The organism is Streptomyces sp. NPDC088785, assembly GCF_044750685.1.
GTDB lineage: Bacteria > Actinomycetota > Actinomycetes > Streptomycetales > Streptomycetaceae > Streptomyces.
Genome location: NZ_JBIVKH010000010.1, coordinates 1 through 56,214, shown reverse-complemented (window position 1 = coordinate 56,214; position 56,214 = coordinate 1). Strand labels below are relative to the sequence as shown.

Below are 56,214 nucleotides of genomic sequence, written 5' to 3'. Positions count from 1 at the left end.
TGCGGCGCCGGGGTCCTGGGGGCCGGGTCGGTCAGCGGAGCTGCTCGTACGCCGGGAGGGTGAGGAAGTCGGCGTAGTCGCCGTCGAGCGAGACCTGGAGCAGCAGGTCGTGGGCCTGCTGCCAGCGGCCCGCCGCGAAGGCGTCCGCGCCGATCTCGGCCTTGATGCTCGCCAGCTCCTCGGCGGCGACCTCGCGGGCCAGGTCGGCCGTGACGGTCCGGCCGTCCTCGAAGACGACCCCGGCGTTGATCCACTGCCAGATCTGCGAGCGCGAGATCTCGGCGGTGGCCGCGTCCTCCATCAGGTTGAAGATGGCGACGGCGCCGAGGCCGCGCAGCCAGGCCTCGATGTAGCGGATGCCGACCTGGACGGCGTTGACGAGACCGTCGTAGGTGGGCCGGGCGTCGAGGGAGTCGATGGCGATCAGGTCGCCGGCGGCCACCGAGACGTCCTCGCGCAGACGGTCCTTCTGGTTCGGGTTCGTGCCCAGGACCTTGTCGAAGGACTCCATGGCGATCGGGACCAGGTCCGGGTGCGCGACCCAGGAGCCGTCGAAGCCGTCGCCGGCCTCGCGGTCCTTGTCGGCGCGCACCTTCTCGAACGCCACCTTGTTGACCTCGGCGTCCTTGCGGGACGGGATGAAGGCCGCCATGCCGCCGATCGCGTGCGCGCCGCGCTTGTGGCACGTGCGGACCAGGAGCTCGGTGTACGCCCGCATGAAGGGGGCCGTCATCGTCACCAGGTTGCGGTCCGGGAGGACGAACTTCTGGCCGCCGTCACGGAAGTTCTTGACGATGGAGAAGAGGTAGTCCCAGCGGCCCGCGTTCAGGCCCGAGGCGTGGTCGCGCAGCTCGTAGAGGATCTCCTCCATCTCGTACGCGGCCGTGATCGTCTCGATGAGGACGGTGGCGCGGACGGTGCCCTGCGGGATGCCGACGTAGTCCTGCGCGAAGACGAAGATCTCGTTCCAGAGGCGGGCCTCCAGGTACGACTCCGTCTTCGGGAGGTAGAAGTACGGGCCCTTGCCGAGGTCGATGAGGCGCTGGGCGTTGTGGAAGAAGTAGAGGCCGAAGTCGACGAGGGCGCCGGGGACGGCCCTGCCGTCGGCGTCCACGAGGTGGCGCTCGTTCAGGTGCCAGCCGCGCGGGCGCATCACGACGGTGGCCAGCTCGTCGGCGTCCTTGAGGGCGTACGACTTGCCGGTGCGCTCGTCGGTGAAGTCGATCGAGCGCTGGTAGGCCGCGGTCAGGTTCAGCTGACCGCCGATGACGTTCGCCCAGGTCGGCGCCGACGCGTCCTCGAAGTCGGCGAGCCAGACCTTGGCGCCGGAGTTCAGCGCGTTGATCGTCATCTTGCGGTCGGTGGGGCCGGTGATCTCGACCCGGCGGTCGTTCAGCGCGGCGGGGGCCTCGGCGACCTTCCAGGTGTCGTCCTCGCGGATCGAGGCGGTCTCCGGGCGGAAGTCGAGCGAGGAGGTGCGGGCGATCTCGGCGCGGCGCTCGGCGCGGCGGGCGAGGAGCTCGTCACGCCGGGGCGTGAACAGCCGGTGCAGCTCGGCCACGAAGGCGAGGGCCGCGTCGGTGAGCACCTCGTCCTGCCGGGGCAGGGGCGCGGCGTCGACGATGGCCAGCGGGGACGGCGCTGGTGCGGACATGAACTGTCACTTCCTTCAGCGAGCGGGCGCGGGCGTCGGCACGGGGTGCCGGGCGCGCCTGGGTACGGCTGCTGGCCCCTCTGCGGGGGACCGGCCCTTCTGATCAGTGGATACTAGTTTCCTCATTGTGGAAGTTCAATGGTTTGTTGATGTCGAGATTCTCTGAGTCGACAGATCGTGGCGCTGAGTGCCACCCCCTTCACCGAAGGTGCCGGAGGTCGGCCTCCGTGTCGATGTCGTACGCCTCGGCGACGTCCGCGCACTCCACCAGCTCCACCGCCGCCGCGTGCTCCTTGAGATACGCGCGTGCCCCGCGGTCGCCGCTCGCACTCGCGGCGATCGCGGCCCAGTGGTCCCGGCCGAACAGCACCGGATGCCCCCGCTCGCCGTCGTACGCCGCGGCCGCCAGCGACGCGGGCGAGCGGAACGCCCCCCGGACCCGGGCCACCGCGGCCGCGCCGATGCCCGGCTGGTCGACGAGCAGCACGAGCGCCGCCGCCGCGTCCGTCGCGCCGAGCGCGGTGAGCCCGGCCCGCAGCGACGACCCCATGCCGTCCGGCCACCCGGGGTTGTCCACGAGCACGCACCCGTCGAGCACGGACCGCTCCCGTACGTCGTCGGCCGCGGCCCCGAGCACCACGTACAGCGGCCCGCATCCCCCCGTGCGCAGGGTCTGCGCCGCGTGCTCCACCAGGGGGCGGCCGTGATGGGGCAGCAGGGCCTTCGGGCGTCCGCCGAGCCGGCGCCCGCCCCCGGCGGCGAGCAGCAGTCCCGCGACCGCGCCCGAGTCATTCGTCGTCATGCCCCCTGCATACCGCACGGTGCCGGGGACGGCGGCCCGGGACCCGCGCACGGGCGGCCGGGGACACCGCGGCCGCTCCACGCAACAGACTGGCGCGAACCCGTCGGTGTGGCGTTAACTGGGCGGCCTCACAACCGAGTTGCACGACTGACCACCGTGGGGCGCGGGACAGCGGGAGACGCACGACGGCGTGCGAGGGGGAGTGCTGTGTTGCGGAGTGTGGAGCAGAGAGTGGTGACGGGCAGCGACGAGGATCCGCGGGTGGCGGGGCTGCGCACGGCCGTGGCCCGACTGCGGCGTGAACTCGCCGCCCACCCGGCCGAATTCGCGGACCGGGGGATCGCCGAGGACGAGCTCGCGGCCCTCGACGCCATGGCGCTCGGCGGCCGGCCCGAGGTGCCGCGCCTGCGCCGATCGCTGCTGCTGGTCGCGGGCGCGGTCGGATCGGTGAGCGCGCTGTCCGGGGCGCTGAACCAAGTGCGCGGCGCGGTCGAGCTGTTCGGCACCGCGCCCCCGCCGAGGGGCTGAGCGGGCCGGGCGGGTCAGGCCACCCAGTGCGGGCGGCCCGGCTCGTCGCCCGTCCCGCCGAGCCCGCCGTCCACCGCCGCCGCGATCCGGCGCACCGTCTCGTCGAGCACGTCCACCGGCTGCGTGTAGGGGAAGCGCAGCCGGTGCTCGAACGTCCCCGGATCCGCGCCGAACCGCGACCCGCCCTCGATCCGCACCCCGCGCCGCAGCGCCGCCCGGGACAGCGCGGAGGCGACCGGCCGGCCCAGATCGACCCAGAGCGACATCCCGCCCGGCGGCAGCGCCCACCGCCAGGACGGGAACTCACGGGTCAGCGCGGCCGCCAGATGGTCGCGCTGCGCCCGCAGCACCGGCAGCCTGCGGCGCAGCACCTCGGCCTCGCGGTCCAGCAGCCGCCCCGCCACCAGCTGGTCCAGCACCGACCCCGACATGTCGGCGGTCACCCGCAGCGCCGTCAGCTCGGTGATCAGCCGGCTGCCCGCGCGCACCCAGCCCACCCGCAGCCCGCTCCAGTGCCCCTTGCTCAGCGAGCCGACCGTGACGATCTGCTCACCGCCGCCCGCCCCGGCCAGCGACGCGAAGGGCGGCGGGGTCGGGGTGTCGAGCGCGATGTCCGCCACCGTCTCGTCGACGACCAGCCAGGTGCCGGTCGCCCGCGCCGCCTCGATCAGCCGCCGCCGCTGCCCGGCCGGCATCAGCCGGCCCGTCGGGTTCTGGAAGTCCGGGATGAGGTACGCGAGCCGGGGCGCCGACTGCCGCAGCGTCGCGCCGAACAGCTCGGCGTCCCACCCGTCCTCCGTCACCGGCACCGGGGCGGTGCGCAGCCCCAGCCGCCGGATGACGGACAGCGCGTTCGCGTAGGACGGGTTCTCCACCGCGATCCGGTCGCCGGAGCGGCCCAGCAGGGTGAGCGTCAGCGAGACGGCCTGCTGGGCGCCGCTCGTGACCAGGATCTGGTCCGGCAGCGTCGGCAGCCCGCGCCGCGTGTACCGGTCGGCGATCGCGGCCCGCAGCTCCGGCAGGCCGAACGGGTGGTAGCCCGGGGTCGCCGCGTGCCGCGCCACGTCGTCCGCCGCCTGCGCGTACGCGGCCGTCAGCTCCTCGGTCACCGCGCCCGGGGCCGCGATCGCCAGATCGATCACCCCGTCCCCGGCGGCCGGGGTGGCGACACTGGTCGGCCGCGCGCCGTCCGGCAGCTCCGTCCAGGTCCCCGACCCGCGCCTGCTGTGCGCGTACCCGCTCTCCCGCAGCAGGTCGTAGGCGGCCGTGACGGTGGCCCGGCTGACACCGAGCGCCGCCGCGAACTCCCGCTCCGCGGGCAGCCGGGTCCGCAGCGGGATCCGCCCGTCGAGCAGCAGCGTCCGCACCCCCTGCGCGAGCGACCGGTACCCGGGGCGCCGCCCCGCCGTGGTGCCGGTCACCAGCTCGGCGAGCCGCCTGCTGCCGGGACCGTCCATGCTGCGGACCACCGCTCCTGACGCCATGCCACATCTCCGATATTGGCCCTGCTGTCCAGGCCAATCAGCGTACAGACTCGGGCGGTGGCCGACGAGAAGTGGCCTGCACGGGCGAAGGAGACACGCGATGCACGACGACGGGGACCGGGCCGGGCGGGTGGTGGTCGGAGTGAGCGGCTCCCCGGCGAGCCTCGCGGCGGTGCGCTGCGCGGTGGACCAGGCCCGCCGCTCGGACCGCCCGCTCTTCGCGGTCGTGGCCTGGGAGCCGCCCGAGGGCGAGAAGCTGTACGCGCGCGTGCGGGCCCGGCGCTGGCACGCGGACGCCCGCGCCACCCTGGCCCGCGCCTTCGCGGACGCGGTGGGAGGCGCGCCGCCCGGCCTCGACGTGACCCTCCGGGTGGTGCGGGGACGCGCGGGCCCGGTGCTGGTCGGCCTGGCGGCGGGCCCGGACGACCTCCTGGTGATCGGCGGCCACCGGGGCCCGGTGCACCGCCACGTCCGCCGCCGCGCCTGGTGCCCGGTCCTGACGGTGCCGCTGCGCAAGGTCCCCCGGGCCGAGCTCAGGGCGCTGCTGCGCCCCGCGGGCGAACGCCGGGCCTCCTCTTCGGACAGGCCCTAGCGGGGGCGGACCAGACCCCGGTGGACGGCGGCGGCCACCGCCGAGGTGCGGGAGTCGACGCCCAGCTTGGCGTACACGTGGACCAGGTGGGACTTCACGGTGGCCTGGCTCAGGAACAGCTGCCGGGCGATCTCGGCGTTCGACAGCCCGTCCCGCACCAGTTGCAGCACCTCGAGCTCCCGCCGGCTCAGCGACTCCGCGGGCACCCGCATCCGGTCCATCAGCCGCAGCGCGACCGCCGGGGCCAGCGCGGAGCGCCCCGCGGCGGCGGTGCGCACGGCCGCCGCCAGCTCCTGCGGCGGCGCGTCCTTGAGCAGGTAACCGGAGGCCCCGGCCTCGACGGCCGCCAGGATGTCCGCGTCCGTGTCGTACGTGGTCAGCACCAGGACGCGCGGCCCGCCGGCGAGCGCCGCGATCAGCGCCGTCGCCTCCGCGCCGTGCATCCCGGCCCCGAACTGAAGGTCCATCAGCACCACGTCGATCCGCTCGGTCGCGGCCAGCGCCACCGCCCGCTCGGCGGAGGCCGCCTCCGCCGCGATCTCGAAGTCGGGCTCGGCGTCGAGGACGGCCCGCAGCCCGGCCCGTACGACGGGATGGTCGTCGGCGAGCAGCAGCCGGATCACGCGCCACCCCCGCCGGAGACGGGCAGCGGCAGGGTGACCGCGACGGCCGTCCCCCGGCCCGGCGCCGACTCGACGGTGAACGTGCCGCCGAGCGCCCGCACCCGCGCCCGCATCGCGGGCAGCCCGAACCCCCGGTCGAGGCTGTCACCGCCCGTACCCGCGGCCGCCCGCCCGGGGTCGAAGCCGATGCCGTCGTCCACCACGTCCAGGGCCACCGAGGTCTCCATGAAGCTGAGGGTGATCTCCGCGCGGCGCGCGTGCGCGTGCCGCGTCGTGTTGCCGAGCGCCGACTGGGCGATCCGCAGCAGCGCCACCTCGTACGGGGTGGGGAGCGGGAGCGGGGTGCCGCTCGACGTGCACCGGGCGTCGACGCCCGCGGCCGTCGCGCACAGCCGTTCCAGGGCGCCGGCCAGCGACCCCCGGTCGAGGTCCGGCGGGCTGAGCGCGCGCACGAAGCGCCGGGCCTCGGCGAGATTGTCCTGGGCGGTCGCCCGGGCCCGCTCGATGTGGTCGGCGGCGGCGGACCCGGCGGGCAGGTCGCGTCCCGCGGCGCGCAGCAGCAGCTGGATCGAGGACAGCCCCTGCGCCAGCGTGTCGTGGATCTCGCGGGCGAGCCGTTCGCGTTCGGCGAGGGTGCCCGCGGCGCGCTCGGCGTCCGCCAGTTCGGCGCGGGTCGCGATCAGCTCCTCGATGAGCCGCCGCCGGGCCTCGCTCTCCCGGTACAGCGCCTGGTAGCCGAGCACGGTCGCGACGGCCACGGCGGCGCCGATCAGCGGCCCGAGGACCGCCCCCGCGTTCCACGGCGCGCCGTGACCGACGTACGAGGCGATGGCTGCGCCCGCCGCCACCGCCACGGCGGGCACGCCCCAGCGGGCGGGCAGCAGATGGACGAGGAGGAAGTAGAGGGGGAAGGCCAGCCACAGGCCGTCGGGGGAGAGGACGAGCAGCGCCGCCCACACCGCGCCGAGCCCGGCGAGCCAGCAGGCGGCGCCCGCGCGGCCGGAGCGGACGGCCGGGACCATCGGCCCGGCCGTGTACACGGCGCCCATCGCGGCGGCCACCGTCACCACCGCCGTCGCCGGTTCGTCCGTCCGTCCGGTCAGGGCGCGGACGACGACCAGGGCGAGCAGCCCCGCCGTGAGCAGGTGCAGACACAGGCGCAGGACGCGCGGGGCGGGGGTGAGGGAGCGTGGATCCATACCGCTGTCCAGGGTACGGAGGCGATCCCCCGACGCCGTCAACCGAAAGGTGGAAAGCCGGCTGCCTCCTTCGATCCGGGTGAAGTGTGCCGTGGCGCGATGCCCGGCCGGGTCCGCGGGCCGCACTGTGGACGGCATGTTCGTCGCATGGAGAGATCTGCGGTTCGCCCGGGGCCGCTTCGCCCTGATGGGCGCCGTGATCGTACTGATCACCCTGCTGGTGGGGCTGTTGTCGGGGCTGACCGCCGGGCTCGCGCGGGACAACACGTCCGCGCTGACCGGGCTGCCGGCCGACCACCTCGCGTTCGCGCGGCCCGCCGCGGGACAGGCGGTGTCGTTCACCGGCTCGACCGTCGCGCCCGAGCAGTGGCGGGAGCTGGCGCAGCGGCCGGGCGTGCGGAGCGCCGAGCCGCTCGGCATCCGCACCCTCAACGCGGAGGCGGGCGGCAGAACCGCGGCCGTCTCCGCGTTCGGGGTGCGGCCGGGCTCCGGACTCGCGCCCGACACCACGGCGGCCGGCACCGCCGTCCTGTCGCGGACGGCCGCCCGGGAGCTCGGGGTGCGCACCGGCGGCACCCTCGCGCTGGGCGCCCGGACCCTCACCGTCGCCGCCGTCTCCGGCGACGCCTCGTACAGCCACACGCCCGTCGTCTGGACCGCCCTGGCCGACTGGCAGCGGCTCACCCGCTCCGGCGGCGCCACGGTCGTCGCCCTGTCCACCGGGTCCGGCGCCGACCTCGCGGCCGCCGACCGGGCCGCCGGGACCGACACCACCACCGTCGACGGCGCACTCGGGGCCATAGGGTCCTACCGCGCCGAGAACGGTTCGCTGCAACTGATGCGCGGCTTCCTCTTCGTCATCTCGGCGCTCGTCGTCGGCGCGTTCTTCACCGTCTGGACGATCCAGCGCAGCGGCGACATCGCCGTGCTGAAGGCGCTCGGCTCCTCGACCGGGCACCTGCTGCGGGACGCGCTCGGGCAGGCCGCCGTGATGCTGGTGGGCGGCACCGCCCTCGGCACCGGGCTCGCCGCGCTCGTCGGGGCGTTCGTCCCGGACGGCGTGCCGTTCCTGATGGAGCCGCTGACCACCGTCGGCCCGGCCGCCGTGATGACGGTCCTCGGCGCCCTCGGCGCCGCCCTGTCCATCCGGCGGATCACCGCCGTCGACCCCCTCACCGCCCTCGGAAGTGTCCGATGACCCTGCTGCTCGACGCCATCACGCTGACGTACCCGGACGGGGACGGGCGGCTGACCGCGCTGGACCGGGTGAGCCTGGAGGCGCCGGACGGCGAGGTCACGGCCGTCGTCGGGCCGTCGGGGTCCGGCAAGTCCAGCCTGCTCGCCGTCGCGGCGACGCTCGTCACGCCGGACAGCGGGCGGGTGCTCGTCGGCGGTGCCGAGGCGACCGGGCTCGGCCGTGCCGCCGCCGCCGAGCTGCGGCGCCGGGCCGTCGGCATCGTCTTCCAGCAGCCGAACCTGCTGCCGTCGCTGACCGCGCTGGAGCAGCTCCAGGTGATGGCGCATCTGGCCGGGCGCGGGGCGCGGGGCGCGCGGGGGCGGGCCGGGGAACTGCTGGCGGCGGTGGGGCTCGGCGCGCTGGGGCACCGGCGGCCGCATCAGCTGTCCGGGGGGCAGCGGCAGCGGGTCAACATCGCGCGGGCCCTCATGAACGAGCCCCGGGTGCTCCTCGTCGACGAGCCGACCAGCGCGCTCGATCACGAGAGGGGGGCCGAGGTCCTGGAGCTGCTGGCCGGGCTCACCCGGGAGCGGGGCGTCGCGACGGTGCTGGTCACCCACGACCGGGGGCAGCTGGGCGTGGCCGACCGGGTCGTCGAGATGGCGGACGGCCGCCTCCGCCCGGCCGGACACCGGAGCGCCGTCGGCTAGCGGGGGACGGGACCGCCCACCCGGCGCCCACCGGCCGTCGCCCGGGTGACGGCCGGTTCCCTACGAGGCGGTTCCGGAGCTGGCCAGGGCCGCCGAGAGTTCGCGGGCCACCTGTTGCAGCACCGGGACGATCTTCTCGGTCGCGGCCTCGGTCACGCGGCCTGCGGGACCGGAGATGGAGATGGCGGCGGCGGTCGGCGAGTCGGGGACGGACACGGCGAGGCACCGCACACCGATCTCCTGCTCGTTGTCGTCGACGGCGTACCCGGCCTGCCGCACCTCCTCCAGCGCGTCCAGGAAGCCGTCCGGCGTGGTGATGGTCTTCTCCGTCGCGGCGGGCATCCCGGTCCGCCCGAGAAGCGCGCGCACCTCGTCCGCGGGCGTGTACGCGAGCAGCGCCTTGCCCACCCCGGTCGAGTGCGGCAGCACCCGCCGCCCGACCTCGGTGAACATCCGCATCGAATGCTTGGACGGCACCTGGGCGACGTACACGATCTCGTCCCCGTCGAGCAGCGCCATGTTCGCCGTCTCGCCGGTCTCCTCCACCAGGCGGGCCAGGTACGGCCGCGCCCAGGTGCCGAGCAGCCGGGACGCCGACTCGCCGAGCCGGATCAGGCGCGGGCCGAGCGCGTACCGCCGGTTGGACTGCTGACGCACGTAACCGCAGGCCACCAGCGTGCGCATCAGGCGGTGGATGGTCGGCAGCGGCAGGCCGCTGCTCGCGGAGAGCTCGCTCAGGCCCACCTCGCCGCCGGCGTCGGCCATCCGCTCCAGGAGGTCGAAGGCGCGCTCCAGGGACTGGACACCGCCGCTGGGCGTGGTCTTTGCGGTGTCGGTGGTGCTGGCGTCGGACGTCGGCACGGCGCGTTCCTTTCGAGGACAAGCAGGCGATGGTGCAGCCTACCGACCGATTCCCGGCCGGTGATCTCTTGACCTCGAAGTTCGTCGGTAGCTACGTTCTGCCTACCGGAATCATAATTTCACTTTGTGGAAACGTCTAGAGCCTTGACGGTTCCCGAAGGCGGAGTGAAAACTCCTTCAACAGAACGTTGAACTCATGTACGGGAGGTCCCAGGTGTCGGACGGCGAAGTCGAACTGGTGCTGCGCTCGACCCGCGTCATCACCCCCGACGGTACGCGGCCCGCATCGGTCGCCGTGGCCCAGGGGAAGATCACCGCGGTGCTCGCGCACGACGCGGAGGTACCGGCGGGCGCCAGGGTCGAGGACTTCGGCGACGACGTGCTGCTGCCCGGCATCGTCGACACCCACGTCCACGTGAACGACCCGGGACGCACCGAGTGGGAGGGCTTCTGGACCGCGACCCGCGCGGCCGCGGCCGGCGGCATCACCACCCTCGTCGACATGCCCCTCAACTCCCTGCCGCCGACGACGACGGTCGACAACCTCCGCACGAAGAAGGAGGTGGCGGCCGGCAAGGCGCACATCGACGTCGGCTTCTGGGGCGGCGCCCTGCCCGACAACGTCAAGGACCTGCGCCCGCTGCACGACGCCGGTGTCTTCGGCTTCAAGTGCTTCCTCTCGCCGTCCGGCGTGGACGAGTTCCCGCACCTGGACGCGGAGCGGCTCACCGCCTCCATGGCGGAAATCGCCGGCTTCGGCGGCCTGCTCATCGTGCACGCCGAGGACCCGCACGAGCTCGACGTGGCCCCGCACCGCAGCGGCCCGAAGTACGACGACTACCTGGCCACCCGCCCGCGGGTCTCCGAGGACGTCGCGATCAGGGGGCTCATCGACACCGCGAAGCGGATCGGCGCCCGCATCCACATCCTGCACCTGTCCTCCTCGGACGCGCTGCCGCTGATCGCCGCCGCCAAGGCCGAGGGCGTCAAGGTCACCGTCGAGACCTGCCCGCACTACCTCACCCTCACCGCCGAGGAAGTCCCCGACGGCGCGAGCGAGTTCAAGTGCTGCCCGCCCATCCGCGAGGCCGCCAACCAGGACCTGCTGTGGCAGGCGCTCGCCGACGGCACCATCGACTGCATCGTCACCGACCACTCGCCGTCGACCGCCGACCTGAAGACCGACGACTTCGCCACCGCGTGGGGCGGCATCTCCGGCCTCCAGCTCAGCCTCTCCGCGATCTGGACCGCGGCCCGCGGCCGCGGCCACACCCTGGAGGACGTCGTGCGCTGGATGTCCGAGCGGACCTCCGCGCTCGTCGGCCTCGACGACCGCAAGGGCGCCATCGCCGTCGGCCGCGACGCCGACTTCGCCGTCCTCGCCCCCGAGGAGACGTTCACCGTCGACCCGGCCGAACTCCAGCACCGCAACCGCGTCACCGCGTACGCGGGCAAGACCCTGCACGGCGTCGTGAAGTCGACCTGGCTGCGCGGCGAACGCATCGTCGCCGACGGCGAGTTCACCGCCCCGCGGGGCACGCTGCTCGAAAGGAACAAGTGACCACCATGTCCGCGAACCCCGGGATACCCAGCTTCACCGGCGACGCCAGCCCCTACGGCGGCGGCGACCCGTACGCCGACTACCGCACCGCGGACTTCCCCTTCACCCGGTACGTCGACCTCGCCGCGCGGGCCCTCGGCGCCGGAGTGATCGCCGCCAACGACGAGTTCTTCGCCCAGCGCGAGAACCTGCTGGTGCCCGGCCGCGCCGAGTTCGACCCGGAGCACTTCGGCCACAAGGGCAAGATCATGGACGGCTGGGAGACCCGCCGTCGCCGCGGCGCGGGCGCCGACCACCCGTGGCCCACCGCCGACGACCACGACTGGGCGCTCGTCCGGCTCGGCGCACCCGGCGTGATCCGCGGCATCGTCGTCGACACCGCCCACTTCCGCGGCAACTACCCGCAGGCCGTCAGCGTCGAGGCCACCTCCGTCGCGGGCGCCCCCACCCCGGAGGAACTGCTCGCCGACGACGTGAAGTGGACGACGCTCGTCCCGCGCACGGCGGTCGGCGGCCACGCGGCGAACGGGTTCGCGGTCGACGCCGAGCAGCGCTTCACGCACCTGCGCGTCAACCAGCACCCCGACGGCGGCATCGCCCGCCTGCGCGTCTACGGCGAGGTCGTGCCGGACCCGGAGTGGCTCGCCACGCTCGGCACCTTCGACGTCGTCGCCCTCGCCAACGGCGGCCGCGCCGAGGACGCCTCCAACCTCTTCTACTCGCCCGCCTCCAACACCATCCAGCCGGGCTACTCCCGCAAGATGGACGACGGCTGGGAGACCCGGCGCCGCCGCGACCAGGGCAACGACTGGATCCGCTACCAGCTCGCCGCCCAGTCCGAGATCCGCGCCCTGGAGATCGACACCGCGTACCTGAAGGGCAACAGCGCCGGCTGGGCGTCCGTCGCGGTCAAGGACGGCGAGGACGGCGAGTGGACCGAGGTGCTGCCCCGCACCCGGCTCCAGCCCGACACCAACCACCGCTTCGTGCTCGACGCCCCCGCGGTCGGCACCCACGCCCGCATCGACATCTACCCGGACGGCGGCATCTCGCGCCTGCGCCTGTTCGGCTCGCTGACCGAGCAGGGCACGGCCCGACTGGCCGCCCGGCACGCCGAGTCCGGCGAGTAGCGCGCACTGCGCGCGGGGCGCCCCGGTTCCTGCGACCGGGGCGCCCCGTGCCTGGCCGGCCCGATCACCCGCCGGGTACGGTGAACGGCCCCTCGCGCGAGCCGCCGACGTCTCCGCACGGCCCCGCCCTCCCCGGAGACCCCTTGACCGGCATCGCCCTGCCCGCGCCCCGCCCCCGCGCCTGGCTCACCGACGTCCCCGTGCTCGCCGTCGCCGCCGTGTGGGGCGCCAGCTATCTCGCCGCCAAGGGCGTCACCACCCCGTCGACCGTGCTCGCCGTCCTCGTCCTGCGCTTCGGCGTCGTGCTGCCCGTCCTCGCGGGCGCGGGCCTGCGCGGGCTGCGCGCGCTGAGCGCCGCCCAGTGGCGCGGAGCCGCCCTGCTCGGCGCGATCCTCAGCGGGATCTTCCTCCTGGAGACGTACGGCGTCGTGCACACCTCGGCGACCAACGCGGGCCTCATCATCAGCCTCACCATGATCTTCACGCCGCTCGCCGAGTCCGCGCTCACCGGGCACCGCCCCTCGCGCACCTTCCTCGCGGCGGCCGGCACCTCCGTCCTCGGGGTCGTCCTGCTCACCCAGGGAGGCGGGTTCACGACCCCCTCGGCCGGCGACCTGCTGATGCTCCTGGCGGCCCTCGCCCGCACCGTGCACGTGCTGTGCATGGCCCGCGTCCGCGCCGTTCGGGGCGCCGACGCGCTGTCCCTGACGACCGTCCAACTCGGCACCGCCGTCGCCGTGTTCGCCGTGCTCTGCGCGACGCCCGGCACCGGCGCCACCCCCTGGGACGCGGCCGCCGCCTTCCGGCCCGCCGACTGGGCGGCGCTGCTGTTCCTGTCCGCGTGCTGCACGCTGTTCGCGTTCTTCGTGCAGATGTGGGCCGTGCGCCGCACCTCACCCTCCCGGGTGAGCCTGCTGCTCGGCACGGAACCCCTCTGGGCGGCCGCCGTCGGCATCGCCCTGGGCGGCGAGACGCTGGGCGCCCCGGGCGTCGTGGGGGCGGTCCTCGTGCTCGCCGGCACCGCGTGGGGACGCCGTTCCGCACGTTAACGGCCGGAAAACATGCGGCAGTTGGGATTGACGCGCGTAGTGCTACGCGCGTCAATGAAGGCATGAAGACACCCCCACGCATGCTCAGCGTCGCCGCCCTCGCCGCCGCACTCTTCATCGGTGGCCCCGCCACCGTCGCCGCCCAGGCCGCCCCCACCGCCGCCTCGGCCCCCGCTCCGCTCTCCGCCCCGGCCGCGGCCGCGGTCGGCGACGTCTGCCTCTCCGCCCTGCCCGCCCAGGCGCACGACACCCTCGACCTGATCGAGGCCGGCGGCCCGTTCCCGTACCCGCAGGACGGGACGGTGTTCCAGAACCGCGAGGGCGTCCTGCCGTCGCGATCCACCGGCTACTACCACGAGTACACGGTCATCACGCCGGGCTCGTCCGACCGCGGCGCACGCCGCGTCGTCACCGGCGAGGCCGGCGACGAGGACTACTACACGGCCGACCACTACGCCTCGTTCGACCTCGTCGACCACACCTGCTGAGACCCTGACCCGCGCAGTCCCGCTCAGTCCCCTCAGTCCCCTCAGTCCCGCTCAGTCCCCCTTCTGGCTGTCGGCGGCCGCGAACAGGGCGATCGCGAGCACGACCAGCGCGATGCTCCCGTAGACCTCGTGGCCGCCGACGAAGGGGACCCGCCCGACGAGCCCCCAGCCCAGCCGGCCGGTGAACGCGTGGATCAGTCCCACCGCGCCCTGGACCAGGGCGATCGTGCCGATGATCTCCAGCACCGTCCGCAACCCCTTGTTGTTCATGCCGGGAACCCTCGCCCCGCGGACCCCCCACGCACATCGGCCGCGGGGCGGGACCCGCGCGACACAAGGAGGCGAACGGCCCGGCGGAACGCGACCAAAGTCTCCCGCGCACCGACTTTCGGCCCCGGGGCACCGCACGAAGCGGTGCGCGCCGCCCATGGTGCGTAGATTTGTCGACCATGGAGGCCACGCAGCATCAGCAGACGGCGGACCCCGCGGGACCGGTGGCCGGGCCGCCGCCGTGGCGACGCTGGCTGCCCTCGTCGGTCGCCGACGACCTCGACCTCGACTCCGACGGCCGCCCCGGACCCAGGCGGCGCACCGCCCGCGACTGGATCGTCGACTTCAGCTGCTTCGTCGTCGCCGTCTTCTGCGGCCTGATCCTCGCCGAACAGGTCTGGGACGACCCGGACACCCCGCGCGCCCTCGCCATGGTCGACCAGGTGCTCGGCGCGCTGGCCTGCGCCGGGGTCTGGCTGCGCCGCCGCTGGCCGCTCGGCTTCGCCCTCGCCATGGTCCCCGTGGGGTTCCTCTCGAACACCGCGGGCGGCGCCGCGATGATCGCCCTGTTCACCCTCGCCGTGCACCGCCCGCTCCGCGCCGTCGCCTGGGTCGCGGGCACCGACCTCGTGCTCGTCCCGGTCTTCTTCTGGCTGCGCCCCGACCCCGACTCGCCCTGGGGCGTCTCCGTCACCTTCACCCTGATCGCCACCGTCGCGGTCGTCGGCTGGGGCATGTTCGTCCGCTCCCGGCGCCAGCTGCTGATGTCGCTGCGCGACCGGGCCGTCCGCGCCGAGAACGAGGCGGCGCTGCGCGCCGAGAACGCCCAGCGGCTGGCCCGCGAGGCCATCGCCCGCGAGATGCACGACGTGCTCGCCCACCGGCTCACCCTGCTGAGCGTGCACGCGGGCGCCCTGGAGTTCCGGCCCGGCGCACCCCAGGAGGAGATCGCCCGCGCCGCCGGGGTCATCCGGGAGAGCGCCCACGAGGCGCTCCAGGACCTGCGGGAGATCATCGGCGTGCTGCGCGCCGCCGACCACGGCGAGGAGTCCGGCCGCCCGCAGCCCACCCTCGTCGCCCTGGACACCCTGGTCGCCGAGTCCCGCGAGGCCGGCATGGCGGTACGCCTCGACAACCGCGTCCCCGACCCCAAGGCCGTCCCCGCCTCCACCGGCCGCACCGCCTACCGCATCGCCCAGGAGGGCCTGACCAACGCCCGCAAGCACGCCCCCGGCGCCGAGGTCGCCGTCACCGTCACCGGCGCCCCGGGCGAGGGACTGACCATCTCGGTGCGCAACCCGCCGCCGCCCGGCGCCGTGCCGCACGTGCCCGGCTCGGGCCAGGGCCTGATCGGACTGACCGAACGGGCGACCCTCGCCGGCGGGCGGCTCGACCACGGGCCGGCCGCCGACGGCGGGTTCCTCGTCCATGCCTGGCTGCCGTGGAGCGGGTGACACGGCGGCCCACCGGGGACCCGCACCCCGGCGCCCGAACTACGGTGGGGGCCATGAACGCGATCCGGTTGCTGCTCGTCGACGACGACCCCCTGGTCCGCTCCGGCCTGCGGTTCATGCTAAGCGGCGCCGACGACGTCGAGATCGTCGGCGAGGCCGCCGACGGCGCGCAGGCGCTGACGCTGGCCGGCACGCTCGGGCCCGACGTCGTCCTCATGGACATCCGCATGCCCGTCCTCGACGGCCTGACCGCCACCGAGCGGCTGCGGTCCCGCGCGGACGCCCCCGAGGTCGTCGTCCTCACCACCTTCCACGCCGACGAGCAGGTGCTGCGGGCGCTGCGCGCGGGCGCCGCCGGCTTCGTGCTCAAGGACGCCTCGCCCGCCGACATCCTCGGCGCGGTGCGCAGCGTCGCCGCCGGGGACCCGGTCCTGTCGCCCGCCGTGACCCGCCAGCTGATGACGCACGCCGCCGCCTCCGAGCGCGCGGCCCGCACGGCCGGGGCCCGCACCCGCATCGGCGAACTCGCCGACCGGGAGCGGGAGGTGGCCGTCGAGGTGGGCCGCGGGAAGTCCAACGCGCAGATCGCCGCGACGCTCTACATGAGCGTCGCCACCGTCAAGACCCACGTCTCACGGGTCATGGCCCGGCTCGGCCTCAACAACCGGGTGCAGATCGCGCTGCTCGTCCACGACGCCGGGCTGCTCGACGAAGGCTGATCCGGCCCCCGGCCGGGGTAAATTCACACCGTGATCCAAGAGCTGGACGCTGTTGGGTGAAGGGGGCGGAAGCCAGGCATGGCAGGACCACGTCGGCGGACAGTGCGCGATCTGCGCCGCAACAACCGGGCGACCGTACTGAGCAAGCTCTACTTCGAAGGGCCGCTCAGCAGACAGGAGCTGGGCCCGCTGACCGGCCTCAGCTCGGGCTCCATCAGCAACGTCGTCACCGAACTGGCCGGCGACGGCCTGGTCGAGGAGGCCGGCTCCGTCGACTCCGACGGCGGACGCCCGCGCACCCTGCTGCGGGTCGCGCCCGGCAGCGGCCACCTCGCGGGCGTGGACGTCGGCGAGACCCGGGTCCGCGTCGAGCTGTTCGACCTCTCCCTGAACGAACTCGCCCGCGTCGAGGCCCCGTTGCCCGACGGCCGCTACGACGCCGAGGGCGTGGTGCGGCTGATCGCGGACGGGCTCACCCGCGTCATCGCCGGGGCGGCGATCGCCCCCGCCTCGCTCATCGGCGTCGGCATCGGCGTCCCCGGCATCGTCGACGCCTCCGGCCCCCAGGGCGCCGTCGTGCACGGCCAGACCATCGGCTGGGAGGCCGTCCCGCTGGAGGCGATGCTCCGCGCGGAGGGCGCCCTCCTCGCCGAGCTGCCGCTGGTCGTCGACAACGGCGCGAAGACGCTCGGCCGCGCCGAGATGTGGTTCGGCGCGGGCCGCGGCGCCCGCAACGCCGTGATCACCCTCATCGGCTCCGGCGTCGGCGCCTGCGTCATCGCCGACGGCGTGCCCTACCAGGGCTCCTCGTCCAGCGCGGGGGAGTGGGGCCACACCGTGCTCCGGGTCGGCGGGCGGGAGTGCCGGTGCGGCGCGCGCGGCTGCCTGGAGGCGTACGTCGGCGCGGAGGCGCTGCTCGAACGGTGGCGGGAGGCCGGCGGCAGCTGGTCCGCCCCGGACGAGGAGGGCGCCCTCGCCGAACTCCTCGAAGACCCCTCCGCCGCGGGCGTGCTGGACGAGACGGCCGAATTCCTCGGCGCGGGCATCGCCGACCTCGTGAACCTCTTCAACCCCGAGCGGATCGTCGTCGGCGGATGGGCGGGGCTGCTGCTCGGCCCGCGCCTGATCGAACCCGTGCGCAGGGCCGCCGCCGCGTACGCGCTGCGCCACCCCTTCGCACAGACCACCGTCGAGCTGGGCCGGCTCGGCCCGGACGCCGTCACCGTCGGCGCGGCCACCCTGCCCCTCGCCCGATTCCTGGAGACGGGAGGCACCCGCCGGGAACCGATCGTGAGCGGCGCGAGTTGAACACGGGAGACACGTGGGCGCGGCGCGTCTCGGGGACCGGGAGGACACACGGCATGGCGGACATCATCGACCTCGACGTGTACGCGGCCGGCGGCCGGGCGGGGTTCTACGCCGACCCGTACCCCGTGTACGAGGAGCTGCGGGCCCGCGGCCCCGTCCACCACGTGCGCACGCCGGGCCCCGGCCCCGCCGAGGAGCTGTGGCTGATCGTCGGGCACGAGGCGGCGCGCGCCGCGTTCACCGACCCGCGCCTGGCCAAGTCGCCGCCGTGGGACATGGCGGGCGACCTCATCGGCCCGCACCTGCTCTTCGCCGACCCGCCGGAGCACGGCAGGCTGCGCTCGCTCGTCACCCGCGAGTTCACCCCCGGCCGGGTGGCGGCGCTCGCCCCGCGCATCCAGAAGATCACCGACGAACTGCTCGACGCCATGGTGCCGCGCGGCGCCGCCGACCTGATCGCGGCCCTCGCCTTCCCGCTCCCGTTCGTCGTCATCTGCGAGCTGCTCGGCGTGCCCGACATCGACCGCGACCGGTTCCGCCGGATGTCGACCCAGGTGGTGGCGCCGACGTCCGACGAGGAGGCGGCCGCGGCCCACGTCGAGATCGCCGGCTTCCTGGACGACCTGATCGAGGCCAAGCGGTCCGCGCCGCCCGCCGACGACCTGCTGAGCGCGCTGATCAGGACCACCGCCGAGGACGGCGACCGGCTGTCCGCCGCCGAGCTGCGGGGCATGGCCTTCCTCCTGCTCGTCGCCGGCCACGAGACCACGGTGAACCTGATCGGCAACGGCGTACGCGCACTCCTCGACCACCCGGACCAACTCGCCGCGCTGCGCGCCGACATGAGCCTCCTGGACGGCGCGGTGGAGGAGATGCTGCGCTACGACGGCCCGGTCGAGACGGCCACCCACCGCTTCACCACCGAACAGCTGGAGATCGGCGGCACGGTCATTCCCGCGGGCGTCCCCGTCCTCATCGCGATCGGCGACGCCGACCGCGACCCGGAGCGCTTCCCCGACGCCGGCCGCTTCGACATCCGCCGTGCGCCGCGCGGCCATCTGGCCTTCGGGCACGGCATCCACTACTGCCTGGGCGCGCCGCTCGCCCGCCTGGAGGGCCGGATCGCGCTGCGCTCCCTCCTCGACCGCTGCCCGGACCTGGCCCTGGCCGAGGCGCCGGACAGCTGGCTGCCCGGGGTGCTGATGCGCGGGGTCCGCACCCTGCGGGTGCGCTGGTAGCGACCGCGCGGAGCGGGCCCACCGCGGGCCGGGGCGCGGCCCTCACCGCGCGGTCGCCGGGACGCCCCGGCGCGGCCGGGCCGCCGCACGCCGGCGCACGGTGCGGGCCGCGAGGGCCAGGAGCAGCAGCGCCCCACCGGCGAACAGGACATTGCCGGACACGCTCAGGGTGTGCGGCACGCCCATGTCCCAGCCGTGCTCGAAGCCGACCCAGGCGTAGGTGAGCAGCGCCCCGCCGGCCAGCGCCAGCCGGTGCCGGGCGTCCCAGCCGCGGCCGCGCGCCCAGCGGCCGAACAGCACCACGGCCCCGGCTGCCAGGACGCACCACGTGCCGACCAGCACCCAGGCGGGCACGGCCTCGTCGGGCAGCAGGTCACGGGCCCAGTAGGCGCTGGACACGGCGAACGCGGCGAGGCCCACCGCCGCCGGTGCGGGCGCGGGCGCGTCCCGGCGCGGGCCCGGCCGGCGCCCGACGGCGAAGGCCAGTGCGATCAGCGCGACGATCGCGGCCCCGGCGCCCGCGAACTGCCCGGCCGACGCGACGAAGTGCTCCGACTCCGCCTGCGCGTACCCCAGGAAGACGGCGCCCGCCCCGAACACCAGCGCGGTCACCGCGAGTCCGACGCCGCCCAGCCACGGCCGCGTGCGGTCCCGGGCGAACGTCTCCACGAGGGCGATCGGGACGCAGACGCTCCAGACGGTGTGCATCGCCAGGACGTCCTGGAGCAGCTGCACGCTCGTACCGAGCAGCGGCACGTGGGTCGCCGCGTAGGCGGCGCCGATGTCGAAGCCGCCGTAGTGCGGGTTCCACAGCATCTGGTCGACGGGCCCCTCCTCGACCAGGGCGTACGCGGCCGCCAGCACGATCATCGTGGGCCAGCCGCGCCCGGCGCGCCGGGCGGCCTCCCGGATCAGCAGCGCCCCGCCGCCGTACAGCGGGGCGAACAGGACGAGCCCGGGCAGCTGGGTGACCGGCTGGTTGCCCAGCAGGAACTCGCCGACGAGCGGCGCCAGCAGGAACAGCCCGAACGCGAGCCGCAGCCGGTGCTTCGGAAGGGGTTCACCACGCATGCCCCCGACGCTAGGCGCGCCGCAGGACCGGGGGCATCGGCCGAAGGTCGCCGGGGGACCGACTTAGGTCGCGCGGGCAGCGGCGGGCCCGGCCACCCCGCGGCCCGCCCCGGCACCGGGCACCCGGCACCGGTCGGCGGGCCGCGCCCTCACCGTCCCCCGGCGACCTCGGCGACCCGGACCACCCGCCGCTCGCGCCGCGACACCTCGCAGGCCTCCGCCACCCGGAGCGCCGCCAGCGCCTCCCACCCGTCGCACGGATTGCGCCGCACCCCGCGCACCACATCCACGAACGCCTTCAGCTCCGCCTCGTACGCGGGCGCGAACCGCTCCAGGAAGCCCGGCCAGGGCTTGTCGGCGGCGGGCGGACCCGACGGCTCCGTCGACGCGACCGGCGTGCGGTCGTCGAGCCCGACCACGACCGTGTCCCGCTCCCCGGACAGCTCCATCCGCACGTCGTACCCCGCGCCGTTGCACCGCGTCGCCGTCGCCGTCGCCAGGGTGCCGTCGTCCAGGGTGAGCACCACCGCGGCGGTGTCCACGTCCCCAGCCTCCCGGAACATGGCGGGGCCCGCGTCGGACCCGGCCGCGTACACCTCGACGACCTCCCGTCCGGTCACCCAGCGCAGCGCGTCGAAGTCGTGGACCAGGCAGTCCCGGTAGAGCCCGCCCGACAGCGGCAGGTACGCGGCGGGCGGCGGCGCCGGGTCGGAGGTCATCGCCCGTACGGTGTGCAGCCGCCCGAGCCGGCCCGCCCGCACGATCTCCCGCGCGTTCGCGTACCCGGCGTCGAAGCGCCGCTGGAAGCCGAGCTGGAGCACCGTCCCGGCCGCCTCCACCTCGGCGAGGGCGGCCAGCGTCCCGGGCAGGTCGAGGGCGATCGGCTTCTCGCAGAACACCGGCAGACCGGCCCGCGCCGCCCGCCCGATCAGCTCGGCGTGCGCCGCCGTCGCGGCGGTGACGACCAGCGCGTCGACGCCCCAGGCGAAGAGCGCGTCGACGCTCGGCGCCGCCGTCGCCCCGATCCGGTCGGCGAGGGCGACGGCCCGCTCCGGTGCCACATCGGTGACGACGAGCGAGCCCACCTCCCGGTACCTCTCCAGAACGCCCGCGTGGAAGGTGCCGATCCGGCCCGTACCGATGAGTCCGATGCGCATGCGTCCCAACGTGCCGTGCCGCCCAGATGCTGTCAATCCTTTGTCCTGACAAACCCCGGAGTGTCTCCCGGCCGCCGCCCCGGGCCTCTTTGTCCGGACAACCGGACTTCCGGACTTCCCGTCAACATCTCCCGCCGCTACGCTCGGCGCGTGGCCAAACCCGGAGCCGATCCCACCGTCCAGCTGGAGCTGAGCGTCGACCGCGGCAGCCCGGTCCCGCTCTACTTCCAGCTGTCCCAGCAACTGGAGGCGGCGATCGAGCACGGCGCGCTCACCCCCGGCAGCCTGCTCGGCAACGAGATCGAGCTGGCCGGCCGCCTCGGCCTGTCCCGGCCCACGGTCCGCCAGGCCATCCAGTCGCTGGTCGACAAGGGCCTGCTGGTGCGCCGCCGCGGCGTCGGCACCCAGGTCGTGCACAGCCAGGTCAAGCGCCCCCTCGAACTCAGCAGCCTCTACGACGACCTGGAGGCGGCGGGGCAGCGCCCCGGCACCCGGGTTCTCGGCAATGTGCTCGTCCCCGCGTCCGCCGAGATCGCCGCCGCGCTCGCGGTCGGCGAGGGCGAGCAGGTGCACCGCGTCGACCGGCTGCGCCTGGCCCACGGCGAGCCCGTCGCCCACCTGTGCAACCACCTGCCGACCGGCCTGCTCCCGCTCGACGACGCCCGCCTGGAGGCCACCGGCCTGTACCGGCTGATGCGGGCCGCCGGCATCACCCTGCACAGCGCCCGGCAGACCGTCGGGGCCCGCGCGGCCACCCCCGCCGAGGGCGACCGGCTCGGCGAGCCGGCCGGGGCGCCGCTGCTGACCATGCAGCGCACGACGTTCGACGACAAGGGCCGGGCCGTCGAGTTCGCCTCCCACGTCTACCGGGCGTCCCGCTACTCCTTCGAGTTCCAGCTCCTCGTGCGCCCGTAGGGGCGGCGCCGATCCGCACCCATACCCGTACGAAGTCCGAATGTTCTGACAAAGTCATTGACGCTGCGGTAGGAGCCCGCTACAAACTCCCCCAGCCGCACCGGGCGGCCGGAGGAGAGGTGGCTCCACCATGCTCACGACGCGTACAGCCCGTCACGCCGCGGCCCTCGTCGCGGTGGTCGCCCTCGCCGCCGGGTGCAGCGGCTCCGGTGGCAGGAAGGCCGAGGACGACGGCGGCGGCGGTGGCGGCGGCCGGGCCGTGGACACGCCCCGCCTCAAGATCGCGATGATCACGCACTCCGGCGAGGGCGACACCTTCTGGGACATCGTCCGCAGCGGCGCCAAGGCCGCCGCCAAGAAGGACAACATCACCTTCCTCTACTCCCACGACAAAGAGGCGCAGGGCCAGGCCCAGCTGGTCCAGGCCGCGATCGACAAGAAGGTCGACGGGATCGTCGTCACCCTCGCCAAGCCGCAGGCCATGCAGTCCGTGCTGGCCAAGGCCGAGGCGGCCGGCATCCCGATCGTCTCGATCAACTCCGGATCCGAGTTCTCCCGGAAGTTCGGCGCGCTCGCCCACATCGGCCAGGAGGAGGCCGTGGCCGGCGAGGCCGTCGGCACCCGGCTGACCCAGGAGGGCCGCAAGAAGACCCTGTGCGTCATCCACGAGCAGGGCAACGTCTCCCTCGAGCAGCGCTGCGCCGGCGTGAAGAAGACCTTCAGGGGCACGGTCGAGAACCTCGACGTGGACGGCACCAACGCCCCCGACTCGCAGGCCGCCGTCGAGGCGAAGCTCCAGGCCGACGGCTCCATCGACGCCGTCGTGGCGCTCGGCGCGCCGATCGCGGCCCTCACGGTGAAGGCGAAGCAGGACGCGGGCAGCAAGGCCGAGATCGCCACCTTCGACCTGAACGCCGAGGTCGTGCGGCGGCTGAAGGCCAAGGAGGTCTCCTTCGCCGTCGACCAGCAGCCCTACCTCCAGGGCTACGAGGCGGTGGACCTGCTGTGGCTGCACGCGTACAACGCGAACGTCCTCGGGGGCGGCCGCCCGGTCCTCACCGGGCCCGCCCTCGTCACCGGCAAGGACGTGCCGGAACTGGAGAAGTACACCGCGCGCGGTACCCGGTGAACCGATGGATGATCCCCGTGACCCATACTTGTGCGTTTGGGACCGCAAAGAGGTCCCCAAGGGCCGGTGAACGGCCCTTAGGGACCGGCCGCCGAACGGGGCGCCCGGTCCCGGTGGACAACGCAGCAGACCAAGAAGGGCACGGCCTCGTGGCACGGTTTCGGACCTGGGTGAGCATCGCGGTGGCGGGGGCTCTCGGCCTCGCACTGACGGGATGCAGCAGCACGGGCGGCAAGCGGGCGGAAGACGCCAGGAAAGCCCAGCAGGCCCAGGGGAAGGCCGCGGTGGACACCCCCAGGTGGACCTTCTCCATGATCACCCATTCGGGCGACGGGGACACCTTCTGGGACATCGTCCAGAACGGTGCCAAGCAGGCGGCCGTCAAGGACAACATCAACTTCCTCTACTCGCACAGCGACGAGGGCAACCAGCAGGCGCAGCTCGTGGACGCCGCCATCGACAAGAAGGTCGACGGCATCATCGTCACGCTGGCCAAGCCCGACGCCATGAAGGCGGCCGTGGCCCGCGCCGAGAAGGCCGGCATCCCGGTCATCACCGTGAACTCGGGGTCCGCCGAGTCCAAGAAGTTCGGCGCGCTCACCCACATCGGGCAGGACGAGACGATCGCGGGCGAGGCCGTCGGCGAGGAGCTGAACAAGCGCGGCAAGAAGCAGGCCCTGTGCGTCCTGCACGAGCAGGGCAACGTCGGCCACGAGCAGCGCTGCGCGGGCGCCAGGTCGACCTTCGACGGCAAGATGACCAACCTGTACGTCGACGGCACCAACATGCCCGACGTGCAGTCCTCCATCGAGGCGAAGCTCCAGGCCGACAAGTCCATCGACTCGGTCGTCACGCTCGGCGCGCCGTTCGCCGCCACCGCCGTCAAGGCCGGACAGGACGCGGGCAGCAAGGCCGAGGTCGACACCTTCGACCTGAACGAGAAGGTGGCCCAGGGCCTCCAGGACGACAGCCTCGGCTTCGCCGTCGACCAGCAGCCCTACCTCCAGGGGTACGAGGCCGTGGACCTGCTGTGGCTGTACAAGTACAACGCCGACACGCTCGGCGGCGGCAAGCCGGTGCTCACGGGACCGCAGATCGTCACCAAGAAGCAGGCCGCGAAGCTGGCGGAGTACGCGAAGAGGGGGACGCGATGACCACCACAGCTCCGGAGCGACAGCCCGGGCCCCCGCTCGACGAACGGCTCCTGAAGACCTCGCCGTGGAAGAAGCTCCTCGGCCGCCCCGAGCTGGGCTCGGTCGTCGGCGCGATCGCCGTCTTCGTCTTCTTCGCGATCGCCGCGGACAGCTTCCTGCGGGCGACCAGCCTGGCGACCGTCCTCTACGCGGCCTCCGTCCTCGGCATCATGGCGGTACCGGTCGCGCTGCTGATGATCGGCGGCGAGTTCGACCTGTCGGCGGGCGTCCTCGTGACGTCGTCGGCGCTGGTGTCGTCGATGTTCAGCTACCAGATGACGGCGAACACCTGGGTCGGCGTCGGCGTCTCGCTCCTGGTCACCCTCGCCATCGGCGCCTTCAACGGCATCATGCTGACCCGGACCAGGCTGCCCAGCTTCATCATCACGCTGGGCACCTTCCTGATGCTCACCGGCATGAACCTCGGCTTCACCAAGCTGATCAGCGGCACCGTGTCCACCAAGTCCATCGCCGACATGCAGGGCTTCACCTCCGGCAAGGACGTCTTCGCCTCGACGCTCACCATCGGCGGCGTCGACTTCAAGATCACCATCGTCTGGTGGCTGGCCCTGATCCTGGTGGCGACCTGGATCCTGCTCCGCACCCGCATCGGCAACTGGATCTTCGCGGTCGGCGGTGACGTGGACGCGGCCCGGGCCGTCGGCGTGCCGGTGAACAAGACCAAGGTCGGCCTCTACATGGGTGTCGCGTTCGGCGCCTGGATCTCCGGACAGCACCTGCTCTTCTCCTACGACGTGGTGCAGTCCGGCGAGGGCGTCGGCAACGAGCTGATCTACATCGTCGCGGCCGTCATCGGCGGCTGCCTGATCACCGGCGGCTACGGCTCCGCGGTCGGCGCGGCCATCGGCGCCCTGATCTTCGGCATGACCAGCAAGGGCATCGTGTTCGCCGAGTGGAACTCCGACTGGTTCAAGTTCTTCCTCGGCGCCATGCTGCTCCTCGCGACCCTCCTCAACCACTGGGTCCGCAAGCGCGCGGAGGCGAGCAAATGACCACCCCTGGCGGAGCGACCACTCCTCTCGTCGAGCTGACCGGCGTCAGTAAGTACTACGGCAACATCCGGGCCCTCGAGGACGTCTCGCTCGTCGTGAACGCGGGGGAGATCTCCTGCGTGCTCGGTGACAACGGCGCCGGCAAATCCACCCTCATCAAGATCATCGCGGGTCTGCACCAGCACGACGCGGGCACCTTCTCGGTCGACGGCGAACCCGCCAGTTTCGGCAACCCCCGCGACGCGCTGGACCACGGCATCGCCACGGTCTACCAGGACCTGGCCGTCGTGCCGCTGATGCCCGTGTGGCGCAACTTCTTCCTCGGCTCGGAGCCGACGAAGGGCACCGCCCCCTTCAAGCGCATGGACGTCGACCTCATGCGCCGCACCACCCGCGCCGAGCTGATGCGCATGGGGATCGACCTGCGCGACGTCGATCAGCCCATCGGGACGCTGTCCGGCGGCGAGCGGCAGTGCGTCGCGATCGCCCGTGCCGTGTACTTCGGCGCCAAGGTGCTCGTCCTGGACGAGCCGACGGCGGCGCTCGGGGTGAAGCAGTCCGGGGTCGTGCTCAAGTACGTCGCCGCGGCGCGGGACGCCGGGCTCGGCGTGGTGCTGATCACTCACAATCCGCACCACGCGTATCTCGTCGGTGACCGGTTCGTCCTGCTCAAGCGGGGTGGCATGTTCGGCAGCCACACCCGGGACGAGATCACCCTCGACGAGCTGACCCGGCAGATGGCCGGCGGCAGCGAGCTGGACGACCTCCGCCACGAACTGGAGCGCGCGCCGGTGCCGACGCACTTGGGCGGCCATTCCACGGACGGCACCGAAAAGTAGCCCCGCACCCCTGGGGCGACGGCCTACCAGACGCGCGCCTGTCGTCGTCGTGGCTGGTCGCCCCCTGGGGTCGGCCTTTAACCCGCGCCACCGTCGTGGCCGGCCGCCCGCTGGGGTCGGCCTTTCACCCGCGCCACCGTCGTGGCTGGCCGCGCAGTTCCCCGCGCCCCTGAGGCATGCGCTGGCGCGCAGCCTCCCCTCGAAGCTGCGCTTCGCGCACCGCTCCAGGACGCCGGCCAGGTGGCGCCCCCCAAAAAACACGCACGGACGTCGTCCCACCCCCCCCCGGCGGCGGTGAAGCGCTCCGGACGAGATAACGCACGCAGTGCGCATCTCAGGGGCGCGGGGAACGGCGCGAGAAGCGGCCACCGGGCCGCGCCCGACGAACTGCCCAGGGGTGCGGGGAACGGCGCGATCAGCCACGACGATAGCCGCGCACGACAGATGCCCCAGGGGCGCGGGGAACCGCGCAAGAAGCGGCCACCGGGTCGCGCCCGACGAACTACCTAGGGGCGCGGGGAACGGCGCGATCAGCCACGACGATAGCCGCGCACGACAGATGCCCCAGGGGCGCGGGGAACGGCGCGAGATGCGGCCACCGGGCTGCGGTCGGCGTGCGACCTAGGGGCGCGGGGAATGGCGCGAGATGCGGTCACCGGGTCGCGCCCGGCGAGCCACCCAGGGGCGCGGGGAACCGCGCAAGAAGCGGTCACCGGGTCGCGCCCAGCGAGCCACCCAGGGCCGCGGGCAACCCCGCGGGACAAGGGCGCCGGCCCGTCAGACGGAGAACCGCACCGGCGCCCGGGCAACCACGCAACCCGGCGCCACGCGGTAAACCCGGCATGCGACAGCCCCGCGCCGTGAGGCAGAATCGCCGCAATGAGCACCTACCGCGACCTCGCACACCGTGGCAGCGCACGAGCCACCGTCCTGCGGACCGTCGGCACCCGGGAACGCCGCTCGCACCTGACCGCCCCCCGCGTCCCCACCGTGGGCATCGACATCGGCGGCACCAAGGTGATGGCGGGCGTCGTCGACGCGGACGGCACCATCCTGGAGACGCTGCGCACGGAGACCCCGGACAAGTCCAAGAGCCCGAAGGTCGTCGAGGACACCATCTGCGAACTGGTGCTTGACCTGTCCGACCGGCACGACGTGCACGCGGTCGGCATCGGCGCGGCGGGCTGGGTCGACGCGGACCGCAACCGCGTCCTGTTCGCCCCGCACCTCTCCTGGCGCAACGAACCCCTGCGCGACCGTCTCGCGGGCCGCCTCGCGGTCCCGGTGCTCGTCGACAACGACGCCAACACCGCCGCCTGGGCGGAGTGGCGCTTCGGCGCGGGCCGCGGCGAGGACCACCTCGTCATGATCACCCTCGGCACCGGCATCGGCGGCGCGATCCTGGAGGACGGCCAGGTCAAACGCGGCAAGTACGGCGTCGCCGGCGAGTTCGGCCACATGCAGGTCGTGCCCGGCGGCCACCGCTGCCCGTGCGGCAACCGCGGCTGCTGGGAGCAGTACAGCTCGGGAAACGCCCTGGTCAGAGAGGCCCGCGAACTCGCGGCGGCGGACTCCCCGGTCGCCTACAACATCATCGAGCGGGTCCAGGGCAACGTGCCGGAGATCAGCGGGCCGCTCATCACCGAGCTGGCCCGCGAGGGCGACGCCATGTGCGTCGAGCTGCTCCAGGACATCGGCCAGTGGCTCGGCGTCGGCATCGCCAACCTGGCGGCCGCCCTCGACCCGTCGTGCTTCGTGATCGGCGGCGGGGTGAGCGCCGCCGACGACCTGCTCATCGCCCCGGCCCGCGACGCCTTCAAGCGCCAGCTGACCGGCCGCGGCTACCGCCCCGAGGCCCGCATCGCGCGCGCCCAGCTCGGCCCCGAGGCCGGCATGGTCGGCGCCGCGGACCTGGCCCGGCTGGTCGCCCGCCGGTTCCGCCGCGCCAAGCGGCGCCGCGTGGAGCGCTACGAACGCTACGAGCGCTTCACGCAGGCCCGCGGGGCCGCGACGGGCGCCGACGACCAGTAGAGCGCGTGGAACAGTGACAGGAAAACCAGCCATGACCGTGCCCCGCCAGCCTCCGTCCCCGTACGAGGAGACGTGCCCGCCGGAGGAGCCGCGCGGTCGTACCGTCCGCCGCCGCGCCCTCACCCTCCTGATCATCGTGCTGCTCATCGGCATCCCCGCCGGATACCTGGTGATCTCCGCGAACCAGAGCCGCGACAGCGGCAAGGACAAGGAGGCCAAGTACTCCGCGACCGGCCTCACCATCGGCTGGCCGTCGAAGGTGCAGCGACGGCTCTACGAGACGCCCGTCCCGCACTTCTCGCGCAACGTCGCCTACTACGAGACGAACAACTACAAGGTCAGCCGCCTCTACACCCAGTTCCTCACCAGCCGGGGCGGCCTCGACACCTTCCTCAAGGAGGTCGACGACCGCTACACCGTCGACGACCTGAAGAAGGGCGACATCACGATCGGCGCCCGCGACCGCAACGTCGCCGGCTGGGACTTCACCGGCCCCGGCCCCTGGTACGGGCTGACCCACACGCAGAAGGACCCCGAGCCGACCCAGAGCATCGTGGTGAACCTGTCGAACCGCGACCACCCGATGGTCTTCGTCGTCTCGACCACCGAGCCCTGACCGGGCCGGCCGGCCGGGCCGTCCGGCGCGCCGGACGGCCCGTGGCGCTCAGCCGTTCTCGTCGTCGATCAGATGCACGGCGGCCTCCTCGGCCGAGGCACCCGCCCCGTCGATGCCGGCGTCGGTCGCCGTCAGCGACTCCCGGCCCGCGCCGTCCGCGTCCAGCTCCTCGGCGACGAGCCGCCCCGACCGGGCGTCGCCGACCTCGGCGTCCAGCAGCTCACCGTCGGTGTCGTCGGTGTCGCCGAGCCCGTCGCCGGAGGGCGCCGCCACATCGGGCACCTCCTCCGCGAGCCGCTCGTCCAGGCTCTCGGGCTCCGTGTCGTAGCGGCCCTCGAAGCGCTCCGGCGGCGAGTACCCCTCGTCCAGCGGGTCCTCGACACCCTCCATGAGGGTGTCCGCCGCGTCCAGCAGCCCCTCGTCGTCCTGCACCTCGGACCCGTCCGGCTGGTAGACGTCGTCCCCGAAGGCGTCGTTCTCACTCATGACGTGCTCCCCGCCTCGGCCCGTCGCGGCAGCTTCCAGTTCGCCCGCGGGAAGTGGCAGGTGTATCCGTCCGGGTAGCGCTCCAGGTAGTCCTGGTGCTCCGGCTCGGCCTGCCAGAAGTCGCCCAGCGGCTCCACCTCGGTGACGACCTTGCCGGGCCACAGCCCGCTGGCGTCGACGTCCGCGATGGTGTCCAGGGCGATCCGGCGCTGCGCGTCGTCGGCGTAGTAGATCGCCGAGCGGTAGCTGCGCCCGATGTCGTTGCCCTGGCGGTCCTTCGTGCTCGGGTCGTGGATCTGGAAGAAGAACTCCAGAAGGTCCCGGTAGCCGGTCCGCGCCGGGTCGTAGACGATCTCGATCGCCTCGGCGTGGTCGCCGTGGTTGCGGTACGTGGCGTTCGGGGTGTCGCCGCCGGTGTACCCGACGCGTGTCGAGAGCACCCCCGGCAGCTTCCGGATCAGGTCCTCCATCCCCCAGAAACAGCCACCCGCGAGTACTGCCTTGTCCGTCTCGCCCGGCATGCGAAGCTCCTTCTCAAAGGCTGGCGGAGACGCGCGTACCGGCGCTCCGCCCACTGTCTGTCACTGTCCATCTGAACAGTACGACCGCCCCGTTTCATCCTCGTCGAGCACCTCCCCGCCGCAACTCGGCGGCCCGCCGGCGCCCACGTTGCGCGCCCGGCGCACACCGTCAAGATGGATGGGGTCGGCCGAACGCCCCGCGCGACGGCCGGACCACCGGGGGAGTGCGCGGCCGCCTCCCCGTCCGAGCACGCGCTCGGCCCTCCTGCGCGAACGGAGAACGACCATGCCCCTCTGCACCACTCGCGACGGCGTCGACATCTTCTACAAGGACTGGGGCCAGGGCCGTCCCGTGGTGTTCATCCACGGCTGGCCGCTCAACGGGGACGCCTGGCAAGACCAGCTCAAGGCCGTCGCCGACGCCGGGTACCGGGGTATCGCCCACGACCGGCGGGGCCACGGCCGGTCCACGCCGGTGTGGGACGGCTACGACTGGGACACCTTCGCCGACGACCTGAACGACCTGATCACCGGCCTCGACCTGCACGACGTCACGCTGGTCGCGCACTCGATGGGCGGCGGCGAGCTGTCCCGCTACATCGGCCGCCACGGCACCTCGCGGATCCGCTCCGCGGTGCTGCTGTCGGCGATCCCGCCCCTGATGCTCCAGGGCCCGGACAACCCCGAGGGCGTGCCCCGGAGCGTCTTCGACGACATCAAGGCGGGCATCGTCGAGGAGCGCTCCCAGTTCTGGAAGGACACCGCGGTCGGCTTCTTCAGCGCCGACCGCGAGGGCACCAGGGCCACCCAGGGCAACAAGGACGCCTTCTGGTACATGGCGATGCAGGAGACCATCCAGGGCGGTGTCGCCTGCGTCGACGCCTTCGCGGACACCGACTTCACCGAGGACCTGAAGAAGTTCGACGTCCCCACCCTCGTGGTGCACGGCGACGACGACCAGGTCGTCCCGATCGACGCCACCGGCCGCAAGTCCGCCCAGATCATCCCGGACGCGACGCTCAAGGTCTACGAGGGCGGCTCGCACGGCATCGCGCTCGTGCCGGGCGACAAGGAGAAGTTCACCGAGGACCTGCTGGACTTCCTCAAGAAGTAGCGTCGTCCAGGAGACCCGGCAGCCCGCTCCCCGCCAGGACACCGGCCCGGTCGATCGCGACACGGCCCTCCTTGACGACGGCGTGGATCGACCGGAGGTCTCCCAGCGAGCCGATGTCGGCCAGCGGGTCCGTGCCGACGACGACCAGGTCGGCGGCCTTGCCGGGCTCCAGCGTGCCCGTCAGGTCGTCGACCCCGCACAGCCGGGCGGCCGTCGCCGTCCCCGCGGTGATCGCCTCCAGCGGGGTCAGACCGGCGAACCGGACGAGCAGCCCCAGCTCCTGGAGGTTGCCGCCGTGGCTCGCGGTCAGCCCGCTGTCCGTGCCCATCGCGATCCGCACCCCGGCCGCCGCGCTGGCCGCCACGGACTCCTGCGCCACCCGGTGCCAGTACGCGGACTTCTCCCGCACGGCGGGCGGCACCCCCGGCGCGTCCACGTCCGTCAGCGTCTCCAGCAGCGTCGGGACCAGATACTGGCCGCGGGCCACCATCTCCGCACGCAGCTCGTCGTCGAGGGCGTAGCCGTGCTCGATGCTCGTCACGCCCGCCCGGACCGCCGCCTCGATGCCGGGCCGTCCGATGGCGTGCGCGGCGACCGGCAGCCCGCCGTACGCGTCCGCCTCCTCGCGCACCGCGCGCAGCATCTCCGGACGCATCCCCAGCCAGTCCGGCTGGTCGTGCGGCGAGGTGACACCGCCGCTGCTGGCGACCTTGACGCAGTCGGCGCCCGCCGCCACCAGCTCGCGCACCCGCAGCCGGACCTCGTCGACCGAGTCCACCAGTCCGCGCGGGCTGAGCGGCATCGCGACCGCGGCCGCGTACCCGTCGACCCCACCGGCCAGCGTGAAGTCCGCGTGCCCCGCGCGCTGGCTCAGCATCGACACCGCCACCCGCAGCCGCGGCCCGGCGATCCTGCGCTCCTCCAGGGCCCGCCGGAACCCGGCGTCGAGACCCATCAGGTCCCGCGCCGTCGTGACCCCGTTCTCCAGCGTCACCCGCAGCCGGTCCAGCACCTTCAGCACCCGGTAGCTGGGCAGCTCGTTCACCCCGCTCAGCGGGCTGCCGGCGCGCCCCGGCAGGGCGAAGTGCACATGCGTGTCGATGAACCCCGGGCACAGGGTCCGCCCGCCCAGGTCCACCCGGCGCGCGTCCCGCACCGCGGGCGGCGCCGCGGCCGACGCGCCCGCCCACACGATCCGGCCGCCGTCCAGGAGGAGCGCCCCGTCCGGTTCGGGGGCACCGCCGCGCCCGTCGATCAGCAGGGCGTTGTACAGCAGGACGCCGCTCTTCTCTCCCTCGCGCATACGTTCATGATCGAGCGGCCGGGGCGGGGTGTCGCGCCGGGCGAGGCCGAACCGGTTCCGCCGGGTGTGCCCGGCGGCGGCGCGCGACGGTCACGGCGCGTCCTGGTCGAGCCGGTCGAGCCCGTCCTCCCAGCGGCGCCGGCGGGCCGCCTCGTCCTGCTCCCACCACGGGGGCGCGCCCCGCTCCCCGAGAGCGACCTTCGCGGTGTGCACCCGGTCGCGCGCCGCCCGCTCCGCCGCCGCGTCGCCCGCCCGGAGAGCGGCCCCCACCGCGCGCCGGGCGGCCATGAGGTGGGAGCGCAGCCGCGCCGCGACCGCGTCGGGCAGGGCGGGGTCGGTCGCCCGCCACCTGCGCCCGCGGATCACCACGTAGTGCCCGTCGGGCGTGTGCTCGTGTTCCGTACGTCCCGTGTGCTCCGTACGTTCCGTGTGTTCCGTACGTTCCGTGCGTTCCGTGCGTTCTGTGCGTCGATTCACGCACGGCGTATTCCATGGAGACGCCGTGCCTGAACCACTTTTCGGCCATCGCGCCCCGCCGCCACGGCCGCCCCGGAAGATGGCCTGCCCGTCGTCTTGTCGAAACACGCACCCCTCCTCATGCTGTGTCCATGACATCCCCATCCCTGGGGATGTCGCGGAACGAGCCGGCGCGCGGTCCGGCGCCGCGCCCCGGTGATGTCCCCTCAGACGCGGCGCGGAGGCGTTCCGGCGCGCCGCGGTGTCCCCCTGTCCCCACGGAGGTCGGCAGTATGCGTACGAGTCGAAGGAGACGGCGGCGCGGCGGATGGAGGCGGGCACTCGGACTGCTCCCCGTCGCCGCGGTCATGGTCGCCACCAGCCTGGCCGGGGCGTCCGGCGCCCAGGCGGCGATCCCCGCGCCGCCCTCGGGGTTCACCCTCACCTGGAGCGACGACTTCGACGGCGCCTCGGGCACCGGCCTCGACCAGAGCCGGTGGAAGTACGACACCGGTCCGGGCAGTTCGTTCGGCACCGGTGAGATCGAGACCATGACCAGCAGCACCTCGAACGTCTACCACGACGGCCAGAGCCACCTGGTGCTCCAGGCCCTGCACTCCGGTTCCGACCCGGGCAGCGGCTGGACGTCGGGCCGGGTGGAGACCCAGTCGGCGGCGTTCGGGGCCCCGGCCGGCGGCGTCGTGCGCATGGAGTCCGTCCTCCAGCAGCCCAACGTCACCACCGCCAACGGCGCGGGCTACTGGCCGGCGTTCTGGATGCTCGGCGCGCCGCTGCGGGACGGGGTGACCTGGCCGCGCTCCGGCGAGGTCGACATCATGGAGGACATCAACGGCCGCGGCTCCGTCTTCAGCACGGTCCACTGCGGCGTGAACCCGGGCGGCCCCTGCAACGAGTCGACCGGCATCGGCTCCGGCGAGCGCGCCTGCCCGGGCTGCCAGACCGGCTTCCACGACTACGCGGTGGAGATCGACCGCTCCGTCTCCCCGGAACAGGTCCGCTTCTACCTCGACGGCGCCAACTTCTACACCGTCCGCTCCAACCAGGTCGACGCGACCACCTGGGCCGACGCGATCGACCACCCGTTCTTCATCATCTACGACCTCGCGATCGGCGGCGGCTTCCCGGCGGCGTACGGCGGCGGCCCGAACGCGGCCACGGTGTCCGGCGGCAAGCTCGTCATCGACTCGGTCGCCGTGTACAACAAGGGGCCCGGCTCCGGCGGCGGTGGCGGCGGGCCGGTCTCCGGGCAGGCGATCACCGGCCCCGGCGGCAAGTGCGTGGACGTCGCCGGCGACGACACCGGCGGCGACGGCAGCGCCGTCCAGCTCTGGGACTGCCAGGCGACGGCCAAGGACCAGCACTGGACGTGGAGCGGCCAGACCTTGCAGACCCTCGGCAAGTGCCTGGACATCGCCGGCGGCAACAGCGCGGGCGGCACCAAACTGCAACTCGCCACGTGCAACAACGGCGGCTACCAGAACTGGGTGCGGCAGAGCAACGGCTCCCTGAGGAACCCGGTCTCGGGGCGCTGCGTGGACTCCCCGTCCGGTGCCACGGCCAACGGCACCCGGCTCCAGATCTGGGACTGCAACGGCTCGGCCGCCCAGGTGTTCACCCTCGGCACCCCCATCTACGGGCCGGGCGGCAGGTGCGTGGACGTGGCCGGTGACGACGTCGGCGGCGACGGCACCGCCGTGCAGCTCTGGGACTGCCAGCAGGCGACGGCGCTCGACCAGAAGTGGACGTGGAGCGGCCAGACCCTGCGGACCCTCGGCAAGTGCCTGGACATCGCGGGCGGCGCCAACGCCAACGGCACGAAGCTCCAACTCGCCACCTGCAACGGCGGCGGCTACCAGAACTGGGTGTCCAACGGCGACGGTTCGCTCAGCAACCCGGCCACGGGCCGCTGCGTGGACTCCCCGTCGGGCGCCACGGCCAACGGCACCCGGCTCCAGATCTGGGACTGCAACGGCTCGGCCGCCCAGAAGTTCGGCCTGGCCTGACCTCCGGCCCGCCGGACGGCGGGCCCGCCCGTCGACGGATGCGCCGGTCGACGGGTGCGCCGGTCGACAGGTCCGCCGTGGACCGGATGCGCGTACGGCGGTGCCACCGCTCGCCCCGGTGGCACCGCCGTCCGGCGTCGTCCGCCGCGCCACGCCCCCTGCTCCGGCCCCTTAGGCTGCGCCGCCTACTCCGCCTACTCCGCCTACTCCGCCTACTCCGCCTACTCCGCCTCGACCTTCACGTCCACCGACTCCACGGCGTCCGCGTACGCGATCGTCAGGCCGGGGACCTCCAGCGCCACCCGCGCGCAGACCGCACGGTGCCAGCTCGCCGGGTACCCCGACTCCGGGTGCGCCGCGTGGTACTCGGTGTCGTCGCGGAACGTCACGATGCCCGGCTCCGCCGAACCCAGCAGCGCGTCGACCGCCTTGCGGACGAACTCGCCGGTCAGCCGCTCCAGGTCCATCAGCTGGGTGCGGACGCTGTCCGGGACCGGACGCGCGCCGTTCTCCCAGTCGCGGACCGTGCCGTCCGCCACGGCGAGATGCGCGCCGACCCACTCGCCGGTCAGCCCCAGGAACTCGCGCACGACCCGGAACTCGGCCGGCGTCATCCGCTCGCTGCGCGGCGCCGGTTCGGTGGCCTTTTCGACAGAGATGACGACTCCAGGGCTCTCGGGTGGTGCATCGGTCGGACGCCCGCCAGCTTACGGGGCGCACGGCACCGGACCGCTGGCCGGGCGCCGGTACCGGCCGGGCTCCGCCGACCTGCCGCAGCGGCATGGCCACCGCCGCGCCGGTGAGGTGCCGGACATGCGGCCACCGCACCGAGCAGGGCGTGACGCGAACTCCTTCGCGGCGGGCCGGGGTCGCCCGTCGGCCATGTTTCCCGCGGCGCGCGCGGCACCGCCGACCGCCTCCGCGCGCCGGACGGGCGTCCTGACGCGGCAGGTTCTCCGGCTCCGGACCCGGCGGCCCGTGAGCGGCCCGGAAGCGGACGTGTCCGGTTCGAAGGCGCAGGCGCCCGCCTTGTTTGCCGCGGCCCGGGGTGGTCACCCGGATCCACGCACGTCCTGCGCGTGCGCCGCGGTCGACCCTCATGGTGCCGGCCGCGCCGGGCGCGCGGTCCGAGATCGCCCGCAGGATGCCCGGGAACGGGAAGAGGGAGGGTTGCCATGGCTGACAACGACAAGCCCAAGGCGAAGGCCGAGCAGGCCAAGGGGAAGGCCAAGGAAGCGGCAGGCCGTGCCGTCGGCAACGAGCGGCTGACCGCGGAGGGCCGGGCCGAGCAGGCCAAGGGCGACGCGCGTCAGGCCAAGGAGAAGGTCAAGGACACCGCCAAGGACATCGCCAAGGACTGAGTCCGCGGCCGAGCACGACGACGCGCCCCCCGGCCGATGACCACCGCGTCCGCGCACGGCCGCGCACGGCGATGCTGCCGCGCGCGAGGAGCACCGCGGATTCCCCGCCCCTCAGCCCCGGTCCGCCGGGCTGAGGGGTCACCTCTGCGCCGGTCGGTCTCACAGCCTGCTCATGGACGCCATGGCGTACAGGATCTCGGTGGCGGCGACGACGTCCCCCACCTGCTGCTCGGCCAGCTCCCGGGGCGACAGGTGCCCCGCGGCCAAGCGGCAGAACGCGACCTCGGGCAGGACGACGTGCCCCACGCAGTTGTCCGGTCCGGCCGGCCCGTCGGGCGCGTCGATGGGGAGATACCAGTCGCCGCCGCTCTCTCCCCGGATCTCCAGCCGGACGCTCCGCCCGTCGGCCCCCGGCCGGATCAGGGGCAGCGGCGGCGAGGCAAGTCCGGCCTGCCGCCGCGCGGCGAGCACGGAGGGCAGCATCTGGACGGCCACGCCGATCAGCGTGCTCAGGTGCTCGGGCACGGGTGCCGGATACGGGTAGTTGACGGCGTCCGCGATGTCGGTCGCGTGGATCCACGTCTCGAACGCGCGGTCCAGCAGCGCCAGCCGCAGCGGGAGGACGACCCCGGGTCCGTACGGAACACCGATGTCGGCGACACCGCCCTGCCCGTACGAGCAGGTCCGGATGAGTTCGTAGGTGTGCTCGCGCCAGCGTTCGTGCAGGCCGCCGGGGTCCGCCTCGTCCCGCGCGCCGGAGCCCGCGGCGGCCGCCTCCCCCTCCTCGTGCCGCCACAGCCGCTCGGTCCTGCTGGACGGGTCGTCCTGCGCGCGGGTCTCCGCGTCGGGCCGGGGGACCGGGTCCGTGAGCCCGAGCTGCGCGCCGACCATCGCGTCCACGGCCAGCAGGTGGCCGAGCACGCCCTCGACCGTCGTGTGTCGGGTGGCGGGCTCGTCCTCCTCGCGCCACGCCAACTGCACCGGTTTGCGCCACTCCTGCGCGTTCATGTCGTTCAGGAGGGCGTCCAGACGCGCCGTCTCGGCGTCGAAGGGACGCGCCCATTCCGGGATCTCCACCTGGGGCGAGCGGGCGGCGAAGCAGGTGCCGAGCACCTCCGCACGCAGGGCCGGCGGCAGGTCCAGGTCCATGTGCGGGTGCAGCAGCTCCACCACGCGCCGCAGCCGCTCGGCCTCCGCCGCGCAGGAGGGGCATCCTTCCAGGTGCCGGGCGATCTCCTCCCTCTCCGATGAGGAGCAGGCCCGCAGGGCCCATGCGCCGAGCAGGCGACGCAGGGCTTCGTGTTCCGGCAGTGCTTCAGACATGGTGTGCTCCCGCGGGCAGCCCGATGCACCGCACCATCAGGTCCAGCCCGTTCTGTACGTGGTCCAGTGCCTCGTCCTCGCTCAGACCGAGCTGATCGGCCGCCTGCCGGTAGGTCAGCAGGCTGTTCCAGATCAGATGCAGCAGGCCCCGCGCGGTGGCGCTCATCCCTGCCAGGGCCCGGTCGGCGCCCTCCAGTTCCAGGGCGGTCGGCGACCCGCCCGGGACCCCGCCCAGGCCGGCGGCCACGGTGAACGGCCCGCCGTCGCCGCAGGACGTGCCGCCGGCCCGCGCGAGCGCGTGTTCGCACGCCTGCGCGACCAGCCAGGTCCGCAGCCGATAGCGCTTCGGATCGAACCCCTGCGGCCGCGTCCACAGGTCCTGGAAGACACACATGACGACGGACCGCGCCACGTCCTCGTCCCCCGCGAGGCGCGCGGCCACCGCGTACACCAGCCGCGCATGCCTGTCGTACAGCTGCCCCAGTGCGGCCGCCTCGCCTCTGACCAGCCGCGCCAGCATCTGGCGCTCCGACGCCATGTCGTCCAAGACCTCAGCCCCCTCCGAGTCGCCGGCGCGCAGGGTCCAGCGCACAGCGGTCCGTGACCTTCTCTTCGTCTTCCGGAGCCGACGGCGTCCCGGATTGGTCACCGCGAGAACGGGGCGTCGTCCCTCGCGGCCCCGACCGAGGGGGACGGGCACAGCGGGGCCGAAGCATGACGCGAAAGCATCCCTCCGTTCAGGAATAACTGCGCAGCCGGGGGCATCAGGAGGGAGAACGCCCGTCCGCGCACGCAGCGCGCATCCGGAGATCGAGGTGCGAACCATGACGCACAAAAAGGTTGTCAAGGAATTCCCCGCGGGCGCCCCTCGCGGTTCGTGGCCGGCCGAGGAGTACGCGGCCCGCTTGCGGTCCCAGGGCAAGAACGCGGAAGTCGTCATGGATCTGACCGCCGACGCGTACCTCGTGGTCGACGCCGAGAGCGCCGCGAACGACGTACAGGTCTGAGGAGCCCTCCGCGAACGTCCGCCCGGCCCGCCGCTCTCCGGGCCGCGAAAGAGCGGCGCGGTGACGACGCGGGCCGTACGTCCTGGTCCGCCTCGCGCTGAGCGAAGGCGCCGAGCAACCGGGCTCACCGGAAGAGGTGTTGGGGCGCCGGCCGGCCGACCCCGATCCGCGGCCACCACCTCCGCCCCCGCCGCGTGGCCGCCGCGGGAACCGGGCCGCGCAGCGCCGCCGTCCCGCTGACCGCCCTGCGCGGCAACGGCGGGGCCGCCCAGGCCTGACGTGCCGGTTCGAGTGGTCGACAACCAAACAAAACTCTTGCCGCCGGCCTGGTTGCGGGCGAGTATGGTGCCGGTCATGATCGATCCGTCAACGCCCGTGCGCCTGACCGCTCTTCGCGGAATCGCGCCGTCGCCGAACTCCGACCCGTCGGGAGAGTTCCGTCCGCGACGGCCTGCGGCGGCGTACGCACGCACGGCCCCGGGCGGCCACTCGCCCCTGAGCGCGGGCAACGGGCGCGGTGCTCCTCTCGCATGTACACGAGTCATCGCCCCTGACGCGCGGGGCGGGACCGGGAGCGGACCGGCGAACGGAGTCGGGGACGGATTGGACACCAACGGTAGGAGGACACCCAGTGACCGCGGTTCCCGGTAGCGCCGGCCCTGCACAGCGCAGTGATTCCGACCAGGACCCGAGAGAGGCGCTCCGACAGGCCGGACTCGACGTACGGCCGATTCCCCGGGCCGCTGAGCACACCCCCGCCGGACTGCAACAGGCCGTCAAACAGCGTGCGGTCCCGATGATCTTCAACGGGCTGACCGACGCGTGGCCCGCCCGGAAGTCCTGGGAACCCGAGGAACTGCGCCGCACGCACGGGCAGCGGGAGGTCACGGCGCTGATGGGCCTGCCCACCGACGGCGTGCTCTACCCGCAGGACCAGCAGGCGTACGAACGCACCCTGCCACTGGCCGAGTTCATCGACGTGATGATGGACGAGACCGCCGTCGCGCCGAGCTACCTGGCCTACCAGCGTGCAGCGGACCTCCTCGACCTCTCCGACTGCGACCTGGCCGCCCTGCTCGGACCGGTCGACGGCCCCGGCAGCGACACCCGGGTGTGGATCGGCTCCGCGGGCACCCGCTCCATGCTCCACGCGGACCTCAAGGACAACCTGTTCTGCCAGATATCGGGACGCAAGACCGTCACGCTCCTCTCCTGGGAGGACAGCCGCTCCGCGTACCCCTTCCCGGACAACCTGGTGAACAGCCAGATCGACGTGGCGCATCCGGACCTGGCGCGCTTTCCCCGGCTGCGGGACGCCACGTTCTACAGCACCACCGTCCACCCCGGTGACGTGGTGTTCATCCCGCGGGGCTGCTGGCACGACATCCGCTCCCACACGCCGTCGGTCTCGGTCAACCACTGGTTCGGACCCGCCCAGAGCTTCACCGAGTACCTGGCGCTGCTGGCCCGTCTGGGCCCGGAGTACTGGCGGCGGACCGCCAAGGACTTCATCGGCCACGGCCTGCTCGGCCGCCGCGAGGAGACCCGGTTCTTCTTCTCGCCGCCGTCCACCGGCAAGCGCCTCTACCACGCGCTGCGGACCGGCAACTTCAACCACGACAACGATCCCTCGGCCTGATACGCAGCCGGGACCGGGACAGCCGTCCAGCGGCGGACGAAGATCCTCCGCGGACCATCCACTTCTGCCGACGGGGAGTTTCCTTGCAAGAGCGGGTCCACGAAGCCATAGCCCGGCACGCGACAACTCGGCCTGACGCACTGGCGATCGCCGCCAGGGGACGCTGGACGACCTATGGCGAACTCCACGATCTGGTGCTGGCCACCGCCAGGACCCTGGCGACCACCGTCCGGCCCGCCGAGGAACTCCCCGTCGTCGTCGTCACCGACCGCGGCGAAGGGGCCGTCGTCGCCATGCTGGGCATCTGGCAGGCCAACTGCCTGTACGTGCCGCTCGCCGAGGACACCCCCCGGCAGCGCCTGCGCGACATCCTCACCAGCGTGCGGCCCGGCGCGATCCTGACGGACAAGAAGAACGCCGATCACCTCCGGAGCGCGTGGAGCGACTGCCCCGTGCTGGAGATCGAGCACGCGGCGCAGCCCGGCGGGCCCGACGCCCCTCTGGTGGCACCGCACGATCCGGCGGGGGCGCAGCTGGCCTGTCTGGTGCACACCAGCGGGTCCAGCGGCCCGGCCAAGGGCGTGATGATCGACCATCGCGCACTGAGCAACCTCATGACGGCCGTCACCCTCCCCTACGCACCGGACGCGGCCGATCGGGCGCTGCACTTCGGCGCCTTCGGCTGGGATTCGAGCATCGAGGAGGTCATCCTCCCCCTGTACAAGGGGGCCTCCCTGGTGATGCGCACCGACGAGGCCGACTTCGGGGTTCCGCACTTCTTGCAGGAGCTGGAGAACCAGTCGGTCTCCCACCTCTACCTGCCCACCTCGTACTGGCACGAGATCTGCCTGGAACTGGGCCGTGGCACCGTGCCCTTCCCGCCGTCCGTACGCAGCGTGCTGATCGGCGGTGAGGGCGCGTCCGCCGCCGACCTGGCCACCTGGCGCGGCGCCGTGCCCGAGGAGGTGGAGCTGTGGAACTGCTACGGACTCACCGAGACCTGCGTGACCTCCACGATCTACCGCGACGACAGGGGAATCCCCGCTGAGCGGTTCCGGGGGATGCCGCTGGGAGGCGCGTGCCCCAGCGTGAGCACGGCCGTCCTCGACGAAAACATGCGGCCGGTTCCCACCGGAGAGATCGGCGAGCTCTACATCGGGGGCCCCGGCGTCGCCAGGGGGTACTGGCACGACCCCGCGGGCACCGCTGCGTCGTTCGTGCCGGCTGCCGACGGCGGAGGCCGCCACTACCGGACCGGCGACCTGGCCCGGGAGGACGCCTCCGGCCTGCTGCACTACGAGGGCCGCGCGGACCGACAGGCCAAGATCAACGGATTCCGGGTCAACCCCAACGAGGTCGAGGGCGTGCTCGCGGTGCATCCGCGGGTCCGCAGGGCGTGCGTGATCCCGCGACGGGAACCCTCGGGGCTCACCGGCCTCGTCGCCTTCCTCGAACTCGTCGCGGACGACGGCGACATCCAGCAGATCAAGGACCACCTGAGGGCGCGCCTGCCGGGCTTCATGGTGCCCACGACGGTGGAGGTCCTTCAGGAGATGCCGTTGCTGCCGAACGGCAAGATCGACGTCAGCTCCCTCACGAGCAGGGCGTCCGCCGCAGGCGGCACGCCCGCGGGCGTGCCGGAACCCCGGCAGGAGCACCCGCGGGAACACCACGGCGACGACGAGGTGGAAGCCGTCTGGTGCGAGGTGCTCGGCATCGCGGAGAGCGGGCCCGAGGACGACTTCCTCGACCTCGGCGGGAACTCGCTCTCCGGAATGCGCATCGCCGCCCGCCTCAATGAGGCGTTCGACGTGGAAATCCGGTTCAGGGACATCTTGGAAGGGCGCACGCTCGCCGCGCTCACCGCTCGCGTGACGGAGTTGCGGGCCCGCGCCCGGACCAGCTGACCGCGACAACTACCGCTTGGTGAAAGGGAGACGACTCATGGGTGGAACCGTGGAGAACGCGCAGGCATACGCCGTAGTGGTGAACGACGAGGGACAGCACTCGATCTGGCCGGCCCATCGTGACGTCCCGGCGGGCTGGCGGGACATCGACGTGCGCGGCAGCCGGGAAGAGTGCCTCGACCACATCGAGCGGGAATGGACGGACATGCGCCCCCTGAGCCTGCGCGGTCGGTAGACACACTTCTGGCGGCCATGGCTGTTCGAGTCATCGAGGGGACGACTGACGTGATCAAAACGCTCTACGCCAACGGATGCAGCTTCACCGAGGGGAAGGAACTGGAGGAGGAGGACCCCGAGTTGCGCCTGGCGGGCAGCAGCAAGGACATCAAGACCCAACTGCTGGTCCGCGACTACCGCAACAAGAAGGCGTGGCCCAGCCACCTGGGAAAGCTCCTGGGCGTCGACACGGTCATCAACGCGGGCCGCAGCGGGGGATCCAACGCCCGCGCGGTGCGCATGACGTACGACTACGTGTGCAGCTACCTCGCCGCCGGCGGCGAGGCGGACGAACTCCTCGTCTGCCTGGGATTCACGGACCTGGTCAGGACCGAGCGCTTCGAGAGCATGCCCGGAGTGGACGTCAGGTCCGACGCGCCGTTCGACGACGGCTGGGGACTGATGAAGACCAACCTCTCCCCGCAGAAGCACGGCGCCGACCGCGCCGCCCTACGGGCCAACAAGCTTTACTACCGGCACCTCTTCCGCGAGGAGCAGGCGACGGTCACTTTCGTGCACCAGATATTGAACATGCAGTTCGCACTGTCCTCGATGGGGGTGCGCTTCCACTTCCACGACGCCTTGGCGACCAACGCCGAGCCCATAGCCCGGTTCCCCCTCCTGACGCAGCATCTGCTCCGCTTCATCCGGCCGGGCGTCCACCGATCCGTGTACTCCCTCGGAAACGGCGAAATGGGCTTCAAGGACGGACACACCTTCGAGGAATGGCTGGTGCGCTCCGGCGCGCCCCGCGCGTCCGCCCAGCATCCGCTCTCCGAAGCGCACCAGCTGTGGGCGACGTTGCTCCATTCGGAGATGAAGGAATCCGGCATCGTCTAGTCGGGGGACCGACGGAGAGCACAGGAACTCAAGAAGGGTGCCCTGAACCATGTCGCAATCATTTTCTCACGCAATTGATCACGAGTTCGTGGCCGCTGGAACGGACTTTCCCGCGCTGCCCCAGATACGGGAGTCGTGGGCCGCGCCCGGACAGCACCTGCCGCTGATCCTCGAACCCGAGGTGGCGGGGCTGGACCTGATCGAGCTCGCCGCACGCCACAAGGAGGAGATCCGGGACCGGATGCTGCGCTACGGCGGGCTGTTGTTCCGCGGCTTCTCCGGCGTCACGGCCGAGACGTTCCGCAGCCTCATGACCGAGCTGTCCGGCGAACCGCTCCAGTACCTCGAACGGACCTCGCCGCGCCATGAGGTGGGCAACAAGGTCTACACCTCGACGGACTACCCCGCGGCGCAGGAGATCTTCCTCCACAACGAGCAGTCGTACAACACGTCGTGGCCGCTGCGCATCTTCTTCCACTGCGTGGTGCAGCCCGGCGCGGGGGGCGGCACGCCGATCGCCGACTCCCGCAAGATCTACCACCGCATCTCCGAGGCCACCCGCACCAAGCTCGAAGAGCGCAAGTACCGCTATGTGCGCCACTTCGGCGGCCGGCTCGGCCTCAGCTGGCGCGAGGCCTTCCAGACGGAGGACTGCGGCGAGGTGGAGGAGTACTGCCGGCTGAACGACATCAGCTACACCTGGGGCGAGAACGATGCGCTGACCACCCATCAGATACGCCCGGTCGTCGCGCGGCACCCCGTCACCGGCGAGGTCACGTGGTTCAACCACCTGGTCTTCTTCAACGTCCAGATGTTCGACCCCGGCACCGTGAAGGCCCTGATGTCGATGGGGAAGGACCAGCTCCCCAACAACACCTACTACGGCGACGGCGCCGACATCGAGCCGGAGGTCATCGAGGAGCTCCGCGCGGCGTACCTGGCGGAGAAGGTGGTCGTCCCCTGGCGCGAGGGTGACGTCCTGATGCTCGACAACATGTTCGTGTCCCATGCCCGCGAGTCGTTCACCCCGCCCCGCCAGATCATCGTCGGCATGACGGAGCCGTGCACGGCCGGCCGCTGACCGCCGCCCGCCCACCGTGTCCCCTGCGCGCGGGGGCCTCCCGGACGCCCCTGCCCGTCCCGCACGCCTCATGAGCGCCCACCGGCCGAGAGCACGGTTCCGGTCGCCGGGGAGGCGCGGATCGCACCAGCTGATTGAAGGGTATGACCAGATGTCTTCTTCCCACGCCAGCGCCCTGTCCCCGTCCGACTGGACCCGTGGTCCGGTCGCCGACCTGTTCTCCTCCTACGTGGCCTCCTCCGCGATGTCCACAGCGTGCCAGCTGGGACTCCTCGACCGGCTGGCCGAGAGGGGCGAGGCACGCCTCGGCGACAGCGCCGGGGACCGACTCGACGTGAACGTCGTGCGGAACGTCTACCGCGCGCTCCACTGGGCCCAGATCGTCCAGGTCAAAGACAGCGACCTGGTCGTACCAGGGCCGCGGTTCGAGGAGGCCTACGCCGCACGCGGCTACTTCTACTGGCTGGTCAAGGGCTGTGGCGAGCTCTTCAGCCTCGCACCGGACGTGACCCGCGAGGACCAGCGGGAGGGTGACTTCTACCACCGCGACATGCGCGCCGTGGCCATCGGCTCGCGGCTGATCGGCGAGGAGGAGGTCGAGCGGCTCTTCGACACGGTCCTGGCCGACCTCCCCGTCAAGAAGGTCGCCGACCTCGGATGCGGGTCGGGACAGCGCCTCATCCGCATCGCCGGAAACCACCCGGGCGTCGACGGCGTCGGAGTGGACCTGTCGACCGCCGCGGTCCAGCTGGCCACCGAGTCGGTCCAGGAGGCCGATCTCGCGGACCGGATCACCGTGCTCCAGGGCAACGTCCTGGAGCTCGAACCGCTCCCCGAGTTCGCCGACGTGGACACCGTCACCTGCGTCTTCATGGGGCACGACTTCTGGCCGTACGAGAGCTGCGTGAACACCCTGCGCCGGCTGCGGAGGGCGTTCCCCGCGGCCGAGCGGCTGTTCCTCTGCGACGTCGTCCGCACCACCGAACTGCCCGACGCCGACACCACCATCTTCACCCTGGGCTTCGAGTCGGTCCACGCGCTGATGGGCGACTACCTGCCGACGTACGACCAGTGGCAGGAGGCCTTCGAGGAGAGCGGCTGGAAGCGCGCGGCCGTCCACCCGACGACCACTCCGCCCAACGGCTTCTTCTTCGAGCTGGTTCCCGTGACGCAGGCGTGAGCGGGACCGTCCACGCCTGCCGGCCGTAGCGCACGGCGTGGGGCACGACGGGGGGCGGGTCACCGGGCAGTTGCCCGGTGACCCGCCCCCCGTCGTGCCCCACCTCGCTCAGGAAAGACGCTGGTGCACCCATACGTTGGGCTCGACGTAGACGGCGAAGCCGTTGAACAGGTCGCAGTGAACGGGCGTCAGGGCCCCCGGAACGACCACCGGGCCGCTCTCGTCGAAGGGCAGGCCGGTCCACTGCCGCCACTGGTCCAGCGACCCGGGGACGACCATCGACGCGGGGGCTATCCCGACGATGTCGGAGCCGAGCCTGACGTGTGCGCGCAGCAGCGGGTCCGCCGGCAGTCCCGCCGCCGTCGACCGCGCCACGTAGTCGCTCATGGAGACGTGCGGGGCATCCGCCTTCCCCGGCGGCCGGACCGGCGCGACGAAGTGGCGGAAGCCCTTGGCCCTGGTGTTCGCATGGAGTGCGCGGAGCATCTCGGTCCCGAGCCCCGACCCCCGCAGCTCCGGGCGCACCATGACCTCGAGACCGCAGACCGCGTCGCCCTTGTAGCCGGCCAGCCGGGTGAGGTGGGCCTGACGCACCATGCCGTCCCATCCGGTGTCGGGCAGTCCGTCCGGCGGGGTGTCGGCCAGGCCGACGGGGATCGAATGCGCCCGGGCGAGCACCTTGTCGGGCGCGTCGGCCGAGAAGGCGACGAGCGTGAACCCGGCGTAGTGCCGGGCCACGTCGATGTGGAACCGCTCGCCGATCGGCTCGTGCGTCATGAACTCCGGCCAGTTGCCCTTGAGGGCCTCCACGCCCCCCGTCAGCTCGGGCCGCTCCGCCAGCGTCGCCACGCGAAGGTCCTCGGTCACGATGTTCCCCTGTTCCCCTGCTCCGTTGCCAGTGGGCCGCGGCCGGCCCGCTCGGACGTCACCCCGCGCGGCCTCACGCGCTGTCCCCGGCGGTGGCCACGGGGTGGATGTGGGCCGCCAGCGCGGCGATGGTCGGGTGGTCGAAGACCGCTTGCAGACTGACCTCGGTGTCGAGCTCCTCGTTGATGCGGGAGATGACCTGGATGGCGAGCAGGGAGTGGCCGCCGAGTTTGAAGAAGTCGTCGTGGATGCCGATGGGGGTGACGTCGAGCAGCTCGGACCAGATGGCCGCGATGGCCTTCTGGGCGGGATCGGTGGGCGCCTGGAAGGCGGCGTCCAGGTCGGGGCGCGCCCCGTCGGGATCGGGCAGGGCGCGGTGGTCGAGCTTCCCGCCGGGGCCGAGCGGGAGCTCCTCCAGACCGACGACGACCGAGGGGACCAGGTGGCTCGGCAGGCGACGCGCCAGGTCCTCGCGGAGCCGCGGGTCGGGGAACTCCCGGCCGGCCGCACCCGCCGCTCGTCCGTGCCCGGGGGCGGGCGTGACGTAGGCGACGAGCCGCAGGGTGTCGGACCCGTCCCCCCGGGCCACGACGGCCGCCTGGCCCACGCTCTCGTGGTCGCGCAGGGCGGCCTCGACCTCGCCCGGCTCGACGCGGTAGCCACGGATCTTGACCTGGTCGTCCACGCGGCCGAGGAACTCCAGGTCGCCCGAGGGCAGATACCGCACCAGGTCGCCGGTGCGGTAGAGCCGGTCGCCGGGCTCTCCGAAGGGGTCGCGCACGAACCGCTCGGCGGTGAGCTCGGGGTTGTTCCGGTAGCCCCGGCCCACGCCGGCGCCGCCGATGTAGAGCTCTCCGGGGACGCCGACGGGGGTGAGGGCCTGGTGGGCGTCGAGGACGTAGAGGCGGGTGTTGGCGATGGGCCTGCCGATCACCGGGCGGTTGCCTTCCACCCGGGCCACGGTGGCGTCGACCGTGCACTCGGTCGGGCCGTACAGGTTGTACGCCTCGTGCCCGTGGCGCGCCGACAGCGCGGTGAGCATCAGCCACAGCTCGGGATCGATGGCCTCGCCGCCGATCAGGCTGAAGCGCGGCGCGTACTCGCGGCTGAAGACGCCCGAGTCGATGAGGCCGCGCAGGAGGGACGGGGTGCAGCTGAACGCGTCGATCCGCTGCTCCCGCATGTAGCGGACGACCGCGGACGCATCGCGTCGTGTCGCCTCGTCCAGCACGTGCAGGGTCACGCCCTCGCACATCAGCAGCAACAGTTTCACGGAGGAGTCGAACGACAGGGAGGACAGCAACAGGCTCTGCATGCCGGGCGCGTAGACGTCGCGCTCGCCCCACTCCTTGCGGAACGCCAGCGCCAGGTTCGCCACGGAACCGTGGGTGATTTCTACGCCTTTGGGTTGGCCGGTGGATCCGGAGGTGTAGATGAGGTAGGCGAGGTCGTGGGGTTGGGGTGTGTGGGGTGTGGTGGGTGGGTTGGTGGGGGTGGGTGTGGTGTGGATGGGGATGTGTGTGGTGTGGGGGTTGGTGGGTGTGGGGGTGTTGGTTCCGGTGAGGATGTGGGTGGTGCCGCTGTCGTTGATCATGTGGTTGAGGTGGTGGGTGGGGTAGGTGGGGTCGAGGGGGAGGTAGGCGGCTCCGGTGTGGAGGGTGGCGAGGATGCCGATGATCATTTCGTGGGGGTGGGTGGCGGTGATGCCGACGGTGTGGCCTGGTTTGACGCCTGCGGTGTGGAGTCGGTGGGCGGTGTGGCGGGCGGTGTTGTCGAGTTGTTGGTAGGTGAGGGTGGTGGTGCCGTGGGGGGTTTGGGTGGTGAGTGCGGGGGCGTGGGGGGTGTGGGTGAGTTGGGTGTTGAAGAGTTCGGTGAGGGTGGTGGGTTGGGTGTGGGTGGTGGTGTTGTTCCAGTGGGTGGTGAGTTGTTGGTGTTCTGTGGGGTCGATGTGGGGGAGTTCGGAGAGGTGTTGGTCGGGGTGGTGGGTGATGGCGTTGAGGGTGTTGAGGTAGGCGTTGGTGATGCGTTGGATGGTGGTGGGGTTGTAGAGGTCGGGGTTGTAGATGATTTGGCCGGTGAGGGTGTTGTCGGTGTTTTCGGTGAGGTGGAGGGAGAGGTCGAAGCGGGTGACTTCTTCGTTGGGTGTGAAGGGGGTGGTGGTGAGGTGGGGGAGGGTGAGGGTGGGTGGGGTGAGGGTGTTGAGTTGGAACATGATCTGGATGAGGGGGTTGTGGCTGAGGTCGCGGGTGGGGGCGAGTTCTTCGACGAGGTGGTCGAAGGGGAGGTCTTGGTGGGCGTAGGCGTTGAGGGCGGTGGTGCGGACGTTGTGGAGGTGGGTGGTGAAGGTGGGGTTGTCGGTGAGGTCGGCTCGGATGATGAGGGTGTTGAGGAAGAGGCCGATGAGTGGTTCGAGTTCGGGGTGGGGGCGTGCGGTGATGGGGGTGCCGATGAGGATGTCGTCGGTGGCGGTGTAGCGGGCGAGGACGGTGTGGAAGGCGGCGAGGGTGACCATGAACATGGTGGCGTTGTGTTCGTGGCCGAGGGTGCGTAGTGCGGTGGTGGTGTGGTGGGGGATGTCGAAGGTGGTGGTGGCGCCCCGGTGGGAGCTGATGACGGGTCGGGGCCGGTCCAGGGGGAGTTGGAGGACGGGGGGTGCGTCGGCCAGCTCCGCACGCCAGAACTCCATCTGGGACGAGAGCTTGCCGTCCTCGAACCAGAGTCGCTGCCAGGCGGCGAAGTCGACGTACTGCACCGGAAGGTCCGGCAGTGCGGCGTCCCGGCCCTCGACCGACGCGGTGTACAGCGCCTGGAGTTCGTCGAACAGCACCGTCCGGGACCAGGCGTCGGCCACCACGTGGTGCATCGTCACCATCAGGACGTGGTCGTCGGCCGCCAGCCGCAGCAGGCCCGCGCGGAACATCGGTCCGGTGGAGAGGTCGAACGGCGTGAGCGCCTCGGCCGCGACCATGCGGCGCGCCGCGGCCTCCGGATCCGGTTCCGCCGATATGTCGGTCACCGCCAGGTCCACCGGCCGCGGCGCGCCGACCGACTGCCACGGCCGGCCGCCCTCGTCGTGCAGGGTCGTCCGCAGCACCTCGTGCCGCGCCACCACACCGCTCAGCGCCGCGCGCAGCGCGTCCACGTCGAGCGCGCCGGTCAGCCGCACCGCGTCGGGGACGTTGTAGAACGGGTTGTCCGGCATCAGCTGGTCGAGGAACCACAACCGCTGCTGGGCGAACGACAGCGGGAGCCGCTCGGTCCTCGGCACCGGCCGGAGCGCTCCCCGGGTCCTGTCGACGGTGCCGGTCAGGCCGTCCACGTGCTCCGCCAGCGCGGTGATGGTGGGGCTGTCGAAGATCACCCGCAGGGTCATCTCCGTGTCGAAGGCCTCGTTGATGCGGGAGATGACCTGGATGGCGAGCATGGAGTGGCCGCCGAGCTCGAAGAAGTCGTCGTGGACGCCGATGGGGGTGACGTCGAGCAGCTCGGACCAGATGGCCGCGATGACCTCCTGGGTGGAACCGGCGGGCGCCTGGAAGGCCGCGTCCAGCTCGGGACGCGCACTGTCGGGCTCGGGCAGGGCGCGGCGGTCGAGCTTTCCACCGGCGCCGACCGGGAGTTCGTCCAGCACCATGATCACGGAGGGGACCATGTGGTCGGGCAGCAGCTGGGCGAGCTCGTCGCGGAGCTGGGGGCCGGGGGACTCCTGCCAGGTGTGCCCCGGGGCGGAGGTGACGTAGGCGATGAGCCGCAGCGCGTCGGGCGTGTCACCGTGGACGACGACGACGGCCTGGTCCACACCGGTCTGCTTGCGCAGGACCGCCTCGATCTCGCCCAGTTCGATGCGGTGGCCGCGGATCTTGACCTGGTTGTCGACCCGGCCGAGGAACTCCAGGTCGCCCGAGGGCAGATAGCGCACCAGGTCGCCGGTGCGGTAGAGGCGGTCGCCCGGCTCCCCGAACGGGTCGGGCACGAACCGCTCGGCGGTGAGCCGCGGCCTGTTGAAGTAGCCCCGGCCCACGCCGGCGCCGCCGATGTAGAGCTCGCCGGGGACGCCGATGGGGGTGAGGGCCTGGTGGGCGTCGAGGACGTGGAGGCGGGTGTTGGCGATGGGCCTGCCGATCACCGGGCGATCGCCCCGCACCGGCGCCACGGTGACGTCGACCGTGCACTCGGTCGGGCCGTACAGGTTGAACGCGGTCACGTCGTCGCGGCCCGCGAGCTGCTGCCACAGCGCGGCCGGGAAGGGTTCGCCGCCCGCCAGGATGCGCAAGGGGGAGGGGGTGGGGCCGGCCGCGAGCAGGGCGGCGAGCTGGGACGGTGTGCAGCTCACCGAGTCCACGCCGTGTTCGCGCAGGTACCGGGCGGCGGCGGGGAGGTCCCGGCGGTTCTCGGGGACGTGCAGGCAGCCGCCGGTCAGCAGGATGCCCAGCGCGCGCCACGAGGCGTCGAAGCTGAGGGAAGCAAGAAGGAGCACCTGGGATCCGAAGTACTGCCGAAGGCCGCCCAGCGCACTTGTGAGGTTGGCGTGGGTGATTTCTACGCCTTTGGGTTGGCCGGTGGATCCGGAGGTGTAGATGAGGTAGGCGAGGTCGTGGGGTTGGGGTGTGTGGGGTGTGGTGGGTGGGTTGGTGGGGGTGGGTGTGGTGTGGATGGGGATGTGTGTGGTGTGGGGGTTGGTGGGTGTGGGGGTGTTGGTTCCGGTGAGGATGTGGGTGGTGCCGCTGTCGTTGATCATGTGGTTGAGGTGGTGGGTGGGGTAGGTGGGGTCGAGGGGGAGGTAGGCGGCTCCGGTGTGGAGGGTGGCGAGGATGCCGATGATCATTTCGTGGGGGTGGGTGGCGGTGATGCCGACGGTGTGGCCTGGTTTGACGCCTGCGGTGTGGAGTCGGTGGGCGGTGTGGCGGGCGGTGTTGTCGAGTTGTTGCTAGGTGAGGGTGGTGGTGCCGTGGGGGGTTTGGGTGGTGAGTGCGGGGGCGTGGGGGGTGTGGGTGAGTTGGGTGTTGAAGAGTTCGGTGAGGGTGGTGGGTTGGGTGTGGGTGGTGGTGTTGTTCCAGTGGGTGGTGAGTTGTTGGTGTTCTGTGGGGTCGATGTGGGGGAGTTCGGAGAGGTGTTGGTCGGGGTGGTGGGTGATGGCGTTGAGGGTGTTGAGGTAGGCGTTGGTGATGCGTTGGATGGTGGTGGGGTTGTAGAGGTCGGGGTTGTAGATGATTTGGCCGGTGAGGGTGTTGTCGGTGTTTTCGGTGAGGTGGAGGGAGAGGTCGAAGCGGGTGACTTCTTCGTTGGGTGTGAAGGGGGTGGTGGTGAGGTGGGGGAGGGTGAGGGTGGGTGGGGTGAGGGTGTTGAGTTGGAACATGATCTGGATGAGGGGGTTGTGGCTGAGGTCGCGGGTGGGGGCGAGTTCTTCGACGAGGTGGTCGAAGGGGAGGTCTTGGTGGGCGTAGGCGTTGAGGGCGGTGGTGCGGACGTTGTGGAGGTGGGTGGTGAAGGTGGGGTTGTCGGTGAGGTCGGCTCGGATGATGAGGGTGTTGAGGAAGAGGCCGATGAGTGGTTCGAGTTCGGGGTGGGGGCGTGCGGTGATGGGGGTGCCGATGAGGATGTCGTCGGTGGCGGTGTAGCGGGCGAGGACGGTGTGGAAGGCGGCGAGGGTGACCATGAACATGGTGGCGTTGTGTTCGTGGCCGAGGGTGCGTAGTGCGGTGGTGGTGTGGTGGGGGATGTCGAAGGTGGTGGTGGCGCCCCGGTGGGAGCTGATGACGGGTCGGGGCCGGTCCAGGGGGAGTTGGAGGACGGGGGGTGCGTCGGCCAGCTCCGCACGCCAGAACTCCATCTGGGACGACAGATCGGACTCGGGCCCCTGAGCCGTCACCCACAGCATGTGGTCGTCGGGGGCCAGCCGCACCAGGCCGGCGCGGAGCGAGGGCCCGGCCGTTGAGCCCGCCGACCCCGACGGGCCGAGAGGCAGGTCGGACGGCGCCGATGCCTCCTGCGCGACCAGCCGACGCGCGGCGGCCTCGGGGTCCGGCTCCGCCGACACGTCCACGACCGGCAGGGCGACCGGCGGCCGGCGGCCACCCGGGTCACCCACAGCGTCGTTCAACGTCGCTCCCAGCGCCTCGACGTCCAGCTCGCCCCTCAGTCGGACAGCGCCCGGCATGGTGGAGAACGGATTGCCCGATTCCAAGGTCACGTCAGCCCACTTTCCCGTCATGTGACATGGCAATGAGTAAGTCACAGCCCCATCAGGCTGCGCGCCGCCGCATCGACGATCGCCGTCACGCGTTCGACATTCGGTTCTAGAAAGAAATGATCGCCGTCGATCTCGACGCTCCGGAATCTCCCCGTCGTGAAACGGGACCACTGCCGGACGTGACTCAGCGGAGTGCCCTCGTCCTGGCTCCCGTAGAGCCCTACCACCGGGATCGGCACTCCCTGCTCACGGATCCCCCGCGCGGCGTCCGAGAGGTGCAGATCCGCCTTCAGCGCGGGCAACATCATCTGCGCGAACGCCGGATCGGCCGCCAACTGCGCGTGCAGGCCGCTCACGGAGGCGAGCCGGCTGAGGAGTTCCGCGTCCGACAGGTCGCGGGCGCTCGACCGCAGCGGGCCGCTCCACGGGGATCGCCGTCCGGAGACGAAGAGCACGGCATCGGATTCGCCCCGGTCGCCGAAGAGTTCCTGCCCCACGCGGGCGGCCAGCGTCGCCCCGAGGCTGTGCCCGAACAGGACGGTCTTCTCGTCGGCCAGGGGTGCGATCGCCTCGACGAGCGCGCTCACCACCCGCTCGGCGTCCGCCTCGGCCGGCTCCGCGATGCGGTCCTCCCGGCCCGGGAGCTGGACCGCATACACATTGACCAGCCGCGACAGGTGGCGGGGCCAGTCCCGGAAGACCCTGGCCCCGCCCCCCGCGTAGGGAACACAGATGAGATTGCACAGGGTCACGGGGCGATCCGGCGTGAGATTCCTGAGGATCCCACCCGTTCCCGCCCCGCCACCCGCCCTGCCCGGGGCGCGCCGCTCAGTCAAGGTAGGACTCGAGCATGCCCGTCCGGCGAACGTCCAGGGTGGCGCAGTGGAAAGAGCCGCCGAAGCTGTTGAAGTTCCGGAAGTTGCACGGAATCGGGGTGAAACCCCAGCTCTTGAACATCTGGATCATCGGCTCGTCCTGGGCCTCGACGATCACCCGCTCCTCGTCCAGCATGAGGATGTTCATGTTGATCCACTTGCTCGTCATGTACAGCGGGTGCGCGTCGGGGATCACCGGGGCCGGGGCGGCCATCAGGTCCCAGCCCTTGAACATGGAGGGAACCTCGCGCACGCGCTCGGGGTTGATGAGCAGCTTGCCGGGAGCCAGCGGCGCGATGGTCGCGTCGATGTGCATGGGGTGCCGGTCGTCGAACTCCACCACCCTGACGCGGTACTCGTCCCCCAGGCAGCGGCGGACCCACTCGATGCCGAACTCATTGGTGACGTTGCTCTTCTGCGCGACGATGTCGCGCCCGAAGCGGAGGAAGTCGGCGGCGTCGAAGGTGGGCTCGAACTCCGTCACCACCAGACGCGTCGGCTCGCCCTCCGCCGGCTCGGTCCAGTCGAGGTCGTACTGGGCGTCCGTGAGCTCCGGCTTGGGCCCGGCGGTCCACCGCGCTCCGCTGTGGAAGTACTCCTTGAGCAGCGGCCGGTACGCCAGGGACTCGTAGTAGCGCGACCGCCAGGCCATCGGGCACTCGATGATCTGGTCACCCACGACCAGCAGGGCGTCGCGCGGCATCGCGGCGTACAACCCGGTGCTCGTCCACGCGCCGGTCGAGTAGGGCCGGGACTGGGGGATCGGCTCGGGGCGGCGCACGGTGACGCCCTCGCCCTCCAATATGCGGACGAACTCCTCCAGCTCCTCGCCGGCGGCCTTCACCTGTTCGGCCGGGAACGCCTGTCCCGCGTGCTGCCGGAACGTGCCGTGCTGCTGGGCGGGGAGCACCGGTTCCAGCGACGAGTGCCACGGCGGGAAGTGGGCATCGTCCATGATGCCCACGATGACCTCCTCGAGCGGATCCCACTCCGTGTGGGACGAGACCTTGCTGCTCGTGGAGATCTGCGGTGCGTACTCGTCGAGGCGGAACAGCTCAGACATCAGGGTGTTCATCCGTCCTGGTGGTGTGTGCGGGATGCTCGCTGGTGGACCCGTGGACGACGACGGGAGCGTCAGTCGTAGATGTACGAGTCCTTCTTGGAGAGTCGCTTTGCGCGCCGCCGCCAGGCGATGTACCGGGCCACTGAGCGGAACGGGCTCGTCAATTTGCCTATCACGTCGAATCTAGAAAACATTGATCCCGTATTTCTTCGTGAACATCCGAGCATCGTGGGCATTGTCGACCATCGGCTCGTCCTTGATGTTCAATGAGGTGTTGAGCAACATCGGAACGCCGGTCTTCTCGTACCATTCCTCCAGTACCTGTCGAAGTACCGACGAGCTGTCCTTCCTGACCACCTGGACGCGTGCGGTGCCGTCCACGTGCGTGACGCTCGAATAGTCGTGCAGGGCCTTGCTGGTGAACTGCATGTACTCGTTCATGGGGCCGTCGAAGTACTCGCCCGCGAACTCCTCCAGAATCGCCGGTGCGAACGGGCGGAAGAGCTGCCGCCGCTTGATGCGGTTCACCGTGTCCTTGAGGTCGTACCGGCAGTCCGCCAGGAGGCTGCGGTTGCCCAGCGCGCGCGGCCCGAACTCCGCCCGCTCCGATGCCACGCCGCAGACCTTCTCGGCCAGCAGCTCCTCCACGATCGCGGACGGGTTGGACCGCGGGAGCTCCGTCCCGAGATACGGATCGACCCACGTCAGCTTGGCGCGTCGGACCAGGGCCGCGGCGCCGAGCGCACTGCCCGCGTCACCGGGGTTGGGCATGATCCACAGGTTCTTGCCCTCGATGCGCGAGTTGGCGACGCAGTTGAGCGCACAGCCGCCCATGAGGACGAGGTTGTCCTTCGGGCAGAGCCTGACGAGCTCCAGCAGCTTCTCCTCGAAGAGCAGCTGGACGGATGCGGCCAGATCCTCGTTGCGGGCGTCGGGGTAGATGTCGTCGCAGCCCAGGTGCAGATTCTGTTCCAGCAGCGGGCTCAGGTCGTAACGGGGCTCCCCGTAGGCGGCCATGCCCATCGTGATGTACTCGTCGGAATTCGGCTTGAGCCCGATGCGCTTGGTGATCGCGGAATAGAGCAGACCCAGCGAGTACGGATAGCGCCAGCTGCGCACCTTCTTCATGTTGTCCCATATGGAAATGGTGTCCCACTCGCCGATCGCGTCGACGACGAGGATGTTGCAGTCGTCGAAGGGCGCCGTGTAGTAGCCGGCCGCGGCATGGGACTCGTGATGGGAGAAGGAGACGTCGGCACGGGTGCGCCGGCGCGCCAGCTTCTGACCCGAATAGAGCCGCCGCGTGGCCTTGAGCCAGGGGCGCTCGTAATAGGCGACCTTGTCGGCCTTGCGCATCATCTCCAGCTGGGTGGGATGCAGCCAGCGGTCTCCCTTCTCCCGGGAGTAGCGCTCACTGTGCGAGGCGTGAATGATGTTCGTGTCGTCCAGAATGCATAGCGCGGCGTCGTGAAAGCCTTCCGAGAACCCCGCAATGAGCGCCAAAGTTAACTCCTTAGTCGGTGACTGCTTCACGTATCGGCCGGTCCGGATCGGCCAACCCGTCGGCGAGGATGCGGTTCCACCGGGCCGCCATGTCGGCGATCTCCGCCGTCGAGTACAGGCCGTCACGACACAGGATCGACACCTCCAGGTCGTCCCCGACCGCGGTCACCTCCAGCGAGAAGTCGTGGCGCACGCTGTCGCGGCCCTCCGCGTACGCGTCGACCGCGATCGAGGTGTCGCCCGCCACCCGGTCCGTACGCCCTCCCTGGTTGAGCACGAACCAGACCTCCATGTACGGGGTCTGGTGCGAGCGGCGTGGGGGGCGGGTGGCGGCGATGAGGAGGTCGAAGGGGAGGTCTTGGTGGTCCTGTGCGTCGAGGACGGTTT

At 72.2% G+C, this 56,214-nt stretch carries 52 protein-coding genes and 1 pseudogene; 29 read left to right on the top strand and 24 right to left on the bottom strand.

The annotated features are described in order from the left end of the window. Window positions 1-31 precede the first annotated feature (31 nt). Together aceB and ACIP5K_RS25090 are read right to left on the bottom strand one after the other, a co-directional pair. Window positions 32-1,654: a malate synthase A gene (gene aceB / locus ACIP5K_RS25095; RefSeq protein WP_401412871.1), complete on the bottom strand. Its 1,623-nt coding sequence runs from the start codon at window positions 1,652-1,654 to the stop codon at window positions 32-34. 199 nt (window positions 1,655-1,853) lie between these two features. Further along, window positions 1,854-2,456, bottom strand: a complete 603-nt coding sequence (locus ACIP5K_RS25090; RefSeq protein WP_401412869.1) for an NTP transferase domain-containing protein — start codon at window positions 2,454-2,456, stop codon at window positions 1,854-1,856. A gap of 207 nt (window positions 2,457-2,663) precedes the next feature. On the opposite strand from ACIP5K_RS25090, the gene ACIP5K_RS25085 reads away from it, so the two are divergent. Then, a complete protein-coding gene (locus ACIP5K_RS25085) occupies window positions 2,664-2,984 on the top strand; it encodes a DUF5955 family protein (RefSeq protein WP_401412867.1) in 321 nt (106 codons plus the stop codon). Window positions 2,985-2,998: 14 nt separating this feature from the next. On the opposite strand, the gene ACIP5K_RS25080 is transcribed toward ACIP5K_RS25085, so the two are convergent. Further along, window positions 2,999-4,468 carry a PLP-dependent aminotransferase family protein gene (locus ACIP5K_RS25080; protein ID WP_401412866.1) on the bottom strand — a complete coding sequence of 490 codons (1,470 nt, stop codon included), beginning with the start codon at window positions 4,466-4,468 and terminating at the stop codon, window positions 2,999-3,001. A gap of 100 nt (window positions 4,469-4,568) precedes the next feature. Here ACIP5K_RS25080 and ACIP5K_RS25075 point away from each other — a divergent pair, with 100 nt between their 5' ends. Beyond that, a complete protein-coding gene (locus ACIP5K_RS25075; RefSeq protein ID WP_401412864.1) occupies window positions 4,569-5,060 on the top strand; it encodes a universal stress protein in 492 nt (163 codons plus the stop codon). On the opposite strand, the gene ACIP5K_RS25070 is transcribed toward ACIP5K_RS25075, so the two are convergent. Together ACIP5K_RS25070 and ACIP5K_RS25065 are read right to left on the bottom strand one after the other, a co-directional pair. Continuing rightward, the gene (locus ACIP5K_RS25070) at window positions 5,057-5,683 is read right to left on the bottom strand and encodes a response regulator (RefSeq protein ID WP_401412862.1); all 627 of its coding nucleotides are present in this window, start codon (window positions 5,681-5,683) and stop codon (window positions 5,057-5,059) included. The two genes, ACIP5K_RS25075 and ACIP5K_RS25070, sit on opposite strands and share 4 nt — an antisense overlap. Next, window positions 5,680-6,882, bottom strand: a complete 1,203-nt coding sequence (locus tag ACIP5K_RS25065; protein WP_401412860.1) for a sensor histidine kinase — start codon at window positions 6,880-6,882, stop codon at window positions 5,680-5,682. The genes ACIP5K_RS25070 and ACIP5K_RS25065 overlap by 4 nt, the downstream gene beginning before the upstream one ends. Before the next feature lie 136 nt (window positions 6,883-7,018). Here ACIP5K_RS25065 and ACIP5K_RS25060 point away from each other — a divergent pair, with 136 nt between their 5' ends. Together ACIP5K_RS25060 and ACIP5K_RS25055 are read left to right on the top strand one after the other, a co-directional pair. After that, window positions 7,019-8,080 carry an ABC transporter permease gene (locus tag ACIP5K_RS25060; protein WP_401412858.1) on the top strand — a complete coding sequence of 354 codons (1,062 nt, stop codon included), beginning with the start codon at window positions 7,019-7,021 and terminating at the stop codon, window positions 8,078-8,080. After that, entirely contained in the window at window positions 8,077-8,769 is a 693-nt protein-coding gene (locus tag ACIP5K_RS25055) for an ABC transporter ATP-binding protein (protein WP_401412856.1), read from the top strand. Before ACIP5K_RS25060 ends, ACIP5K_RS25055 begins: the two co-directional genes overlap by 4 nt. Before the next feature lie 60 nt (window positions 8,770-8,829). Here the strand turns inward: ACIP5K_RS25055 and ACIP5K_RS25050 are convergent, their stop codons facing one another. After that, window positions 8,830-9,630 (bottom strand): IclR family transcriptional regulator, encoded by an 801-nt coding sequence (locus tag ACIP5K_RS25050; protein ID WP_401412854.1) that lies wholly within the window; start codon window positions 9,628-9,630, stop codon window positions 8,830-8,832. Window positions 9,631-9,844: 214 nt separating this feature from the next. Between ACIP5K_RS25050 and allB the strand changes: the two genes are divergently transcribed. The 4 genes from allB (at window position 9,845) to ACIP5K_RS25030 (ending at window position 13,858) form a co-directional block, all read left to right on the top strand. Then, window positions 9,845-11,191 (top strand): allantoinase AllB, encoded by a 1,347-nt coding sequence (gene allB / locus ACIP5K_RS25045; protein WP_401412852.1) that lies wholly within the window; start codon window positions 9,845-9,847, stop codon window positions 11,189-11,191. A 5-nt stretch (window positions 11,192-11,196) separates the two neighbouring features. Beyond that, a complete protein-coding gene (alc, locus tag ACIP5K_RS25040; RefSeq protein ID WP_401412850.1) occupies window positions 11,197-12,321 on the top strand; it encodes an allantoicase in 1,125 nt (374 codons plus the stop codon). Window positions 12,322-12,464: 143 nt separating this feature from the next. Continuing rightward, on the top strand, window positions 12,465-13,370 hold the full coding sequence (locus tag ACIP5K_RS25035) for a DMT family transporter (RefSeq protein WP_401412848.1): 906 nt from the start codon (window positions 12,465-12,467) through the stop codon (window positions 13,368-13,370). 62 nt (window positions 13,371-13,432) lie between these two features. Continuing rightward, a complete protein-coding gene (locus ACIP5K_RS25030) occupies window positions 13,433-13,858 on the top strand; it encodes a ribonuclease (protein ID WP_401412846.1) in 426 nt (141 codons plus the stop codon). Window positions 13,859-13,909: 51 nt separating this feature from the next. Here ACIP5K_RS25030 and ACIP5K_RS25025 read toward each other — a convergent pair whose 3' ends face one another. Then, window positions 13,910-14,128, bottom strand: coding sequence for a hypothetical protein (locus ACIP5K_RS25025; RefSeq protein WP_401412843.1), 219 nt, complete (start codon window positions 14,126-14,128; stop codon window positions 13,910-13,912). A 179-nt stretch (window positions 14,129-14,307) separates the two neighbouring features. Here ACIP5K_RS25025 and ACIP5K_RS25020 point away from each other — a divergent pair, with 179 nt between their 5' ends. The 4 genes from ACIP5K_RS25020 to ACIP5K_RS25005 all read left to right on the top strand — a co-directional run bounded on the left by ACIP5K_RS25020 (window position 14,308) and on the right by ACIP5K_RS25005 (window position 18,847). Next, on the top strand, window positions 14,308-15,582 hold the full coding sequence (locus tag ACIP5K_RS25020; RefSeq protein WP_401412841.1) for a sensor histidine kinase: 1,275 nt from the start codon (window positions 14,308-14,310) through the stop codon (window positions 15,580-15,582). A 53-nt stretch (window positions 15,583-15,635) separates the two neighbouring features. Further along, a complete protein-coding gene (locus ACIP5K_RS25015) occupies window positions 15,636-16,301 on the top strand; it encodes a response regulator (protein WP_401412840.1) in 666 nt (221 codons plus the stop codon). 78 nt (window positions 16,302-16,379) lie between these two features. Further along, a complete protein-coding gene (locus ACIP5K_RS25010; protein ID WP_401412838.1) occupies window positions 16,380-17,609 on the top strand; it encodes an ROK family protein in 1,230 nt (409 codons plus the stop codon). A 53-nt stretch (window positions 17,610-17,662) separates the two neighbouring features. Then, entirely contained in the window at window positions 17,663-18,847 is a 1,185-nt protein-coding gene (locus ACIP5K_RS25005) for a cytochrome P450 (RefSeq protein WP_401412836.1), read from the top strand. 42 nt (window positions 18,848-18,889) lie between these two features. Here the strand turns inward: ACIP5K_RS25005 and ACIP5K_RS25000 are convergent, their stop codons facing one another. Then, window positions 18,890-19,918: a hypothetical protein gene (locus ACIP5K_RS25000; RefSeq protein ID WP_401412835.1), complete on the bottom strand. Its 1,029-nt coding sequence runs from the start codon at window positions 19,916-19,918 to the stop codon at window positions 18,890-18,892. A 149-nt stretch (window positions 19,919-20,067) separates the two neighbouring features. Then, window positions 20,068-21,075 (bottom strand): Gfo/Idh/MocA family oxidoreductase, encoded by a 1,008-nt coding sequence (locus ACIP5K_RS24995; protein WP_401412833.1) that lies wholly within the window; start codon window positions 21,073-21,075, stop codon window positions 20,068-20,070. Window positions 21,076-21,225: 150 nt separating this feature from the next. Here ACIP5K_RS24995 and ACIP5K_RS24990 point away from each other — a divergent pair, with 150 nt between their 5' ends. The 7 genes from ACIP5K_RS24990 (at window position 21,226) to ACIP5K_RS24960 (ending at window position 28,811) form a co-directional block, all read left to right on the top strand. After that, window positions 21,226-21,990 carry a GntR family transcriptional regulator gene (locus ACIP5K_RS24990; RefSeq protein ID WP_401412832.1) on the top strand — a complete coding sequence of 255 codons (765 nt, stop codon included), beginning with the start codon at window positions 21,226-21,228 and terminating at the stop codon, window positions 21,988-21,990. Window positions 21,991-22,120: 130 nt separating this feature from the next. Beyond that, window positions 22,121-23,119 carry a sugar ABC transporter substrate-binding protein gene (locus tag ACIP5K_RS24985; RefSeq protein WP_401412830.1) on the top strand — a complete coding sequence of 333 codons (999 nt, stop codon included), beginning with the start codon at window positions 22,121-22,123 and terminating at the stop codon, window positions 23,117-23,119. A 149-nt stretch (window positions 23,120-23,268) separates the two neighbouring features. Further along, entirely contained in the window at window positions 23,269-24,273 is a 1,005-nt protein-coding gene (locus ACIP5K_RS24980; protein WP_401412827.1) for a sugar ABC transporter substrate-binding protein, read from the top strand. Beyond that, a complete protein-coding gene (locus tag ACIP5K_RS24975) occupies window positions 24,270-25,325 on the top strand; it encodes an ABC transporter permease (protein ID WP_401412825.1) in 1,056 nt (351 codons plus the stop codon). The genes ACIP5K_RS24980 and ACIP5K_RS24975 overlap by 4 nt, the downstream gene beginning before the upstream one ends. Further along, complete coding sequence (locus ACIP5K_RS24970) at window positions 25,322-26,164, top strand: ATP-binding cassette domain-containing protein (RefSeq protein WP_401412823.1); 843 nt, start codon at window positions 25,322-25,324, stop codon at window positions 26,162-26,164. Before ACIP5K_RS24975 ends, ACIP5K_RS24970 begins: the two co-directional genes overlap by 4 nt. A gap of 879 nt (window positions 26,165-27,043) precedes the next feature. Further along, complete coding sequence (locus tag ACIP5K_RS24965) at window positions 27,044-28,195, top strand: ROK family glucokinase (RefSeq protein ID WP_401412820.1); 1,152 nt, start codon at window positions 27,044-27,046, stop codon at window positions 28,193-28,195. 31 nt (window positions 28,196-28,226) lie between these two features. Next, window positions 28,227-28,811, top strand: coding sequence for a sugar kinase (locus ACIP5K_RS24960; protein ID WP_401412818.1), 585 nt, complete (start codon window positions 28,227-28,229; stop codon window positions 28,809-28,811). A gap of 48 nt (window positions 28,812-28,859) precedes the next feature. Here the strand turns inward: ACIP5K_RS24960 and ACIP5K_RS24955 are convergent, their stop codons facing one another. After that, window positions 28,860-29,297, bottom strand: a complete 438-nt coding sequence (locus ACIP5K_RS24955; RefSeq protein ID WP_401412816.1) for a DUF5709 domain-containing protein — start codon at window positions 29,295-29,297, stop codon at window positions 28,860-28,862. After that, the gene (gene msrA, locus ACIP5K_RS24950) at window positions 29,294-29,818 is read right to left on the bottom strand and encodes a peptide-methionine (S)-S-oxide reductase MsrA (protein WP_401412814.1); all 525 of its coding nucleotides are present in this window, start codon (window positions 29,816-29,818) and stop codon (window positions 29,294-29,296) included. Before msrA ends, ACIP5K_RS24955 begins: the two co-directional genes overlap by 4 nt. Window positions 29,819-30,104: 286 nt before the next feature. Between msrA and ACIP5K_RS24945 the strand changes: the two genes are divergently transcribed. Continuing rightward, window positions 30,105-30,932 (top strand): alpha/beta fold hydrolase, encoded by an 828-nt coding sequence (locus tag ACIP5K_RS24945; RefSeq protein ID WP_401412812.1) that lies wholly within the window; start codon window positions 30,105-30,107, stop codon window positions 30,930-30,932. Here the strand turns inward: ACIP5K_RS24945 and ACIP5K_RS24940 are convergent. Further along, window positions 30,922-32,235 (bottom strand): amidohydrolase family protein, encoded by a 1,314-nt coding sequence (locus tag ACIP5K_RS24940; protein WP_401412810.1) that lies wholly within the window; start codon window positions 32,233-32,235, stop codon window positions 30,922-30,924. The two genes, ACIP5K_RS24945 and ACIP5K_RS24940, sit on opposite strands and share 11 nt — an antisense overlap. Before the next feature lie 90 nt (window positions 32,236-32,325). After that, window positions 32,326-32,604 (bottom strand): hypothetical protein, encoded by a 279-nt coding sequence (locus ACIP5K_RS24935; protein WP_401413139.1) that lies wholly within the window; start codon window positions 32,602-32,604, stop codon window positions 32,326-32,328. Window positions 32,605-33,059: 455 nt separating this feature from the next. On the opposite strand from ACIP5K_RS24935, the gene ACIP5K_RS24930 reads away from it, so the two are divergent. Continuing rightward, window positions 33,060-34,715 carry a ricin-type beta-trefoil lectin domain protein gene (locus ACIP5K_RS24930; RefSeq protein ID WP_401412808.1) on the top strand — a complete coding sequence of 552 codons (1,656 nt, stop codon included), beginning with the start codon at window positions 33,060-33,062 and terminating at the stop codon, window positions 34,713-34,715. A gap of 221 nt (window positions 34,716-34,936) precedes the next feature. On the opposite strand, the gene ACIP5K_RS24925 is transcribed toward ACIP5K_RS24930, so the two are convergent. Then, on the bottom strand, window positions 34,937-35,329 hold the full coding sequence (locus ACIP5K_RS24925; RefSeq protein ID WP_401412807.1) for a helix-turn-helix domain-containing protein: 393 nt from the start codon (window positions 35,327-35,329) through the stop codon (window positions 34,937-34,939). A gap of 561 nt (window positions 35,330-35,890) precedes the next feature. Between ACIP5K_RS24925 and ACIP5K_RS24920 the strand changes: the two genes are divergently transcribed. Then, window positions 35,891-36,076 (top strand): CsbD family protein, encoded by a 186-nt coding sequence (locus tag ACIP5K_RS24920; protein WP_401412805.1) that lies wholly within the window; start codon window positions 35,891-35,893, stop codon window positions 36,074-36,076. 159 nt (window positions 36,077-36,235) lie between these two features. On the opposite strand, the gene ACIP5K_RS24915 is transcribed toward ACIP5K_RS24920, so the two are convergent. Continuing rightward, the gene (locus tag ACIP5K_RS24915) at window positions 36,236-37,399 is read right to left on the bottom strand and encodes a zf-HC2 domain-containing protein (RefSeq protein WP_401412804.1); all 1,164 of its coding nucleotides are present in this window, start codon (window positions 37,397-37,399) and stop codon (window positions 36,236-36,238) included. Further along, on the bottom strand, window positions 37,392-37,946 hold the full coding sequence (locus ACIP5K_RS24910; protein WP_401412802.1) for an RNA polymerase sigma factor: 555 nt from the start codon (window positions 37,944-37,946) through the stop codon (window positions 37,392-37,394). Before ACIP5K_RS24910 ends, ACIP5K_RS24915 begins: the two co-directional genes overlap by 8 nt. Before the next feature lie 277 nt (window positions 37,947-38,223). Here ACIP5K_RS24910 and ACIP5K_RS24905 point away from each other — a divergent pair, with 277 nt between their 5' ends. The 7 genes from ACIP5K_RS24905 to ACIP5K_RS24875 all read left to right on the top strand — a co-directional run bounded on the left by ACIP5K_RS24905 (window position 38,224) and on the right by ACIP5K_RS24875 (window position 45,329). Then, complete coding sequence (locus ACIP5K_RS24905; protein WP_401412800.1) at window positions 38,224-38,406, top strand: hypothetical protein; 183 nt, start codon at window positions 38,224-38,226, stop codon at window positions 38,404-38,406. 730 nt (window positions 38,407-39,136) lie between these two features. Then, window positions 39,137-40,045 carry a cupin-like domain-containing protein gene (locus ACIP5K_RS24900; protein ID WP_401413137.1) on the top strand — a complete coding sequence of 303 codons (909 nt, stop codon included), beginning with the start codon at window positions 39,137-39,139 and terminating at the stop codon, window positions 40,043-40,045. Between the two features lie 83 nt (window positions 40,046-40,128). After that, window positions 40,129-41,952: a non-ribosomal peptide synthetase gene (locus ACIP5K_RS24895; RefSeq protein ID WP_401412798.1), complete on the top strand. Its 1,824-nt coding sequence runs from the start codon at window positions 40,129-40,131 to the stop codon at window positions 41,950-41,952. 37 nt (window positions 41,953-41,989) lie between these two features. Continuing rightward, window positions 41,990-42,187, top strand: a complete 198-nt coding sequence (locus ACIP5K_RS24890) for an MbtH family protein (RefSeq protein ID WP_401412796.1) — start codon at window positions 41,990-41,992, stop codon at window positions 42,185-42,187. Window positions 42,188-42,204: 17 nt separating this feature from the next. After that, on the top strand, window positions 42,205-43,068 hold the full coding sequence (locus ACIP5K_RS24885; RefSeq protein ID WP_401412794.1) for a DUF6071 family protein: 864 nt from the start codon (window positions 42,205-42,207) through the stop codon (window positions 43,066-43,068). 88 nt (window positions 43,069-43,156) lie between these two features. Next, on the top strand, window positions 43,157-44,149 hold the full coding sequence (locus ACIP5K_RS24880) for a TauD/TfdA family dioxygenase (RefSeq protein ID WP_401412792.1): 993 nt from the start codon (window positions 43,157-43,159) through the stop codon (window positions 44,147-44,149). 151 nt (window positions 44,150-44,300) lie between these two features. Further along, window positions 44,301-45,329 (top strand): SAM-dependent methyltransferase, encoded by a 1,029-nt coding sequence (locus tag ACIP5K_RS24875; protein WP_401412790.1) that lies wholly within the window; start codon window positions 44,301-44,303, stop codon window positions 45,327-45,329. 108 nt (window positions 45,330-45,437) lie between these two features. Here the strand turns inward: ACIP5K_RS24875 and ACIP5K_RS24870 are convergent, their stop codons facing one another. From ACIP5K_RS24870 to ACIP5K_RS24835, 8 genes and pseudogenes are all read right to left on the bottom strand, one after another. Next, a complete protein-coding gene (locus ACIP5K_RS24870) occupies window positions 45,438-46,196 on the bottom strand; it encodes an N-acetyltransferase (RefSeq protein WP_401412789.1) in 759 nt (252 codons plus the stop codon). Window positions 46,197-46,269: 73 nt separating this feature from the next. After that, on the bottom strand, window positions 46,270-49,830 hold the full coding sequence (locus ACIP5K_RS24865; protein ID WP_401413136.1) for an amino acid adenylation domain-containing protein: 3,561 nt from the start codon (window positions 49,828-49,830) through the stop codon (window positions 46,270-46,272). Window positions 49,831-49,989: 159 nt separating this feature from the next. Then, window positions 49,990-51,111 (bottom strand): annotated as a pseudogene (locus tag ACIP5K_RS24860) (amino acid adenylation domain-containing protein); the annotation flags it as partial. A gap of 12 nt (window positions 51,112-51,123) precedes the next feature. Next, on the bottom strand, window positions 51,124-52,386 hold the full coding sequence (locus ACIP5K_RS24855; protein ID WP_401412788.1) for a condensation domain-containing protein: 1,263 nt from the start codon (window positions 52,384-52,386) through the stop codon (window positions 51,124-51,126). Between the two features lie 41 nt (window positions 52,387-52,427). Further along, window positions 52,428-53,138: a thioesterase II family protein gene (locus ACIP5K_RS24850; protein WP_401412786.1), complete on the bottom strand. Its 711-nt coding sequence runs from the start codon at window positions 53,136-53,138 to the stop codon at window positions 52,428-52,430. Between the two features lie 76 nt (window positions 53,139-53,214). Continuing rightward, the gene (locus tag ACIP5K_RS24845) at window positions 53,215-54,324 is read right to left on the bottom strand and encodes an amidinotransferase (protein WP_401412784.1); all 1,110 of its coding nucleotides are present in this window, start codon (window positions 54,322-54,324) and stop codon (window positions 53,215-53,217) included. Between the two features lie 183 nt (window positions 54,325-54,507). Continuing rightward, complete coding sequence (locus tag ACIP5K_RS24840; RefSeq protein ID WP_401412782.1) at window positions 54,508-55,827, bottom strand: carbamoyltransferase C-terminal domain-containing protein; 1,320 nt, start codon at window positions 55,825-55,827, stop codon at window positions 54,508-54,510. Between the two features lie 10 nt (window positions 55,828-55,837). Next, a partial coding sequence (locus ACIP5K_RS24835) for a condensation domain-containing protein (protein ID WP_401412780.1) occupies window positions 55,838-56,214 on the bottom strand: 377 nt, incomplete at its 5' end.

Excerpts from the sequence above, each read along its gene's own strand:
- aceB (WP_401412871.1), bottom strand. The coding sequence starts at position 1,654 with ATGTCCGCACCAGCGCCGTCCCCGCTGGCCATCGTCGACGCCGCGCCC.
- ACIP5K_RS25090 (WP_401412869.1), bottom strand. The coding sequence starts at position 2,456 with ATGACGACGAATGACTCGGGCGCGGTCGCGGGACTGCTGCTCGCCGCC.
- ACIP5K_RS25080 (WP_401412866.1), bottom strand. The coding sequence starts at position 4,468 with ATGGCGTCAGGAGCGGTGGTCCGCAGCATGGACGGTCCCGGCAGCAGG.
- ACIP5K_RS25075 (WP_401412864.1), top strand. The coding sequence starts at position 4,569 with ATGCACGACGACGGGGACCGGGCCGGGCGGGTGGTGGTCGGAGTGAGC.
- ACIP5K_RS25065 (WP_401412860.1), bottom strand. The coding sequence starts at position 6,882 with ATGGATCCACGCTCCCTCACCCCCGCCCCGCGCGTCCTGCGCCTGTGT.
- ACIP5K_RS25060 (WP_401412858.1), top strand. The coding sequence starts at position 7,019 with ATGTTCGTCGCATGGAGAGATCTGCGGTTCGCCCGGGGCCGCTTCGCC.
- ACIP5K_RS25055 (WP_401412856.1), top strand. The coding sequence starts at position 8,077 with ATGACCCTGCTGCTCGACGCCATCACGCTGACGTACCCGGACGGGGAC.
- alc (WP_401412850.1), top strand. The coding sequence starts at position 11,197 with ATGTCCGCGAACCCCGGGATACCCAGCTTCACCGGCGACGCCAGCCCC.
- ACIP5K_RS25030 (WP_401412846.1), top strand. The coding sequence starts at position 13,433 with ATGAAGACACCCCCACGCATGCTCAGCGTCGCCGCCCTCGCCGCCGCA.
- ACIP5K_RS25025 (WP_401412843.1), bottom strand. The coding sequence starts at position 14,128 with ATGAACAACAAGGGGTTGCGGACGGTGCTGGAGATCATCGGCACGATC.
- ACIP5K_RS25020 (WP_401412841.1), top strand. The coding sequence starts at position 14,308 with ATGGAGGCCACGCAGCATCAGCAGACGGCGGACCCCGCGGGACCGGTG.
- ACIP5K_RS25015 (WP_401412840.1), top strand. The coding sequence starts at position 15,636 with ATGAACGCGATCCGGTTGCTGCTCGTCGACGACGACCCCCTGGTCCGC.
- ACIP5K_RS25010 (WP_401412838.1), top strand. The coding sequence starts at position 16,380 with ATGGCAGGACCACGTCGGCGGACAGTGCGCGATCTGCGCCGCAACAAC.
- ACIP5K_RS25005 (WP_401412836.1), top strand. The coding sequence starts at position 17,663 with ATGGCGGACATCATCGACCTCGACGTGTACGCGGCCGGCGGCCGGGCG.
- ACIP5K_RS25000 (WP_401412835.1), bottom strand. The coding sequence starts at position 19,918 with ATGCGTGGTGAACCCCTTCCGAAGCACCGGCTGCGGCTCGCGTTCGGG.
- ACIP5K_RS24995 (WP_401412833.1), bottom strand. The coding sequence starts at position 21,075 with ATGCGCATCGGACTCATCGGTACGGGCCGGATCGGCACCTTCCACGCG.
- ACIP5K_RS24985 (WP_401412830.1), top strand. The coding sequence starts at position 22,121 with ATGCTCACGACGCGTACAGCCCGTCACGCCGCGGCCCTCGTCGCGGTG.
- ACIP5K_RS24975 (WP_401412825.1), top strand. The coding sequence starts at position 24,270 with ATGACCACCACAGCTCCGGAGCGACAGCCCGGGCCCCCGCTCGACGAA.
- ACIP5K_RS24970 (WP_401412823.1), top strand. The coding sequence starts at position 25,322 with ATGACCACCCCTGGCGGAGCGACCACTCCTCTCGTCGAGCTGACCGGC.
- ACIP5K_RS24965 (WP_401412820.1), top strand. The coding sequence starts at position 27,044 with ATGAGCACCTACCGCGACCTCGCACACCGTGGCAGCGCACGAGCCACC.
- ACIP5K_RS24960 (WP_401412818.1), top strand. The coding sequence starts at position 28,227 with ATGACCGTGCCCCGCCAGCCTCCGTCCCCGTACGAGGAGACGTGCCCG.
- ACIP5K_RS24955 (WP_401412816.1), bottom strand. The coding sequence starts at position 29,297 with ATGAGTGAGAACGACGCCTTCGGGGACGACGTCTACCAGCCGGACGGG.
- msrA (WP_401412814.1), bottom strand. The coding sequence starts at position 29,818 with ATGCCGGGCGAGACGGACAAGGCAGTACTCGCGGGTGGCTGTTTCTGG.
- ACIP5K_RS24945 (WP_401412812.1), top strand. The coding sequence starts at position 30,105 with ATGCCCCTCTGCACCACTCGCGACGGCGTCGACATCTTCTACAAGGAC.
- ACIP5K_RS24940 (WP_401412810.1), bottom strand. The coding sequence starts at position 32,235 with ATGCGCGAGGGAGAGAAGAGCGGCGTCCTGCTGTACAACGCCCTGCTG.
- ACIP5K_RS24930 (WP_401412808.1), top strand. The coding sequence starts at position 33,060 with ATGGTCGCCACCAGCCTGGCCGGGGCGTCCGGCGCCCAGGCGGCGATC.
- ACIP5K_RS24925 (WP_401412807.1), bottom strand. The coding sequence starts at position 35,329 with ATGACGCCGGCCGAGTTCCGGGTCGTGCGCGAGTTCCTGGGGCTGACC.
- ACIP5K_RS24920 (WP_401412805.1), top strand. The coding sequence starts at position 35,891 with ATGGCTGACAACGACAAGCCCAAGGCGAAGGCCGAGCAGGCCAAGGGG.
- ACIP5K_RS24915 (WP_401412804.1), bottom strand. The coding sequence starts at position 37,399 with ATGTCTGAAGCACTGCCGGAACACGAAGCCCTGCGTCGCCTGCTCGGC.
- ACIP5K_RS24905 (WP_401412800.1), top strand. The coding sequence starts at position 38,224 with ATGACGCACAAAAAGGTTGTCAAGGAATTCCCCGCGGGCGCCCCTCGC.
- ACIP5K_RS24890 (WP_401412796.1), top strand. The coding sequence starts at position 41,990 with ATGGGTGGAACCGTGGAGAACGCGCAGGCATACGCCGTAGTGGTGAAC.
- ACIP5K_RS24885 (WP_401412794.1), top strand. The coding sequence starts at position 42,205 with ATGGCTGTTCGAGTCATCGAGGGGACGACTGACGTGATCAAAACGCTC.
- ACIP5K_RS24875 (WP_401412790.1), top strand. The coding sequence starts at position 44,301 with ATGTCTTCTTCCCACGCCAGCGCCCTGTCCCCGTCCGACTGGACCCGT.
- ACIP5K_RS24865 (WP_401413136.1), bottom strand. The coding sequence starts at position 49,830 with ATGGTGCTGGACGAACTCCCGGTCGGCGCCGGTGGAAAGCTCGACCGC.
- ACIP5K_RS24845 (WP_401412784.1), bottom strand. The coding sequence starts at position 54,324 with ATGTCTGAGCTGTTCCGCCTCGACGAGTACGCACCGCAGATCTCCACG.